Source organism: Puerhibacterium puerhi (genome assembly GCF_009846865.1).
In the GTDB taxonomy this organism is placed as follows: Bacteria; Actinomycetota; Actinomycetes; order Actinomycetales; family Cellulomonadaceae; genus Puerhibacterium; species Puerhibacterium puerhi.
The window spans coordinates 1-54,813 of the sequence record NZ_WUWN01000001.1 but is presented as its reverse complement, the minus strand read 5'-3'; the positions used below and the strand labels follow the sequence as shown (position 1 = coordinate 54,813).

Below are 54,813 nucleotides of genomic sequence, written 5' to 3'. Positions count from 1 at the left end.
CGAGATCTGACCGAACTTCGCCCCGGACATCCAAAGAGCTTTGAGGAAGTAGGACATCTTGCTCGACGTCAACGTCTTCGACGAGCTGCGTATCGGCCTGGCCACGGCCGACGACATCCGTGCCTGGTCGCACGGTGAGGTCAAGAAGCCCGAGACCATCAACTACCGCACCCTGAAGCCGGAGAAGGACGGGCTCTTCTGCGAGAAGATCTTCGGCCCCACCCGGGACTGGGAGTGCTACTGCGGCAAGTACAAGCGGGTGCGCTTCAAGGGCATCATCTGCGAGCGCTGCGGCGTGGAGGTCACGCGCTCGAAGGTCCGCCGTGAGCGCAGGGGCCACATCGAGCTCGCCGCCCCGGTGACGCACATCTGGTTCTTCAAGGGTGTGCCGTCGCGTCTGGGCTACCTGCTCGACCTGGCGCCGAAGGACCTGGAGAAGGTCATCTACTTCGCTGCCTACATGATCACGTGGGTCGACGAGGAGGGCCGGCACGAGGACCTGCCGCGCCTGCAGAACGAGATCGACCTCGAGAAGAAGGAGATCGCGGACCGTCGCGACTCCGACATCAATGCCCGCGCCACGAAGCTCGAGCAGGACCTCGCCGAGCTCGAGGCCGAGGGTGCCAAGGCCGACGCGCGCCGCAAGGTGCGCGACGCCGCGGAGCGCGAGATGGCGAACCTGCGCAAGCGCGCGGACGCCGAGATCGAGCGCCTCGAGCAGGTCTGGGACCGCTTCAAGAACCTCAAGGTCTCCGACCTCGAGGGCGACGAGATGCTGTACCGCCAGCTCCAGGACCGCTACGGCACCTACTTCGAGGGCTCGATGGGCGCCGCCGCGATCCAGAAGCGCCTCGAGAGCTTCGACCTGGAGGCCGAGGCCGAGGCGCTGCGCGAGACCATCCGCACCGGCAAGGGGCAGCGCAAGACCCGCGCGCTCAAGCGCCTCAAGGTGGTCAACGCGTTCCTGACGACGACCAACTCGCCCACGGCGATGGTCCTCGACGCGGTGCCGGTCATCCCGCCGGACCTGCGTCCGATGGTGCAGCTGGACGGTGGCCGCTTCGCGACCTCCGACCTCAACGACCTGTACCGCCGCGTCATCAACCGCAACAACCGCCTCAAGCGGCTGCTCGACCTCGGCGCGCCCGAGATCATCGTCAACAACGAGAAGCGGATGCTCCAGGAGGCCGTGGACTCGCTGTTCGACAACGGCCGCCGCGGCCGCCCGGTCACGGGCCCCGGCAACCGTCCGCTGAAGTCGATCTCGGACATGCTCAAGGGCAAGCAGGGCCGGTTCCGCCAGAACCTGCTCGGCAAGCGCGTCGACTACTCGGGCCGTTCGGTCATCGTGGTCGGCCCGACGCTGAAGCTGCACCAGTGCGGCCTGCCCAAGCAGATGGCGCTCGAGCTGTTCAAGCCGTTCGTGATGAAGCGCCTGGTCGAGCTGAACCACGCGCAGAACATCAAGTCGGCCAAGCGCATGGTCGAGCGCACCCGCTCGGTCGTGTGGGACGTGCTCGAGGAGGTCATCACCGAGCACCCGGTGCTGCTGAACCGTGCGCCCACGCTGCACCGCCTGGGCATCCAGGCCTTCGAGCCGCAGCTGGTCGAGGGCAAGGCCATCCACCTGCACCCGCTCGTGTGCGCCGCGTTCAACGCGGACTTCGACGGTGACCAGATGGCCGTGCACCTGCCGCTGTCGGCCGAGGCCCAGGCCGAGGCGCGCATCCTGATGCTCTCGAGCAACAACATCCTCAAGCCGTCGGACGGCCGCCCGGTGACCATGCCCTCGCAGGACATGATCATCGGTCTGCACCACCTGACCTCCGACCGCCCGGGCGCCGTCGGCGAGGGCCGCGTGTTCTCGTCGCAGGCCGAGGCCCTCATGGCGCTCGACCGCGGCGAGCTGGACCTCAACGCGAAGGTCCGCATCCGGATGTCGGACCTCGTGCCGCCGCTGCGCGGCTTCGAGGCGCCCGAGGGCTGGGAGCCGGGTCAGCCGATCCTGTTCGAGACCACGCTGGGCCGCACGATCTTCAACGAGGCGCTGCCGGTCGACTACCCGTTCCAGAACGGCGTCGTCGGCAAGAAGGAGCTCTCGACGATCGTCAACGACCTGGCCGAGCGGTACCCGAAGGTCGAGGTCGCCGCGGCGCTCGACGCGCTCAAGGACGCCGGCTACCGGTGGGCCACGCGCTCGGGCGTCACGATCGCGATCTCCGACGTCGCCATGCCGGAGGTCAAGAACGAGATCCTCGACCGCAACGAGGAGCGTGCGCTCAAGGTCCAGCAGCAGTTCGACCGCGGTCTGATCACCGACGACGAGCGCCGTCAGGAGCTCATCGAGATCTGGACCCAGGCCACCGACGAGGTCGCCAAGGTCATGCGCGAGAACCTCGAGAACAACGCGCGCAACACGCTGTTCCGCATGGTGTCCTCGGGCGCCCGTGGTAACTGGATGCAGGTCCGCCAGATCGCCGGCATGCGCGGCCTCGTGGCGAACCCGAAGGGCGAGATCATCCCGCGCCCGATCAAGTCCAACTACCGCGAGGGCCTGTCCGTCCTCGAGTACTTCATCGCCTCGCACGGTGCCCGCAAGGGTCTGGCCGACACGGCGCTGCGTACCGCGGACTCGGGCTACCTGACGCGTCGTCTCGTGGACGTCTCCCAGGACGTCATCATCCGCGAGGAGGACTGCGGCACGGAGCGCGGCCTGACGCTGCCGGTCGCCGAGCGCATCGGCGACACCCTGGTGCCGCACCCGCGCGTGGAGACGAGCATCTACGCCCGCACGTTCGCCACCGACGTCGTCGACGCCGAGGGCAACGTGATCGCCGCGGGCGGCTCCGACGCGGGCGACGTCATCATCCGCAAGGTGATCGACGCCGGCATCGAGTCGGTCAAGGTCCGCTCGGTCCTCACGTGCGAGTCGCGCGTGGGCACCTGCGCCAAGTGCTACGGCCGCTCCCTGGCCACGGGCAAGCTCGTGGACATCGGCGAGGCCGTCGGCATCATCGCCGCCCAGTCGATCGGTGAGCCGGGCACGCAGCTGACGATGCGTACCTTCCACACCGGTGGTGTGGCCTCGGCCGAGGACATCACGCAGGGTCTGCCGCGCGTCACCGAGCTCTTCGAGGCCCGCACCCCGAAGGGCGAGGCGCCGATCGCCGAGTTCACCGGCCGCATCGCGGTCGAGGACTCGGAGCGCTCGCGCCAGCTCGTGCTCACGCCGGACGACGGCTCGGAGGAGATCCGCTACCAGGTCTCCAAGCGTGCTCGTCTCCTCGTCGAGGACGGCCAGCACGTGCAGGTCGGCACCCAGCTGGTCCAGGGCGCGGTGGACCCGAAGAAGGTCCTGCGCATCCTCGGCCCGCGCGCCGCGCAGAAGCACCTGGTGGACGAGGTCCAGGAGACCTACCGCAGCCAGGGCGTGGACATCCACGACAAGCACATCGAGGTCATCGTGCGCCAGATGCTGCGCCGCGTGACCGTGCTCGACTCGGGTGACACGCAGCTGCTGCCGGGCGAGCTCGCGGAGCGCACGCGCTTCGAGGACGCCAACCGTGGCGCCGTGGCGGAGGGTGGCCACCCGGCCTCCGGCCGTCCGGAGCTCATGGGCATCACGAAGGCCTCGCTCGCCACCGACTCGTGGCTGTCGGCCGCCTCCTTCCAGGAGACGACCCGCGTGCTCACCGAGGCGGCGATGAGCGGTCGTCGCGACCCGCTGCTGGGCCTCAAGGAGAACGTCATCATCGGCAAGCTCATCCCCGCCGGCACGGGCCTGTCCCGCTACCGGAACATCGAGGTCGAGCCCACCGAGCAGGCCAAGGCCGAGCTCTACCCGAGCCTCGGCTACGACGAGATCGACTTCCCGACGCTCGGCATGGGCTCGGGCGAGGCGATCCCGCTCGAGGACCTGGACTTCGGCGACTTCCGCTGACGGCTCGCCGGCCGGTCACCGACCGGCCGGCGGCCGCGGCCCAGCCGTCGCACCCGAGGCGCCCCCGTCGACGACGGGGGCGCCTCGGCGCGTCCCGGGGCCCGTGGCCGCGCAGGTCACACCGGCGGCCTTTTGACCCGCCGGGCGGCCGGGCGGTATCCTCGTACGCAGTGCCCTGGCCGTCGCGCGCCCGGAGCCGGCCCTCGCGCCGGCGCCACGACACCGCGATGTGAGTGCCCGGGCGCCCCGAGACCCCTTCCCGGTGTCGTCCGTGCTGCGGACCGCCGCGGGGGAGAGGTCCGGGCCATCGAGCCGGTGGTAAGTGGCGCAGCGGTCCCCCCGCGTGGACTGCGTGCCGCATGCGATCGGCACGCACAGCCTCAGAAGTACCACCGACGGGGGCCGGCCGGCCTCCGTGAGCTCGAGAAGACGACGGAGACGTAGTGCCTACGATCCAGCAGCTCGTCCGCAAGGGCCGGACCTCGAAGGCCGGGAAGTCGAAGACTCCCGCCCTCAAGGGTTCCCCGCAGCGGCGCGGCGTGTGCACCCGCGTGTACACCACCACCCCCAAGAAGCCGAACTCCGCGCTCCGCAAGGTCGCGCGCGTGAAGCTGTCCTCGCAGATCGAGGTCACGGCGTACATCCCCGGTGTCGGCCACAACCTGCAGGAGCACTCGATCGTGCTCGTGCGCGGCGGCCGTGTGAAGGACCTTCCCGGCGTCCGCTACAAGATCGTGCGCGGCGCGCTCGACACGCAGGGCGTGAAGAACCGCAAGCAGGCTCGCAGCCGCTACGGCGCCAAGAAGGAGAAGGCCTGATGCCTCGTAAGGGTCCGGCCCCCAAGCGGCCGATCATCGCCGACCCGGTCTACGGGTCCCCGGTCGTCACGCAGCTGATCAACAAGGTCCTGCTCGACGGCAAGAAGTCCACCGCCGAGGCGATCGTCTACGGCGCCCTCGAGGGCGTCCGGGCGAAGACCGACCAGGACCCGGTCGTCGTCCTCAAGCGTGCGCTCGAGAACGTCCGCCCGGCGCTCGAGGTCCGCTCCCGCCGCGTCGGTGGTGCGACCTACCAGGTGCCGGTCGAGGTCCGCCCCACGCGCTCGACGACGCTGGCGCTGCGCTGGCTCACCGACTTCTCCCGCGCCCGCCGCGAGAAGACGATGACCGAGCGTCTCATGAACGAGATCCTCGACGCCTCCAACGGCCTCGGTGCCGCGGTCAAGCGCCGCGAGGACATGCACAAGATGGCCGAGTCGAACCGCGCGTTCGCTCACTACCGCTGGTAACCGCACGCCGGCCCCGGGTGATCCCCGGGGCCGTCGGCGGATCCGGAGCCGGCCGCCGACCTTCTGCTCGCAGAAGCGCGGACGAGGTCTCCGGCCCTCCGATCACCACCACGACCAAGGGGTAACCAACCGTGGCACTTGACGTGCTGACCGACCTGAACAAGGTCCGCAACATCGGCATCATGGCCCACATCGATGCCGGTAAGACCACGACGACCGAGCGCATCCTGTACTACACCGGTGTCAACTACAAGATCGGTGAGACGCACGACGGCGCGTCGACGATGGACTGGATGGAGCAGGAGCAGGAGCGCGGCATCACCATCACGTCCGCCGCGACGACGTGCTTCTGGAAGAACAACCAGATCAACATCATCGACACCCCGGGTCACGTGGACTTCACCGTCGAGGTCGAGCGCTCGCTGCGCGTCCTCGACGGCGCCGTCGCCGTCTTCGACGGCAAGGAGGGCGTGGAGCCGCAGTCCGAGACCGTGTGGCGCCAGGCCGACAAGTACGACGTCCCGCGCATCTGCTTCGTCAACAAGATGGACAAGCTCGGTGCGGACTTCTACTTCACCGTCGACACCATCGTGAACCGCCTCAAGGCCAAGCCGCTGGTCATCCAGCTGCCGATCGGCGCCGAGAACGACTTCGTCGGCGTCGTGGACCTGGTCCAGATGAAGGCCCTGGTCTGGCACGGCGAGACCAAGCTCGGCGAGAAGTACGAGATCGAGGACATCCCGGCCGACCTGCAGGAGCGCGCCGAGCAGTACCGCAACGAGCTCATCGAGGCCGTCGCGGAGACCGACGAGGAGCTGCTCGAGAAGTACCTGGGCGGCGAGGAGCTGACCGAGGCCGAGATCAAGGCCGGCATCCGCAAGCTCACCGTGAACTCCGAGGCGTTCCCGGTGCTGTGCGGCTCGGCGTTCAAGAACAAGGGCGTGCAGCCCATGCTCGACGCCGTGATCGACTACCTGCCGTCGCCGCTCGACGTGCCGTCGGTCCAGGGCCACGACGTCAAGGACGCCGAGGTCACGGTGGAGCGTCACGCCGACGCGTCGGAGCCGTTCTCGGCGCTGGCCTTCAAGGTCGCCGCGCACCCGTTCTTCGGCAAGCTCACCTACGTCCGCGTCTACTCGGGCAAGGTGGAGCAGGGCGCCCAGGTCCTCAACTCGACCAAGGGCAAGAAGGAGCGCATCGGCAAGCTGTTCCAGATGCACTCCAACAAGGAGAACCCGGTCGACGAGGCGCAGGCCGGCCACATCTACGCGTTCATCGGTCTCAAGGACGTCACCACCGGTGACACCCTGTGCGACCAGGCGAACCCGGTCATCCTCGAGTCGATGACCTTCCCCGAGCCGGTCATCGACGTGGCCATCGAGCCCAAGACGAAGGCCGACCAGGAGAAGCTCTCGACGGCGATCCAGAAGCTCGCCGAGGAGGACCCGACCTTCCGCGTCAAGCTGGACGAGGAGACCGGCCAGACCGTCATCGGCGGCATGGGCGAGCTCCACCTCGACATCCTCGTCGACCGCATGCGTCGCGAGTTCAAGGTCGAGGCGAACGTCGGCAAGCCGCAGGTCGCCTACCGCGAGACGATCCGCCGCAAGGCCGAGAAGATCGACTACACGCACAAGAAGCAGACCGGTGGTTCGGGCCAGTTCGCGAAGGTCCAGGTGACCTTCGAGCCGCTCGACACCGCCGAGGGCGAGCTCTACGAGTTCAACAACGCCGTCACGGGTGGCCGCGTCCCGCGCGAGTACATCCCGTCGGTCGACGCCGGTATCCAGTCCGCCATGCAGCAGGGCGTGCTCGCGGGCTTCCCGCTCGTGGGCATCAAGGCCACGCTCGAGGACGGCGCGTACCACGAGGTCGACTCCTCCGAGATGGCGTTCAAGATCGCCGGCTCCATGGTTCTCAAGGAGGGCGTGAAGCGGGCCGACCCGGTCCTGCTCGAGCCGGTCATGGCCGTCGAGGTGCGCACGCCCGAGGAGTACATGGGCGACGTCATCGGCGACATCAACTCCCGCCGTGGCATGATCCAGTCGATGGAGGACGCGACCGGTGTCAAGGTCGTTCGCGCCCAGGTGCCGCTGAGCGAGATGTTCGGGTACATCGGCGACCTCCGGTCCAAGACCCAGGGCCGCGCCGTGTACACGATGCAGTTCGACAGCTATGCCGAGGTTCCTCGGAACGTTGCCGACGAGATCATCAAGAAGACCCGGGGCGAGTGAGTCCCCACAGGTCGACGACCCGCACAACCATCAACCTGTAGGAAACCGCAACGCCCCGCGGTGTTAGGCTCTTTGGCCGACACTCGCAACGTTCGGGAACATCTACCCAAGTCCCAGGAGGACCCCAGTGGCTAAGGCCAAGTTCGAGCGGACCAAGCCGCACGTCAACATCGGCACGATCGGTCACGTCGACCACGGCAAGACGACGCTGACCGCCGCGATCTCGAAGGTGCTGGCGGACACGTACCCGGACCTGCCGGCGAACGTGCAGCGCAACTTCGACGAGATCGACGCCGCGCCGGAGGAGAAGCAGCGCGGCATCACGATCAACATCGCGCACATCGAGTACGAGACGCCGAACCGTCACTACGCTCACGTCGACGCGCCGGGTCACGCCGACTACATCAAGAACATGATCACGGGTGCCGCCCAGATGGACGGCGCGATCCTCGTGGTCGCCGCCACGGACGGCCCGATGGCCCAGACGCGCGAGCACGTCCTGCTCGCCCGCCAGGTCGGCGTGCCGTACCTGCTCGTCGCCCTGAACAAGGCCGACATGGTCGAGGACGAGGAGATCCTCGAGCTCGTCGAGATGGAGGTCCGCGAGCTGCTGTCGTCGCAGGAGTTCGACGGCGACAACGCTCCGGTCATCCGCGTCTCGGGCCTCAAGGCCCTCGAGGGCGACCCCGAGTGGACCAAGAAGGTCATCGAGCTCATGGAGGCCGTGGACGAGAACGTCCCCGAGCCGCAGCGTGACCTCGACAAGCCCTTCCTCATGCCGATCGAGGACGTCTTCACGATCACCGGTCGTGGCACCGTCGTCACCGGCAAGGTGGAGCGTGGCACGCTCGACCTGAACTCCGAGGTCGAGATCGTCGGTATCCGCGAGCCGCAGAAGACGACGGTCACGGGCATCGAGACCTTCCACAAGGCCATGGACCAGGCTCAGGCCGGTGACAACACGGGTCTGCTCCTGCGCGGCATCAAGCGCGAGGACGTCGAGCGCGGCCAGGTCGTCGTGAAGCCGGGCTCGATCACCCCGCACACCGACTTCGAGGCCCAGGTCTACATCCTGAGCAAGGACGAGGGTGGCCGCCACAACCCGTTCTACTCGAACTACCGTCCGCAGTTCTACTTCCGCACGACGGACGTCACCGGCGTCATCACGCTGCCCGAGGGCACCGAGATGGTCATGCCCGGCGACAACACCGAGATGACGGTCCAGCTCATCCAGCCCATCGCCATGGAGGAGGGCCTCGGCTTCGCCATCCGTGAGGGTGGCCGCACGGTCGGCTCCGGCCGTGTCACCAAGATCATCAAGTGACCATCGCTCGATGACCTTGGGGCGCTGAGCTCCACCAGGCGCGCCGGCTCCGGCCGGTGACGGCTGCACCCGAGGCCCGGGTCCCCGCGAGGGGGCCCGGGCCTCGGTGCGTCTGTGCCGCCTGTGCCGCCCGCACCGCCGGCGGGGGAGGGGCAGGTCACAGCGGGCCCGGGTTGGAGTTCCGCGGGGCGCTGTGGCAAGATGGCACGGTTGCCTGTCACGGGCGCGTTCTTTCTCGTGTCGAACAGTGTGTTGCACCGCAGCACGTCCGGACCCCGATGGGGGAGCCGGGACGGGGCTGGAGCGGTCCCCCTCCGGATGGAGGGGTTCGCGGGGTTGCCGGCTGTCGACGCGCGTGAGCGCCCCCGCGAGACACCTGTCTCGACAGGCCGACAGACGTCGTGGTCCGCCCCCGGGTGGATCACTCACCAACGGCCTCCCGCCAGGGAAGTGCGCCGGGATCCCGGTCCCGCATGGCGACACGCCCGAGCGCGGGGGTCGGACAGTAGCGGTTCGAGAGAGAGAGTCAGACGACGCCATGGCGGGACAGAAGATCCGCATCCGGCTCAAGTCCTATGACCACGAGGTCATCGACAGCTCCGCGCGCAAGATCGTCGACACGGTCACTCGCGCGGGTGCGACTGTTGTGGGCCCGGTGCCGCTCCCGACGGAGAAGAACGTCTTCGTCGTGATCCGGTCGCCTCACAAGTACAAGGACAGCCGCGAGCACTTCGAGATGCGCACGCACAAGCGGCTCATCGACATCATCGACCCCACGCCGAAGGCCGTCGACTCGCTCATGCGCATCGACCTGCCGGCGGACGTGAACATCGAGATCAAGCTCTGAGGCGGGTGACATCGAGATGAGCAACCTGCACAAGAACGTGACCGCGCTGCTCGGCCGCAAGCTGGGCATGACCCAGGTCTGGGACGAGGCCGGCAAGCTCGTGCCCGTCACCGTCGTGGCCGTGGACACCAACGTGGTGACCCAGGTCCGCACGCCGGAGACGGACGGCTACGCCGCCGTCCAGCTGGCCGCCGGCCAGATCGACCCGCGCAAGGTCACCAAGCCGCTCAAGGGCCACTTCGAGAAGGCCGGCGTGACGCCGCGCCGCCACGTGGCCGAGATCCGCACCGCCGACGCCGCCGAGTACTCGGTCGGCCAGGAGATCACCGCTGCCGCCTTCGAGGCCGGCGCGACGGTCGACGTCGTCGGCACCACCAAGGGCAAGGGCACGGCCGGTGTCATGAAGCGTCACGGCTTCGCCGGCGTCGGCGCCTCCCACGGTGCGCACCGCAACCACCGCAAGCCGGGCTCGATCGGTGGCGCCTCGACGCCGTCGCGCGTGTTCAAGGGCCTGCGCATGGCCGGTCGGATGGGCGCCGCCCGTCAGACCACCCAGAACCTGACCGTCCACGCGGTCGACGCCGAGAAGGGCCTGCTGCTCGTCAAGGGCGCTGTGCCCGGCCCCAAGGGCGGCGTCGTCGTCGTGAAGACCGCCGCGAAGGGAGCGTGAGCAACTGATGACCGCTCTGACCGTCGACGTTCTCGACGCCTCCGGCAAGAAGGCCGGCACCGCCGAGCTCCCCGCCGAGGTGTTCGACGTCGTCACGAACGTCCCGCTGATCCACCAGGTCGTCGTCGCCCAGCGCGCCGCCGCCCGCCAGGGCACGCACGCCACCAAGACCCGCGGCGACGTCGCGGGCGGTGGCAAGAAGCCGTACAAGCAGAAGGGCACCGGCCGCGCCCGTCAGGGCTCGATCCGCGCCCCGCAGTTCGCCGGCGGTGGCACCGTCCACGGCCCGCAGCCGCGCTCGTACGACCAGCGCACCCCGAAGAAGATGAAGGCCGCCGCCCTGCGTGGCGCCCTGTCCGACCGCGCCCGCGCCGGCCGCGTGCACGTCGTCGCCGGCTTCGGCGTCGACGGCAAGCCGTCGACCAAGACCGCGCTCAAGACCCTGTCGGCGCTCACCGACCGTCGCCACGTCCTCGTGGTGACCGAGCGCTCCGACGAGCTGGCGATCCTGTCGCTGCGCAACGTGCCGTCCGTGCACCTGCTCGCCGCCGACCAGCTCAACACCTACGACGTGCTCGTCTCCGACGACGTCGTCTTCACGGAGGGCGCGCTCGCCGCGTTCCTCGCCGGCCCCGCGAAGGGCGCGAAGGCCGTCGCGACGGAGTCCGAGGCTGCGACCACCGAGGAGGCCGCCAAGTGACCGCCGTGACGAAGGACCCGCGCGACGTCGTGATCGCGCCGGTCGTCTCCGAGAAGAGCTACGGCCTGCTCGACGAGGGCAAGTACACCTTCGTCGTGGACCCGCGCGCCAACAAGACCGAGATCAAGGTCGCGGTCGAGCAGATCTTCGGCGTCAAGGTCGACTCGGTGAACACGATCAACCGCAAGGGCAAGACGCGTCGCACGCGTTTCGGCCTGGGCAAGCGCAAGGACACGAAGCGGGCGATCGTCACCCTCCGCGAGGGCACGATCGACATCTTCGGCGGTCGCTGAGCCGGACTGAGCAGATCGAGGACTGAATCCCATGGGAATCCGTAAGTACAAGCCGACGACGCCCGGCCGCCGCGGCTCGAGCGTCGCCGACTTCGTCGAGGTCACGCGCTCGCAGCCGGAGAAGTCGCTGGTCCGCCCGCTGTCCAAGTCGGGTGGCCGCAACAGCTCGGGCCGCATCACCACCCGCCACAAGGGTGGTGGCCACAAGCGCGCCTACCGCGTCATCGACTTCCGTCGCCACGACAAGGACGGCGTGCCGGCCAAGGTCGCGCACATCGAGTACGACCCGAACCGCACCGCGCGCATCGCGCTGCTGCACTACGCGGACGGCGAGAAGCGCTACATCATCGCGCCGAACAAGCTCAAGCAGGGCGACTTCGTCGAGGCGGGCGCCGGCGCGGACATCAAGCCCGGCAACAACCTGCCGCTGCGCAACATCCCGACCGGTACGGTCATCCACGCCGTCGAGCTGCGTCCCGGCGGCGGCGCGAAGATCGCCCGCTCGGCCGGCGCGTCCGTCCAGCTCGTCGCCAAGGACGGCCCGTACGCGCAGCTGCGCATGCCGTCCGGCGAGATCCGCAACGTCGACCTGCGCTGCCGCGCGACGGTCGGCGAGGTCGGCAACGCCGAGCAGTCGAACATCAACTGGGGCAAGGCCGGCCGCATGCGCTGGAAGGGCGTCCGCCCGACCGTGCGCGGTGTCGCCATGAACCCGATCGACCACCCGCACGGTGGTGGTGAGGGCAAGACATCCGGTGGTCGTCACCCGGTGAGCCCGTGGGGCCAGCCGGAGGGCCGCACCCGTCGCCCCAACAAGCCGAGCGACAAGCTGATCGTCCGCCGTCGCCGCACCGGCAAGAAGCGCTGATAGGAGCCTGAAACATGCCTCGTAGCCTGAAGAAGGGCCCCTTCGTCGACGACCACCTGCAGAAGAAGGTGGACGCTCAGAACGAGAAGGGGACCAAGAACGTCATCAAGACCTGGTCCCGTCGGTCGGTCATCACGCCCGACTTCCTCGGTCACACGTTCGCCGTGCACGACGGTCGCAAGCACACGCCGGTGTTCGTCACCGAGTCGATGGTCGGCCACAAGCTCGGCGAGTTCGCTCCCACGCGGACCTTCCGCGGCCACGTGAAGGACGACAAGAAGGGTCGTCGCCGCTGAGCCGTGGGGGAATCCCCGCGAGCACAGCAGCGTTGACCCGGACTGTCTGAGAAAAGGAAGCAGGACAGCAATGGAAGCCAAGGCGCAGGCGCGGTTCGTCCGTGTCACGCCCCAGAAGGCCCGGCGCGTCGTGGACCTCATCCGTGGCAAGCAGGCCGGCGAGGCCGTCGCGGTGCTGAAGTTCGCGCCGCAGGCGGCGAGCGAGCCCGTCCGCAAGGTCGTGGAGAGCGCGATCGCCAACGCCCGGGTGAAGGCCGACCGTGCGAGCGAGCGCTTCGACGAGTCCGAGCTCGTCGTCGCCGCCGCGTTCGTCGACGAGGGCCCGACCCTCAAGCGTTTCCGTCCCCGTGCGCAGGGTCGTGCGGCGCGGATCCTCAAGCGCACCAGCCACATCACCGTGGTGGTCGCGCCCAAGAACGCTCAGAAGGAAGGGGCCCGATAGTGGGGCAGAAGGTTCACCCGCACGGGTACCGCCTCGGCATCACCACCGACCACCGGTCGCGCTGGTTCGCCGACAGCACGAAGCCCGGCCAGCGGTACCGCGACTACGTCCGTGAGGACGTGCAGATCCGCAAGCTCATGAGCACCGGTCTCGAGCGCGCCGGCATCTCCAAGGTCGAGATCGAGCGCACCCGCGACCGCGTCCGCGTGGACATCCACACGGCCCGCCCGGGCATCGTCATCGGCCGCCGCGGCGCCGAGGCCGAGCGCATCCGCGGCGAGCTCGAGAAGCTCACGGGCAAGCAGGTCCAGCTCAACATCCTCGAGGTCAAGAACGCGGAGATCGACGCGCAGCTCGTCGCGCAGGGCATCGCCGAGCAGCTGGCGAGCCGCGTCTCCTTCCGCCGCGCCATGCGCAAGGGCATCCAGTCCGCGCAGCGCGCCGGCGCCAAGGGCATCCGCGTGCAGGTCTCGGGCCGCCTCGGCGGCGCCGAGATGAGCCGGTCGGAGTTCTACCGCGAGGGCCGTGTGCCGCTGCACACGCTCCGCGCGAACATCGACTTCGGCTTCTACGAGGCCCGCACCACCTTCGGCCGCATCGGCGTGAAGGTGTGGATCTACAAGGGCGACATCACCGAGAAGGAGTTCGCCGCGCAGCAGGCCGCGGCCGCCCCGCGCCAGGGCCGTGGTGGCCCGCGCGGCGAGCGTGGCGAGCGTCGCGGTGGTGGCCGTCGCAACGAGCGTCAGGCCCAGCCGGCCGCCGAGGCTCCTGCCCAGCAGGCCCCGGCCGAGGCGGCTGCGGCCACCGAGACCGGAACGGAGGCCTGAGCATGCTGATCCCCCGCAGGCTCAAGCACCGCAAGCAGCACCACCCCTCGCGTTCCGGCGCGGCCAAGGGTGGTACCACGATCGCGTTCGGCGACTTCGGCATCCAGGCTCTCGAGCCGGCCTACGTCACGAACCGCCAGATCGAGGCTGCTCGTATCGCGATGACCCGCCACATCAAGCGTGGCGGCAAGGTCTGGATCAACATCTACCCGGACCGCCCCCTGACCAAGAAGCCCGCCGAGACCCGCATGGGTTCCGGCAAGGGCTCGCCCGAGTGGTGGGTCGCCAACGTCAAGCCCGGCCGCATCGTCTTCGAGCTGGCCGGCGTCCCGGAGCCGCTGGCTCGCGAGGCCATGCGCCGTGCGATGCACAAGCTCCCGATGAAGTGCCGTTTCGTGGTGCGCGAGGGTGGTGCGATCTGATGATCGGAACGAAGGGCCTGGCGCCCGCCGACCTGGACGGCTTCGACGACGAGAAGCTCGTCGCCGAGCTGAAGAAGGCCAAGGAGGAGCTCTTCAACCTCCGCTTCCAGTCGGCCACCGGCCAGCTGGAGTCGCACGGTCGGATCAAGGCGGTCAAGCGCGACATCGCCCGGATCTACACGATCCTGCGCGAGCGCGAGCTCGGCATCCGCACGGCCCCGAGCGTGAGTGAGTGAGGCACCGATGAGCAACGAGACGACCGAGAAGGTGGCCCCCGAGCGGGGCATCCGCAAGGTCCGCCGCGGCTACGTGGTGAGCGACAAGATGGACAAGACCATCGTGGTCGAGGTCGAGGACCGGGTGAAGCACCCGCTCTACGGCAAGGTCATGCGTCGCACCAACAAGGTCAAGGCGCACGACGAGCAGAACACCGCCGGCATCGGCGACCTGGTCGTGATCATGGAGACCCGCCCGCTGTCCGCGACCAAGCGGTGGCGCCTGGTGGAGATCCTCGAGAAGGCCAAGTGACCCCGAGGGCCTAGCCCTCGTCGGCCGTGGCGGGCCGTGACACACGTATGCGGCCCGCCACGGCCACACCGCAACTATCCGTTCGGCAAGGCTCGCCCGGGACCTCCCGGCGAGAACCGGCTCGACGACAGGAGATCAATCGATGATCCAGCAGGAGTCGCGACTTCGGGTCGCCGACAACACGGGTGCCAAGGAGATCCTCTGCATCCGCGTTCTCGGTGGTTCCGGCCGTCGCTACGCCGGTATCGGCGACGTCATCGTCGCCACCGTCAAGGATGCGATCCCGGGCGGCAACGTGAAGAAGGGCGACGTGGTCAAGGCCGTCGTCGTCCGGACCGCCAAGGAGCGCCGTCGTCCGGACGGTTCCTACATCAAGTTCGACGAGAACGCCGCCGTCATCCTTCGCAACGACGGCGACCCTCGTGGTACCCGAATCTTCGGCCCGGTCGGCCGTGAGCTGCGCGACAAGCGGTTCATGAAGATCGTCTCGCTGGCCCCGGAGGTGATCTGACCATGGCGAAGATCAAGAAGGGCGACCAGGTGATCGTCATCGCCGGTCGCGACAAGGGCAAGACCGGCCGCGTGCTCGAGGTCCTCAAGGACTCCGACCGCGTCGTGGTGGAGGGCGTCCAGCGCGTCACCAAGCACGTCAAGGCCGGCCAGACCGCCCGCGGCACCCGCACCGGCGGCATCGAGACCGTCGAGGCCCCGATCCACGTCTCCAACGTCATGCTCGTCGACCCGGAGACCAAGAAGGGCACCCGCGTCGGCTACCGCACCGAGCAGGTCGAGCGTGACGGCCGTACCCGCACCGTCCGCGTGCGCGTCGCCAAGCGTTCCGGGAAGGACATCTGATGACCGAGACGACTCTCGAGGCCCCGGCCCTGCCGCGCCTCAAGCAGAAGTACCGCGAGGAGATCCTGCCGGGCCTGCGCGAGGAGTTCGGCCACGCCAACGTCAGCCAGGTCGCCGGTCTCACCAAGATCGTCGTCAACATGGGTGTCGGTGACGCGGCGAAGGACTCGAAGCTGATCGAGGGCGCCATCCGCGACCTGACGGCCATCACCGGCCAGAAGCCGCAGGTGACCCGCGCCCGCAAGTCCATCGCCCAGTTCAAGCTGCGCGAGGGCATGCCGATCGGCGCCCACGTCACGCTCCGTGGCGACCGCATGTGGGAGTTCCTCGACCGCCTGCTGTCGATCGCGCTGCCGCGCATCCGCGACTTCCGCGGCCTGTCGGCCAAGCAGTTCGACGGCCACGGCAACTACACCTTCGGTCTCACCGAGCAGTCGATGTTCCACGAGATCGACCAGGACAAGATCGACCGTGTCCGCGGCATGGACATCACCGTCGTGACGAGCGCGACCACGGACGACGAGGGCCGTTCCCTGCTCCGCCGTCTCGGCTTCCCCTTCAAGGAGGAGAACTGACATGGCGAAGAAGGCCCTGATCAACAAGGCGGCCGCGAAGCCCAAGTTCGCGGTGCGCGCCTACACCCGGTGCCAGCGGTGCGGCCGCCCGCACTCCGTGTACCGCAAGTTCGGCCTGTGCCGGATCTGCGTGCGGGAGATGGCCCACCGCGGCGAGCTCCCCGGCGTGACCAAGAGCAGCTGGTAACCAACGACGTCGTAGGTCCGGGCGGGACCCCAGGCACGTGCCTGGTGCGCCGCCCGGAAACCACGACGAGGAAGGGCAAGAGCCCGACATGACGATGACCGACCCCATCGCAGACATGCTGACGCGTCTGCGGAACGCGAACTCGGCGCACCACGACACCGTGTCGATGCCGTCCTCGAAGCTGAAGCTCCACATCGCGGAGATCCTTCAGGCCGAGGGCTACATCGCCGGCCACAGCGTCGAGGACGCCAAGGTGGGCAAGACCCTCACCATCACGCTGAAGTACGGGCCCAACCGCGAGCGCGCCCTCTCGGGCATCCGCCGCGTGTCGAAGCCCGGCCTGCGCAAGTACGCCAAGTCGACCGAGCTGCCGAAGGTGCTCGGCGGTCTCGGCGTCGCCATCCTCTCGACGTCCTCCGGTCTCCTGACCGACCGGCAGGCCCAGGCCAAGGGCGTCGGCGGCGAAGTCCTCGCCTACGTCTGGTAATCGGAAGGGAGATACAAGCCATGTCTCGAATCGGCAAGCTCCCCGTCCCGGTCCCGGCCGGCGTGGACGTCACCATCAGCGGTGCGCTCGTGACCGTCAAGGGCCCCAAGGGGACCCTGGAGCACACGGTGCCCGCCCCCATCGCGGTCGCTCAGGAGGACGGTGCCCTCGTGGTGTCGCGTCCTGACGACGAGCGGCAGTCCCGTGCGCTGCACGGCCTGACCCGCACGCTGCTCGCGAACATCATCACCGGTGTCACGCAGGGCTACGAGAAGAAGCTCGAGATCGTCGGTACCGGTTACCGCGTCACGGCCAAGGGCTCGGACCTCGAGTTCGCGCTCGGCTTCAGCCACCCGGTCGTCGTCTCGGCGCCCGAGGGCATCTCGTTCGCCGTCGAGAGCCCGACGAAGTTCTCGGTCTCCGGCATCGACAAGCAGCAGGTCGGCGAGGTCGCAGCGAACATCCGCAAGATCCGCAAGCCCGAGCCCTACAAGGGCAAGGGTGTGCGCTACGCCGGCGAGGTCGTCCGCCGCAAGGTCGGAAAGGCTGGTAAGTGATGGCTCTCAAGATCCTGGGCAAGGGCAAGGCGGTCGCGCGTCAGCGCCGGCACCTGCGCCTGCGCAAGAAGATCACCGGTACGCCGGCTCGCCCCCGCCTGGTCGTGACCCGCTCGAACCGCCACATGGTGGCGCAGGTGGTCGACGACACGGTCGGCAAGACCGTCGCGTCCGCCTCGACGCTCGAGGCCGACCTGCGTGCCCTCGACGCCGACAAGACCGCGAAGGCCCGCAAGGTCGGCGAGCTCGTCGCCGCGCGTGCCAAGGCGGCCGGCGTCGAGTCCGTGGTCTTCGACCGCGGCGGCAACAAGTACCACGGCCGCGTGGCCGCGGTCGCCGACGGCGCACGCGAAGGCGGTCTGACGCTGTGACGACCTACGCACGGAAGATGAGGAACCTCTGATGGCTGCAGGGCAGCGCACCGGCGCCCCCCAGGGCGCCAACGAGAACAGCAACGACGGCCGCCGCGGCTCGCGCCGCGACGACCGCCGCAACGACCGTCGCGAGGCGAAGAGCGACTTCCTCGAGCGCGTCGTGACGATCAACCGCGTCGCCAAGGTCGTCAAGGGCGGCCGCCGCTTCAGCTTCACCGCGCTGGTCGTGGTGGGCGACGGCAACGGCACCGTGGGCGTCGGCTACGGCAAGGCCAAGGAGGTGCCCGCGGCGATCGCCAAGGGTGTCGAGGAGGCGAAGAAGAACTTCTTCCGCGTCCCGCGCATCCAGGGCACCATCCCGCACCCGGTGCAGGGCGAGGCCGCTGCCGGCGTCGTGTTCCTGCGTCCGGCGTCGCCGGGTACCGGTGTGATCGCCGGTGGTCCGGTCCGCGCCGTGCTCGAGTGCGCCGGCATCCACGACGTGCTGAGCAAGTCGCTGGGTTCGTCGAACTCGATCAACATCGTGCACGCGACCGTCGCGGCCCTGAAGGGTCTCGAGGAGCCGGCCGCCGTGGCCGCGCGTCGTGGTCTCGCGCTCGAGGACGTGGCCCCGGCCGCGCTCCTGCGCGCGCAGGCCGCCGGCCTCGCCGCGAAGGACGCCGCGTCCGACGAGGCGAAGGTGGGTGCGTGATGGCTCGTCTCAAGGTGACCCAGACGAAGTCCGCCATCGGCGGCAAGCAGAACCAGCGCGACACCCTGCGGACCCTGGGCCTCAAGCGGATCGGCGACACCGCCGTGAAGGAGGACCGCCCGGAGATCCGCGGCATGGTCGCCACGGTGGCGCACCTCGTCACCGTCGAGGAGGTCGAGTGAGCATGGCCGAGGCCAAGAAGTCGCAGGCGGCCGAGACCGAGGAGACCACCTCGGTCAAGCCGCTGAAGGTCCACCACCTGCGTCCTGCCCCCGGCGCCAAGACCGCCAAGACCCGCGTGGGTCGTGGTGAGGCGTCGAAGGGCAAGACGGCGGGCCGCGGTACCAAGGGTACGAAGGCTCGCTACCAGGTGTCCGCGGGCTTCGAGGGCGGGCAGATGCCTCTGCACATGCGCCTGCCGAAGCTGCGCGGGTTCAAGAACCCGTTCCGCGTCGAGTACCAGGTCGTGAACCTGGACAAGCTCGCCGCGCTGTACCCCGAGGGTGGCTCCGTCACCGTCGCCGACCTCGTCGCCAAGGGCGCGGTCCGCAAGGGTCAGCCGGTGAAGGTGCTCGGCACGGGGGAGATCACCGTCAAGCTGGACGTCGCGGTCGACGCGCTGTCCGGCTCCGCCAAGGACAAGATCCTGGCGGCCGGCGGTTCGGTCTCCGAGGACTGAGAACCCCACGCAGGGCCGGTGGCGCAGCAGCGCCGCCGGCCCTGCGTGCATTCACGGAGCGAACGTGTCGGCCACACGGGGTCGCGGCACGTAGAATCCGATGCGGTCCGGCCGCGCGTGCTCGCGGGGCCGCCGGGAACGCCCGGGACGACCGCGTCCGAAGCGGTGTCGGGGGGACGGGCGAAGGCCCGGGCCCGCGGCGCCACAGCTCGCCGGCGAGCCGGCGACACGACAACCCGCCACGGCGGGCCAGGAGGATAGGTGCTCAGCGCATTCGCCCGGGCTTTCCGGACGCCTGACCTGCGGCGCAAGCTGCTGTTCACGATCGCGATCATGGCGGTCTTCCGCGTGGGGTCCTTCATCCCGACGCCTGGGGTGGACTACGGCAACGTCCGCCAGTGCATCGACCAGACGGCGGGCGGGACCTCGCTGCTGGGCCTGGTGAACACCTTCAGCGGCGGCGCGCTCCTGCAGCTGTCGATCTTCGCCCTCGGGATCATGCCGTACATCACGGCGAGCATCATCGTGCAGCTGCTGCGTGTGGTGATCCCGCGCTTCGAGGCCCTGCACAAGGAGGGCCAGGCCGGCCAGGCGAAGCTGACCCAGTACACGCGCTACCTGACCATCGCGCTGGCGATCCTGCAGTCGACGACGGTCATCACCACGGCGCGCCAGGGGCTGCTGTTCCAGGGCTGCACGCTCGACGTCCTCGCCGACGACTCCATCGTCACGATGCTCCTCATGGTGATCACGATGACCGCCGGCACCGGCCTGATCATGTGGCTGGGCGAGCTCATCACCGAGCGTGGCGTGGGCAACGGCATGTCCCTGCTGATCTTCACGTCCATCGCCGCGAGCTTCCCGACGGGCCTGTGGTCGGTCGCCGGCGGCTCCGACGGCATCCGCAACACGATCATCCTCGTCGCGGTCGTGGTGCTCGTGATCGGCCTGGTCGTCTTCGTGGAGCAGTCCCAGCGCCGCATCCCCGTGCAGTACGCCAAGCGCATGGTGGGGCGGCGGATGTACGGCGGCACGAGCACCTACATCCCGATCAAGATCAACATGGCCGGCGTGATCCCCGTGATCTTCGCGGCGTCGATCCTGGCCATCCCGACCCTGATCGCGCAGTTCGGCGACCAGACCGCGGGCTGGGTCCAGTGGATCTCCCGCAACCTCGCCGCCCAGGACGCGCCGCTCTACATCGTCCTGTACGTCGTCCTGATCCTGTTCTTCTGCTTCTTCTACACGTCGATCACGTTCAACCCGGACGAGGTCGCGGACAACATGAAGAAGTACGGCGGCTTCATCCCGGGCATCCGCGCCGGCCGCCCGACCGCCGAGTACCTCGACTACGTGATCACCCGCATCACGTCGGCCGGGTCGCTCTACCTCGCGGTCATCGCGCTCATCCCGACGCTGATGGTCGTCTGGCTCGGCCTGGCGAACAACCTGCCGTTCGGCGGCAGCTCGATCCTCATCATCGTCGGCGTGGGCCTGGAGACGGTCAAGCAGATCGACTCCCAGCTGCAGCAGCGTCACTACGAAGGGTTCCTCCGTTGACCGAGAGCACCGAGACGACGGGCACCACCGTCCCGTCGCGCCACGACCTGCACCCCGTCCCGGGGCCCGAGGGCCGCGTCACGCGGCTGATCATCATGGGCCCGCAGGGTGCGGGCAAGGGCACGCAGGCCGCGCGCCTCGCCGAGGTGTTCGGCATCCCGGCGATCTCGACCGGCGACATCTTCCGCGCCAACATCAAGGGCGGCACCGAGCTGGGCCGCCTGGCGCAGCAGTACACCAACGCCGGCGAGCTCGTGCCCGACGAGGTCACGGACTCCATGGTGCGCGACCGGCTCGGCGAGCCCGACGCCGCGCAGGGCTTCATCCTCGACGGCTACCCGCGCAACGCCCACCAGGTCGGTGCGCTCGACGGGATCCTGGCCGACCTCGGCTGGCAGCTCGACGGCGTCATCGAGCTGACCGCCGACCGCGACGAGCTCCTGGCCCGCATCGCCAAGCGCGCCCAGCTCGAGGGCCGCGAGGACGACACCGAGGAGGCGATCGCCCGCCGCCTCGACATCTACGCGGAGCAGACCGCCCCGCTCACCAGCGCCTACGCCGAGCGCGGCCTGCTGGTGCAGGTCGACGGCATCGGCGAGGTCGCGGAGGTCACCGACCGCATCGTCGCCGGCCTCGCCGCGCAGATCGGCTGACACGTGGCGCTGTTCGGTCGCGAGCGCGTCGAGTACAAGACGCTCGAGCAGGTGCGCGTCATGCGACGCGCCGGGCTCGTCGTCGCGGACGTGCTCGCGGCCGTGCGCGCGGCCGCGCGCCCCGGGACGACGACGGCCGACCTCGACGCCGTCGCCGCCGCGGTCATCGCTGACGCCGGGGCGACGTCGAACTTCCTCGGCTACGAGGGGTTCCCCGCGACGATCTGCACCTCGGTCAACGACGAGGTGATCCACGGCATCCCCGGGTCCCGGGTGCTCGCCGTGGGCGACGTCGTCTCCGTCGACGCCGGCGCGGTGGTCGACGGGTGGCACGGCGACTCGGCCACGTCGTTCGTGCTCGGCGCCGACGGGCCCCTCGCGCCGGGCGCGGCGGGTGGGGCGGCCGGCGGCGACCCTGCCGACGACGCGCTCGTGCGCGCGACGGAGGCCGCGATGTGGGCGGGCATCGCCGCCCTGGCCACGGGCCAGCGCCTCGGCGACGTGGGCACCGCCGTCGAGACGGCGGTGGAGCTCGCCGGCGCGGCGGGCGGTGCCGAGCTCGGCATCGTCGAGGAGTACGTGGGGCACGGCATCGGCACGGCGATGCACCAGCCGCCGGACGTGCTCAACTACCGCACCTCGGACCGCGGGATGCGGCTGCGGCCGGGCATGTGCCTGTGCGTCGAGCCGATGATCACGCGGGGGAGCGGGGCCACGCGCGAGCTGGAGGACGGCTGGACCGTGGTCACCACCGACGGCTCGCGCGCCGCCCACTGGGAGCACTCCGTGGCGATCCTCGAGGGCGGCATCAGCGTGCTCACCGCCCGCGACGGCGGCGCGGAGCGGCTGGGCGCGCTCGGCGTCGACGTCGTCGTCCTCGACTGAGCGGCGTCCCCCGCGGCGTCCGCCGGGCGCCGCGCGCACCCGCCCGCGGTGAGGCGGTGCACACCGGCGCGGCTTTCCGTTCGTTGGTGCGTCGGGTAGGCTGCTCCGTTGGGTGTAGTCCGTTCGCGCTCCTCCCCGGAGCCGGCCGCGCTCCCGAGCCACCGCTCGGGGTGCCGGCGGGCGCGGTTGGTGGTCGGGCGGCAGCACGCGACACCCGTGTCCCGTCGATCGTGCGCTCGGCCGCGTGCCGCGCGCGCCGGTGAGACGCGGGAGCAGTCGGACGAAGTCAATCGACGAGAGTTAGCGGAGGACATGGCAAAGAAGGACGGTGTCATCGAGATCGAGGGCAGCGTGGTCGAGGCCCTGCCGAACGCGATGTTCCGCGTGGAGCTGGCGAACGGTCACAAGGTTCTCGCTCACATCTCGGGCAAGATGCGGCAGCACTACATCCGGATCCTTCCCGAGGACCGGGTGGTGGTCGAGCTGAGCCCGTACGACCTGTCCCGCGGCCGGATCGTCTACCGCTACAAGTAGTCCATCCCCCACCCGATCGACACTGCCGCCGTCGCGGCCCGGGCGCGCCCGGACAACGGCGGGGCGGAGGAACACTGATGAAGGTCAAGCCGAGCGTCAAGAAGATCTGCGACAAGTGCAAGGTGATCCGCCGGCACGGTCGCGTCATGGTGATCTGCGAGAACCTGCGCCACAAGCAGCGCCAGGGCTGATCGCAGCTCACCGGTGACGGCAGCGCTCGCCGTCACCCCCAGCGCACCACCACGAACCTCGTCCGCACGCCGCGCGTGCGGGCCAGGGGAACCCCCGGTCCGGAGGCCGGGGCCCGCGGACCTCGCGGGGAGGGCGGTGCGGCAGACCTCCGGACGAAGTTCAGGAGCCGGAAGGCACATGGCACGTCTTGTCGGCGTCGACCTCCCCCGCGAGAAGCGGCTCGAGGTTGCGCTCACCTACATCTACGGCGTCGGCCGTACCCGCGCCCAGCAGACGCTGGCCGCGACCGGGATCAGCCCGGACGTGCGCGTCCGCGACCTCGGCGACGCCGAGCTCGTCGCGCTGCGCGACTACCTCGAGGGCAACTTCAAGCTCGAGGGTGACCTCCGCCGCGAGGTGGCGGCCGACATCCGCCGCAAGGTCGAGATCGGCACCTACCAGGGTCTGCGTCACCGCCGGGGCCTGCCGGTGCGCGGTCAGCGCACCAAGACCAACGCGCGCACCCGCAAGGGCCCGAAGCGCACCGTCGCGGGCAAGAAGAAGGCCCGCTGACGTCAGCAGCCGCGTAGCGGGCTGACGCCCGCCGCCGGTCCGACGACCTCAGACCAGGAGATCACCACACATGCCTCCCAAGACTCGTGCCGCCTCCGGCACGCGCAAGCCGCGTCGCAAGGACAAGAAGAACGTCCCGCTCGGCCAGGCGCACATCAAGAGCACCTTCAACAACACGATCGTCTCGATCACGGACCCGTCGGGCGCCGTGATCTCGTGGGCCTCGGCCGGCCACGTCGGCTTCAAGGGCTCGCGCAAGTCGACGCCGTTCGCCGCGCAGCTGGCCGCCGAGGCGGCCGCCCGCCGCGCCCAGGAGCACGGTGTCAAGAAGGTCGACGTCTTCGTCAAGGGCCCGGGTTCCGGTCGCGAGACCGCGATCCGCTCCCTGCAGGCGACCGGCCTCGAGGTCGGCTCGATCCAGGACGTGACGCCCCAGGCCCACAACGGTGTCCGGCCCCCGAAGCGTCGCCGGGTCTGACCGCACTGCCGGTCGGCCGGGCCGGGGGCCCGTCGCGGGAGCGTCTCGTCGCTGACGAGGCCTCCCCGGCGCTCCCGCGGCCCGGCCGACCGGAACCCTGCCCGGGCGGACGGACGGAGTCCCGCCCGGGACGCGAGTGATCGCGGATCCGTGATGCGTCATATGGCGGACGCACACTGAAAGGACAAACCACCGTGCTGATCGCACAGCGCCCCACCCTGACCGAAGAGGTCATCTCGGAGCACCGTTCGCGCTTTGCCATCGAGCCCCTGGAGCCTGGCTTCGGGTACACGCTCGGCAACTCGCTCCGCCGCACCCTGCTGTCGTCCATCCCGGGCGCGGCCGTGACCTCCATCCGCATCGACGGGGTGCTCCACGAGTTCTCCACCGTGCCGGGGGTCAAGGAGGACGTCACCGAGATCATCCTCAACATCAAGAACCTCGTCGTCTCCTCGGAGAACGACGAGCCCGTCGTGATGTACCTGCGCAAGCAGGGTGCCGGTGCCGTCACTGCCGCGGACATCGTCCCGCCGGCGGGCGTCGAGGTGCACAACCCCGACCTGCACATCGCCACGCTGAACGACAAGGGCCGGCTCGAGATCGAGCTGACCGTCGAGCGTGGCCGTGGCTACGTGTCCGCCGCGCAGAACAAGTCGGCGGACGCCGAGATCGGGCGCATCCCCGTCGACTCGATCTACTCGCCGGTCCTCAAGGTCACCTACAAGGTCGAGGCCACCCGTGTCGAGCAGCGCACGGACTTCGACAAGCTGATCGTCGACGTCGAGGCGAAGCCGGCGATCTCGCCGCGCGACGCGCTCGCTTCCGCCGGCAAGACGCTCGTCGAGCTGTTCGGCCTCGCCCGCGAGCTGAACACCGAGGCCGAGGGCATCGAGATCGGCCCGTCGCCGACGGACTCCGCGCTGGCCGCGGACCTGGCGCTGCCGATCGAGGAGCTCAACCTCACCATCCGTTCGTACAACTGCCTCAAGCGCGAGGGCATCCACTCCGTGGGTGAGCTGGTCGCGCGCAGCGAGGCGGACCTGCTCGACATCCGCAACTTCGGCGCGAAGTCGATCACCGAGGTCAAGGAGAAGCTCGCCGAGCTCGGCCTGTCCCTCAAGGACTCGCCGGTCGACTACGACGCTTCGGCCGCCGGCTACTACGACGGTGGCGACGACGAGACCGCGTACACCGACGAGCAGCCGTACTGACGTCCCCGCCGCCGCGGCGTAGCGCCGCGCGGCGCGGAACCACCCTCAAGGAGAACCAGAAATGCCTACCCCCACCAAGGGTCCGCGGCTCGGCGGTGGCCCGGCTCACGAGCGTCTGATCCTCGCGAACCTGTCCACGGCGCTCTTCGAGCACGGCCGCATCACGACGACCGAGACGAAGGCGAAGCGCCTGCGCCCCCTGGCCGAGCGCCTCATCACGTTCGCCAAGCGCGGCGACCTGCACGCGCGTCGTCGCGTCCTGACGGTCGTGCGCGACAAGGGCGTGGTGCACACGCTGTTCACCGAGATCGCCCCGGCCATGGCCGAGCGCAACGGTGGCTACACGCGCATCACCAAGGTCGGCAACCGCAAGGGCGACAACGCCCCCATGGCCGTCATCGAGCTCGTCACCGAGCCGGTGAGCCCCAAGCAGGCCGTCGTCAAGGAGGCCACCAAGGCCACCGAGAAGGCCGCCAAGGCCGAGAAGCCCGCCGCCGAGGAGACCGTGGAGACGACCGAGGCTCCGGCCGAGGCGGAGGCCACCGAGGCCCCGGCCGACGCCGCCGCCGAGGGCGCCGCGGACACCGAGGAGAAGAAGGAGGCCTGAGCCTCCCTCCGCTCCCGGGGCCCCGCCCCGGACCGCGCACGAGGGCCCCGCACCACGCCGGTGCGGGGCCCTCTTCGTGCGTCGGGCCGCGCTGCCGCCGGGTGCGCGGCCGCCGGCGCCTCAGCCCTGCGGCAGGTCCCAGGCGCGCGCGCCGCCGACGAGGGCGGCGGAGTTCGGCACGATGACGACGTCGTCGCCGAGCCGGGCCAGCGCGGCCGGCGTGATGCGGCGGGAGTTGCCGCCGCCGAGGTAGAGCCGGTCCCAGCGGAACACGGGCCGCAGGCCGTCGACCATCGCGACCACGCGGCGCGACCACAGCCCGTCGCCGAGGCGCCGGCGCTCCGGCTCGCCGACGTACTGGTCGTACGTCGCGCCGCGGCGCACGGGCGCGTGCGACCACTCGAGGTGCGGCGACAGCAGGCCGCCGTCGAACAGCGCCGACCCGAGGCCCGTGCCGAGGGTGAGCACGAGCTCGAAGCCCGACCCGGCGATGACCCCGGCCCCGTGCACCTCGGCGTCGTTGAGCACCAGCGCCGGCATGCCCAGGCGCTCGCTCACGGCGGCCTGCATGTCGAAGCTCGACCACGCCTCGAGCAGCTCCGGCTCCACGCGCGAGCGCGGCCCCGACCGGGTGATGTAGTGCGGGGTGTGGACGACGACGCCGTGGCGGATCATGCCCGGCATGCCGACCGTGACGCGGTGCGCGACGGGCAGGCCGGCGGCGATCTTCGCCACGGTGTCGACGAGCAGCGAGGGCGGCAGGGGGTAGGGCGTGGGCACGCGCACGGGCGCCGCGTGCGCCGTGCCGGCGTCGTCCAGCACGTTCGCCTTGATGCCGCCGCCGCCGCAGTCGACGGAGAGGGTGAGGATGTCGGGCATGCCCCCATGATGGCCGGGCCCGCACCCGGTCCCGCCTCCGGCCCCGTGAACCGGCCCTGTGCGCCGGCCCGGGCGAGGTCCGGCGAGAATGGTCCGGTGACGCCCACGACCGAGCCGACCCCCGCCCCGGAGCCCGCGCCGGCGCCCGACCGCCCGGACGTCCCGGCAGTACCGGCCGTGCCCACCGTGCCCACCGTGCCCACCGTGCGGGTGCGCCTCGACCTCGCGTACGACGGCACCCACTTCGCGGGCTGGGCGCGCCAGCCCCGGCTGCGGACGGTGCAGGGGGCGCTGGAGGAGGGGCTCGAGCGGGTGCTGCGCACCCGGGCGCTCGGCCTGCCGGCGCCCCGGCTCACCGTCGCGGGGCGGACCGACTCGGGCGTGCACGCCCGCGGGCAGGTGGCGCACGTCGACGTGCCGGTCGAGCGGTGGGAGGCGCTGCCGGGCCGCTCGGACCGCGGACCCGGCGAGTCGCTCGTGACGCGTCTGGCCGGCGTCCTGCCGCCCGACGTCGTCGTGCACCGCGCCACGCTCGCGCCGACGGGCTTCGACGCCCGCTTCTCCGCGCTCTACCGGCGGTACACCTACCGCGTCGCGGACACGCCGCGCCTGCGCGACCCGCTGCGGCGCACGCACGTGCTGTGGGCGAGGCGGCCGCTGGACGAGGAGGCGATGCACGCGGCCGTCCAGCCGCTGCTGGGCCTGCGGGACTTCGCGGCCTTCTGCAAGCCGCGGCCCGGGGCCACGACCATCCGGGAGCTGCAGCACATGTCCTGGCAGCGGCCCGACGACGGCCCGGACGCGGGACTGGTCGTCGCCAGCGTGGTGGCCGACGCGTTCTGCCACAACATGGTGCGGGCGCTCGTGGGGGCGTCGCTGGCCGTGGGGGAGGGGCGGCGCGACGTGCGCTGGCCCGCCGAGGTGCTCGCCTCGCGCCGGCGCGAGGCCAACGCCGCCGTCGTGCCCGCGCTGGGCCTCGTGCTCGAGGAGGTCGTCTACCCGGCCGACGACGAGCTCGCCGCCCGCGCGGAGCGGGTCAGGGCGCTGCGGATGGACGAGGAGGTCGCCGACCCGGCGCTGCCCACGCGGTGAGCGGCGCCGGGCCGGAGGTCGTGCGCGGGGCTCAGTCCGTGGGCTCGCCCGGCTCCTTGGTCCAGTGCACGGCGGCCTCCTCGGCCGACGCCGCCGCACCGTCGATGCCGACGTCCTCGCCGTACACGGAGTTGGTGCGGGAGCCGCCCTCGCCGCTCCCGAGGTCCTCCTCGGCGTCCGGGTCGGCCGCGATGCGCCCGGCGCGCGTGGTGTCCGGGCGCGGCGCGTCCGGCTCCCACACCTCGGGCTCCTCGGCGGCGAGGCGCCGGTCCATCGGCTCGTCGTGCGCCTGCTCCCACTCGGTCTCGCCCCAGCGGCCGGTGGTGTCGCGCTCGGGCGGGGAGTAGCCCTGGTCGAGCGGCTCCTCGCGCCCGGGGTAGGGCATCAGGGTGTCGTCGTTCGCCAGCTGGTTCGTGTCGCCCTCGGCGACGAGCTCCGGGTCGGGCCTGGTGGCTGGGGTCTCCTCGGTCATGGCACCACCGTGCACCCGCGCCGCCCGCGTCGCACCCGCGCTGCGGCGTGAGCGGCGTCGCTTTGACCCTGGCCAGGGCCGCCCCCTAGACTGATGAGTCGTTGTGCTCTCGCTCCGACGTCCCGCGTCGACGGTGCGCCCACTCGCCGATGTCGACGCACGGCCAGGACGTCACCCGGAGCATCCCGCGCACAACACCTGACTCATCGGGCGCCGCTTCTCGCCCGACGACCCAACACGAAAAGGTTACGAACCGTGCGTACGTACACCCCGAAGCCCGGCGACGTCCAGCGCGACTGGTACGTCGTCGACGCGACCGACGTCGTCCTGGGCCGCCTGGCCAGCCAGGTCGCCACGCTCCTGCGCGGGAAGCACAAGCCGACCTTCGCCCCGCACGTCGACGGCGGCGACTTCGTCGTCGTCATCAACGCCGACAAGGTCGCCCTGTCCGGCAACAAGCGGACCTCGAAGATGGCGTACCGCCACTCCGGCTACCCGGGTGGTCTGCGTTCCGTCGCCTACGGCGAGCTGTTCGAGAAGAACCCCGAGCGCGCCGTGGAGAAGGCCGTGCGCGGCATGCTCCCCAAGACCAGCCTCGGCCGTCAGCAGCTGTCGAAGCTGAAGGTCTACCGCGGCTCGGAGCACCCGCACGCCGCCCAGCAGCCCAAGCCGTTCGAGATCACCCAGGTGGCGCAGCAGGCCTGAGCCGCTGCCGCCGAGCTGAACGAAGGATTCTGACGTGGCAGAGACCACCGTGGACACCGAGCTGGAGAACGTCCCCAGCACCTACACGACCGAGACCGCGGCGCCCGTCGCCGACCGCGGCCAGTCCATCACCGCCCCGGGCCAGGCCCTGGGCCGCCGCAAGGAGGCCGTGGCGCGCGTGCGCCTCGTGCCCGGCACCGGCCAGTGGAAGATCAACGGCCGCACCCTCGAGGACTACTTCCCGAACAAGGTGCACCAGCAGCTGGTCAACTCCCCGCTGAAGCTGGTCGAGGTCGAGGGGCGCTTCGACGTCATCGCCCGCATCGACGGCGGCGGCTCGTCCGGCCAGGCCGGCGCGCTGCGCCTGGGCATCGCCCGCGCGCTCAACGAGATCGACCGCGAGGCCAACCGCCCCGCGCTGAAGAAGGCCGGCTTCCTCACTCGCGACGCCCGCGTCGTCGAGCGCAAGAAGGCCGGTCTCAAGAAGGCCCGCAAGGCCCCGCAGTACAGCAAGCGCTGATCGCGGACCGCTCCTGCGAGAGCGCACGGCGGCCCCGTCGGACATCGTCCGGCGGGGCCGCCGCCGTTTGCGCGCCCCCCCGCCCGGAGCGGGGGGCGCGCGGCAGGGCGTCTACGATCGGACAGGTTTTCATCACGAGGAGGATCCATGGCTCGACTGTTCGGCACCGACGGGGTGCGCGGCCTCGCCAACCGGGACGTCACCGCCGAGCTCGCCCTGGACCTGGGCAGCGCGGCAGCGCACGAGCTGGGCTCGTCGCCCGAGTTCACCGGCCGCCGGCCGCGGGCGGTCGTGGGCCGGGACCCTCGTGCGTCCGGGGAGTTCCTCGGCGCGGCGGTCACGGCCGGGCTGGCGAGCGCGGGCGTCGACGTCGTCGACCTCGGCGTGCTGCCCACCCCGGCGCTCGCCTACCTGGTGGGCGCGATGGACGCCGACCTCGGGGTCATGATCTCGGCCTCCCACAACCCGATGCCGGACAACGGCATCAAGTTCTTCCAGCGCGGCGGCCTGAAGCTCGACGACGCGATCGAGGACAAGATCGCCGCCCGCCTGGGCGAGGAGTGGGAGCGGCCCACCGGCGCCGCCGTCGGCCGCGTGCGCGTCGACACGGGCATCGCCCAGCAGCAGTACGTCGCCCACCTCACCGCGAGCATCGGCACCACGCCCGACCACCGGCCGCTGGAGGGCCTGCGGATCGCCGTCGACGCCGCCAACGGTGCCGCCAGCCAGGTGGGTCCGGAGGCGCTGCGCCTGGCCGGCGCCGACGTCGTCGTCATCAACGCCAGCCCCGACGGCCGCAACATCAACGAGAAGGCCGGCTCGACGCACCCCGAGCAGCTGCAGGCGGTGGTCGTGGCCGCCGAGGCCGACTTCGGCGTGGCGTTCGACGGCGACGCGGACCGCTGCCTGGCCGTGGACCACGGCGGCGTGCTCGTCGACGGCGACCAGATCCTGGGCATCCTCGCGCGGTCGCTCCAGGCGCGCGGCGAGCTGGAGCAGGACACGCTCGTCGTGACGGTGATGAGCAACCTCGGGCTGCTGCTCGCGATGAAGGACGCCGGCATCGCCACGCTGCAGACGGCGGTGGGCGACCGGTACGTGCTCGAGGAGATGCGCGCGCACGGCTACAGCCTCGGCGGCGAGCAGTCCGGCCACATCATCCTCGCCGAGCACGCGACCACCGGCGACGGCGTCCTGACCGCGCTGCACCTCGCGGCCGAGGTGAAGCGCTCGGGCAAGCGCCTGGCCGACCTCGCCGGCGAGATCCCGCGCCTGCCGCAGACGCTGGTGAACGTCCGGGGGGTCGACAAGGCCCGCGCCGGGAGCGACGAGGGCGTGCTCGCGGCGGTCGAGGACGCCGAGGCGCTGCTCGGGGAGACCGGCCGGGTGCTGCTGCGCCCGTCGGGCACCGAGCCCGTCGTGCGGGTCATGGTCGAGGCGGCCACGCAGACGCAGGCCGACGGGGTGGCCGAGACGCTCGCCGCCGTCGTGCGCGACCGGCTCGCCCTGTGACGGGCGCGGTGCCGGCGCCCGGGACGGGCGGGGCCGCCCGGTGGGGTGCCCCCGACCCGGAGCTGCGTGACGCCGTCGCGGCGCTGCTGGACACGGTGGGCGACGGCGTGCTGCCGATCGTCCAGGCCGGCGACCCGGTGCTGCGCACGCCGGCCGCCCCGTACACCGGCCAGCTCGGCGACGTGCTGCCGCGGCTGGTCGAGGTCATGCGGCGCACCATGCACGCCGCGCCCGGCGTGGGCCTGGCGGCGCCGCAGGTCGGCATCGGCCTCGCGATCGCCGTCGTCGAGGACCGCGGCGCGCCCGACGACCCGCGCGAGCGCACGCCGCTGCCGTTCCGCGTGCTGGTCAACCCTGACTACGCGCCGGTGGACGGGCCCGGCGGGCCCGAGCGCGCGCCGTTCTTCGAGGGCTGCCTGTCGGTGGCGGGCTGGCAGGCGGTCGTGGCCCGGCACCGTGGCGTGCGCCTGACCGGACAGGACGTCACGGGTGCGCCGGTCGACGAGGTGCTGGTCGGCTGGCCCGCCCGGATCGTGCAGCACGAGACCGACCACCTGCGCGGCGAGCTGTACCTCGACCACGCCGAGCCGCGGTCGCTCACGTCCACCGAGAACCTCCTGCGGTACTGGGCGGCGTCCCCCGACCCGGCGCCGGCGGCCGCCGCTCTCGGCTTCCCGCTGGGCTGACGGCGGTGGCCGACGCCCGCCGGTGAACTCCGGGTGAAGGTTCGAAGGATCAGGGGGATCCCCGGGCAATCACCGATGATCGGGGCCCGGTGCGGAACCTAGGCTGGTGTCGGCACCGGCCGGTGCCGGCCGACCGGGCGCGGACGCCCGACCGACACGAGGGACCGCCATGGATCTGACGACGTTCTTGGACCAGCTGCAGGGCTGGATCCTCCAGCTCGCCGGGTCCGGCTGGGTCTACCCCGTGATGACGGCGCTGGCCACCATCGACGGCTTCTTCCCGCCGCTGCCCAGCGAGTCGGTGATCATCACCCTGGCCGTCGCCGCGCGGTCGGCGGGGGAGCCCTGGCTGCCCGGCATCCTCGTGACCGCGGCCGTGGGGGCGTGGCTCGGCGACCAGATCGCCTACCAGATCGGCAAGACGGTGGGCACGGACCGCATCCGCGTGCTGCGCACCCGGCGCGGTCGCGAGGCCGTGTCGTTCGCCCGCCAGGCGCTGGCCCGCCGCGGGGCGTCGTTCATCATCGCGGCGCGCTACGTGCCCATCGGGCGCGTGGCGGTCAACATGTCCGCCGGCGCGGTCGGGTACCCCCGCCGCCGGTTCATGATCTTCTCCGCCATCGCCGCCGCCATGTGGGCGGTCTACTCGATGCTCATCGGCGTCGCCGCGGGCGCGTGGCTCGAGCACCACCCGCTGCTCGCGATGGTCGTCGGGGTCGCCGTGGGCGTGCTGCTCGGCGTCGTGCTGGACCTGGTGGTGCGCCGGGTCACGCGCCGCCAGGCCGCGCAGGACGCGCAGGCGGCCGTCGCCCACGCCGCGGCGCCGCAGCCGGCCGCGCGCGACGTCGCCGCCTGAGGCCCGGCGCCCGGCGCTCCGGCGTCGCGGCCCGGACGCGGCGGGCCGCCGTCAGAGCTTGCGCAGCCGCACCCGCTGCACCGCGTGGTCGGTGCCCTTGGTCAGCACCAGCGTGGCCCGGCCGCGGGTGGGCAGGATGTTGTGCTCGAGGTTCGGGGCGTTGATCGACTCCCAGATCGACAGCGCCTTCTCGGTGGCCTCGACGTCGGACAGGTCGGCGTAGCGGCGGAAGTACGACTCCGGCCGGGAGAACGCCGTCTGGCGCAGCTTGAGGAACCGGTCGACGTACCACTGCCGGATGTTGCGGGTGCGCGCGTCGACGTAGATCGAGAAGTCGAAGAAGTCGCTGACGGCGACCGTCGGCTCGTCCGTGGCGCTCGGCCGCGCGGGCTGCAGCACGTTGAGCCCCTCGACGATGAGCACGTCCGGCCGGCGCACGACGACCTCGGCGCCCGGCACGATGTCGTAGGTGACGTGCGAGTAGACCGGTGCACGCACCTCCTCCTGGCCGGCCTTGACGCGCGAGACGAACCGCACCAGCGCCCGGCGGTCGTACGACTCGGGGAAGCCCTTGCGCTCCAGCAGGCCGCGGCGGCGCAGCTCCGCGTTGGGGTACAGGAACCCGTCGGTGGTGACCAGCTCGACGTGCGGGGTCTCCGGCCAGCGGGCCAGCATCTCGCGCAGGATGCGCGCCGTCGTCGACTTGCCGACGGCGACCGAGCCGGCGACCCCGATGACGTACGGCGTGCGCGGCGCGGCCTCGCGCAGGAACGTCGAGGTGGCCCGGTGCAGCCCGGTGGTGGCGTTGACGTACAGGTTGAGCAGGCGCGACAGCGGCCGGTAGACGGCGTCGACCTCCGCGAGGTCGATCGGGTCGCCGAGGCCCCGCAGCCGCTCGACGTCGGCGTCGGTCAGGGGCAGCGGCGTGGACTCCGACAGGCGGCTCCAGGCGGCCCGGTCGAGGTCGACGTAGGGCGACACGGGCTGCGGGTGCACGAGCGGGGAGCCGGACGAGGCGGTGCTGGACGCGGACGGCGCGGCGCCGGACGCGTCTTCGGAGAGGGCGGCCACGGACCGATTCTGCCGCAGCCCGGGAGCGTGCCCCGACGTGGGACCCGGGCCGGGCGCCGTCACGCCGCAGGGGGCCGTCGGGCGCGGCCGCGGGCCGGGACGGCGACCGGGTCGCCCGGCGCCGGCACGGCGAGGTCGGCGAGGCGCTCGGCCAGCCCGAGCGCGTCCCGCGGCGCGTGCGCGTCGCCGTCGTTGTCGAGGTAGACGACGACGTCGTGGCCCGCGTCGTGCCACGCGCGCACCCGCGCGGCCCAGGCGTCGAGCAGCGGCGGGTCGTACGCGGTGGCGTACAGCGGCTCGACGGGACCGTGCAGCCGCACGTAGACCAGCGCGGAGGTGACGTGGTCGAGCACCGGCCAGCGGCCGGCGCCGTCCGAGACCACCAGGGCGACGTCGTGCTCGCGCAGCAGCCGCAGCGCCGCCGGGTCGGTGAACGACTCGTGCCGTGCCTCCAGTGCGTGCCGCAGCGGGCGGTCGGCGTCGGTGTCGGTCCACGGCTCGGCCCGCAGCCGGTCGTCGTGCTCCTCGGCCAGCCGCCCGGCCGCGGCGGTCGAGGCCGGCAGCAGGCCGAGGAACTCGGCCAGGACGTCCAGGTCGAGCCGCTCGCGCTCCGGCAGCTGCCACAGCACCGGGCCGAGCCGGTCGCCGAGGGCCAGCACCCCGCTGGCGAAGAAGTTCGCCAGCGGCACGCGCACGCCCCGCATGCGCTTCATGTGCGTGACGAACCGGCCGCCCTTGACCGCGAACGTGAACCCGGGCGGCGTCTGCTCGCGCCACGCCAGGTAGGAGCTGGGGCGCTGCGTCGAGTAGAAGGACCCGTTGAGCTCGACGGTCGGGAACGTCGCGGCGACGTGGGCCAGCTCGAGGCGCTGGGGCAGGCCGGCGGGGTAGAAGCGGCCGCGCCAGGAGGCGTAGCGCCACCCCGACAGGCCGACGCGGACTGACGGTTGCACGCCCCGACGGTAGGGGCCCCGGGCCCCGCTCACCCGTCCGGGCGAGCGACGGAAGTCACCCCGTCGGCCCCACGGGTGGGGGAAGGCACCGTCATCGGGCGCCACTAGACTCCCCGGCATGTGCGGAATCGTCGGGTACACGGGTCTCGGGCTGGCGGCAGGTCAGCCCGCGACCGCTGAGACCACCCCCGTGCCCTCGGGGCACCCCCTGGAGGTGGCGCTGGAGGGCCTGCGCCGGCTGGAGTACCGCGGGTACGACTCGGCCGGCGTCGCGCTCGTCGGCCCGGGGCGCGACGACGTGGCGTTCGCCAAGAAGTCGGGCAAGCTGGGCAACCTCGTCGGCGAGATCGAGGCGCACCCCATGCCGCAGGCCACGGCCGCGATCGGGCACACGCGCTGGGCCACCCACGGTGGCCCCACGGACGTCAACGCGCACCCGCACCTGGCCGACGGCGACCGGCTCGCCGTCATCCACAACGGCATCATCGAGAACTTCGCCCAGCTGAAGAAGGAGCTGCTCGCCGAGGGCGTCTTCTTCCGCAGCGAGACCGACACCGAGGTCGCCGCCCAGCTCCTGGCGCGCGAGTACCGCCGCGCCGGCGACCTCACCGAGGCCATGGCCGCCACGGCGCGCCGCCTCGAGGGCACCTTCACGCTGCTGGCCGTGCACGCCGACGACCCGCTGAAGGTCGTGGGCGCCCGGCACGACTCCCCGCTGGTCGTGGGCCTGGGCGAGGGCGAGAACTTCCTCGGCTCCGACGTCGCGGCGTTCATCGCCTTCACCAAGGAGGCGCTCGAGCTCGGCCAGGACCAGATCGTCACCATCACGCCGACGTCCGTCGACGTCGTGGACTTCCGGAACAAGCCCGCCGAGGCCAAGCGCTTCACCGTCGACTGGGACGCGGCCGCCGCCGAGAAGAGCGGCTTCGAGTCGTTCATGGACAAGGAGATCCACGACCAGCCGCACGCCGTGGCGGACACCCTGCTGGGCCGCACCGACGTGGACGGCCGGCTCACGCTCGACGAGATCCGCATCGACGAGGCGGTGCTGCGCGCCGTCGACAAGATCATCGTCATCGCCTGCGGCACCGCCGCGTACGCCGGCCACGTCGCCAAGTACGCCATCGAGCACTGGTGCCGCATCCCGGTCGAGGTTGAGCTGGCCCACGAGTTCCGCTACCGCGACCCGATCCTCAACGAGAAGACCCTCGTCGTCGCGATCTCGCAGTCCGGCGAGACCATGGACACGCTCATGGCCGTGCGCCACGCCCGCGAGCAGGGCGCGAAGGTGCTGTCGATCGTCAACACCCAGGGCTCGACGATCCCGCGCGAGTCGGACGCCGTGCTGTACACGCACGCCGGCCCGGAGATCGCCGTCGCCTCGACCAAGGCGTTCCTGTCGCAGATCACCGCCGCCTACCTGCTCGGGCTGTACCTGGCCCAGCTGCGCGGCAACAAGTTCGCCGACGAGGTCGCCTACCTGCTCGGCGAGCTGCGCGACGTGCCGGCCAAGATCCAGACGGTCATCGAGCGCGGCGAGTACGTGCGCGCCACGGCCCGGTCGATGCAGGACGCCACCTCGGTGCTGTTCCTGGGCCGCCACGTGGGCTACCCCGTGGCGCTCGAGGGCGCGCTCAAGCTCAAGGAGCTGGCGTACATCCACGCCGAGGGCTTCGCCGCGGGCGAGCTCAAGCACGGGCCGATCGCGCTGATCGACGAGGGGCAGCCGGTGTTCGTCGTCGTGCCGTCCCCGCGCGGCCGCGACTCGCTGCACTCGAAGGTGGTGTCGAACATCCAGGAGATCCGCGCCCGCGGCGCCCGGACCCTGGTCATCGCCGAGGACGGCGACGACGAGGTGCGCCGGTACGCCGACGAGATCTTCTGGATCCCGCAGGTGCCGACGCTGATCCAGCCGCTGCTGGCCGTGGTGCCGCTGCAGATCTTCGCGATGTCCCTGGCCACCGCCAAGGGCCTCGACGTCGACCAGCCGCGCAACCTGGCCAAGTCGGTCACCGTGGAGTGACGCGCCGGGCCCGCTGACCGCGGGCCGACGGCCACCGGCGGGGCGGCGAGGCACTGACCTCGCCGCCCCGCCGTCGTCTGGGAGGATCGGGCCCATGAGCGACGCGAACCCGCCCGCCCGCCCGGGCGTCCCGGCCGGCGGCACCCGGCTGGCCGACCTCGCCGACGAGCTGGAGGTCATCTCCCGGGTCTACGAGCGCCGGTTCGACGTGGAACGCACCGACGACTGGCTGGTGCTCAAGCTGTCCGAGGAGATGGGCGAGCTCGTGCAGGCGTACCTGGCCCGCTCCGGGCGCTCGCGGCGACCGGCAGACGACGCCGACGCCGCGTTCCGCGCCGAGGTGGCCGACGTGCTGGCCCAGCTGCTGCTCGTGGCGCGGCGGTTCGGCGTCGACCTCGACGCCGAGCTGGAGCGCAAGTGGTTCCGCTGGCGCCACCTCGTCGAGCCGCAGGACCTCCTCCAGCCGAAGGACGCGGCCGAGCGGCGGGACGGCGTCGAGCGGCGCGACGGCGAGCCGGAGGGGGCGCGCGCGTGATCGTGGGCGTGGGCATCGACGTGGTGGACGTCGAGCGGTTCATGGCGACCCTGGAGCGCACGCCGCGGCTGCGCGAGCGGCTCTTCACGCCCGAGGAGCGCGACCTGCCGGCGTCGTCCCTGGCGGCGCGGTTCGCCGCCAAGGAGGCCATCGCCAAGGCCCTCGGCGCGCCCGGCGACCTGCGCTGGCACGACGCGACCGTGCACCGCGTGCTCGGGGGGCCGCCGCGCGTGGAGCTGCGCGGCACGGTGCAGGCGCGGGCGGAGGAGCTCGGGGTGACGCGGTGGCACCTGTCGATCTCGCACGACGCGGGGATCGCGTCGGCGATGGTGGTGGCGGAGGGCTAGGTGTACTGACCCACCAGGTTGTTGACGTAGGAAGAGACCTCCGTGTCGGGTGGGAGCTGTCTGACGGCTTCTCACTCGAGCACGGAGGTCTCTTGTGTCCCACGCTAATGCCCGGCTGACGCCTGCCGGGAGACTGGTCATGGTCGGTCGGATCGCCGCGGGGCGCCCGGTCGCGCACGTCGCGGCGGAGATGGGCGTCTCGCGCACCACGGCTTGGCGGTGGTGGCGCCGCTATCAGCAGCAGGGTCGGGCGGGGCTGGTCGACCGGCCCTCACGACCGCGTACGTGTCCGCACCGCACGCCGGCGTGTACCGAGACCCGCATCCGCATCTGGCGTCACCTGGCCCGCCGCGGACCGGTGGACCTGGCCCGCCGGGTGGGGATACCGGCCTCGACCGTGGGGCGGGTCTTGGCCCGCCACCACACCCCGCTGCTGCGCGAGTGCGACCCGCTCACCGGGGCGCCGGTCCGGGCCTCACGCCGCTCGGCGGCCCGCTACGAGCACCCCTATCCCGGGGCACTGGTGCACATCGACGTCAAGAAGCTCGGCCGCATCCCTGCCGGCGGCGGCTGGCGCGCCCACGGGCGCAGCGAACAGGTCCGCGGCCGCGGCATCGGCTACGACTATGTGCACACCGCGATCGACGACCACTCCCGCCTGGCCTACGCCGAGATCCACCTCGACGAGAAGGGCACCACCTGCGCCGGGTTCCTGACCCGTGCCGCGGCGTTCTACGCCACCCACGGCATCACCGTCGAACGCGTCCTGAGCGACAACGCCAAGAACTACCGGTCCTCGCGCGCCTTCGCTGACACCGCCACCGCCCTGGGCATCCGGCTGAAGTTCATCAAGCCGCACTGCCCCTGGACCAACGGCAAGGCCGAGCGCCTCAACCGCACGCTGGCCACCGAATGGGCCTACGCCCGCGTATGGACCTCCAACGACCAACGCACCGCAGCCTTGCCCGGCTGGCTCAGCCACTACAACCTAGAACGGCCCCACACCGGCATCGGCGGCCAACGACCCATCGACCGCGTCAACAACGTCCCGGGTCAGTACAGCTAGGCCGCTGACCGGGCTGGGCGCCGTCGGCTCGAATGATCCGGTCGCTGCGCTCCCTCGGCTCTCGCGGACGGTGCCCGACCCCTCCAGGGACGGCGACGGCCCGGGACGCGCTCGCGTCCCGGGCCGTCGCCGTCGGTGCAGGCGGTCAGTCCTGGAGCTCGGGGATGACCTGGCGCTGGAAGAGCTCGATCTGGTCCCGGTCGGCCGCGGCGTTCGGGAAGTAGGTGATCGTGTAGCCGAGGCCCTGGTCCTTCAGGCCCTGCAGCGTCTCGGTGATCTGCTCCGGCGTGCCGACCAGCGGGCCGCTGCGCCACGACTCGATCTGTCCCTCGGCGTGCTCGGGGGTGTGCTTGCGGTAGTGCGCGTCGATCCAGGCGAGCCGGTCGTCGATCTCGGCCTGGTTCTCGCCGATCACGACGTTGTAGTTCGCCGAGCGGGTGATCTCGTCGAAGTCGCGGCCCACGTCCTTGCAGTGCTGGGCCAGGACCTCCGACTTGTGCGCGAAGCCCTCGGGCGAGCCGTCGAAGTTGGTGTACTGGGCGTGCTGCGCGGCGATGCGCAGCGTCTTCTTCTCGCCGCCGCCGGCGATCCACAGCGGGATGCTCGGCACGTCCGCGCCGTCGGCTCCGACGGGCAGCTGCTGCAGCGGCTGCGGGTAGCACAGCGCGCCGTCGACCTGGTAGCGCTGGCCCTCGAACGTGCCGGAGGAGCCGGTGCGCCACATGCTGGCCATGATCTGCACGCCCTCGTCGAGCGCGCGCAGGCGCTCGCCCGCGGACGGGAAGCCGTAGCCGTACGCGCGCCACTCGTGCTCGTACCAGCCGCCGCCGATGCCCATCTCGACGCGCCCGCCCGAGACGTGGTCGACCGTCGCGGCGACCTTCGCCAGGTAGGTGGGCTCCCGGTAGGACATGCAGGTGCACATCTGGCCGAGGCGCACGCGCTGCGACGCCGCCGCGAACGCCGCCATCAGCGTCCACGCCTCGTGGGTGGCCTCGGTGCTGTGGACCGGCGTGGTGTGGAAGTGGTCGTAGACCCAGACCGACTCCCACGCGAAGGGGCCGCCCGGGACGGCCTCGCCGGCCGCCGCGTTGTCCGCGTAGTGGAGGAGAGACAGCATCGTCTTCCAGTGGTCCGCCGGCTCGACGTCGGTCAGGTCGAAGCGCCATCCCTGGGGGATGAAGAGTCCGAATCGCATGCGCGCAGCGTATGCCCGCACGTCATCGCGTGCCCGGCCACTCGCCGCCTGCCACAGTGGTGCCCATGATCGAGGCCTGGGAGTCCGGCGCCGTGCGCGCCGCCGAGCGGCCGCTGCTCGACGCGGGCGCACCCCTCATGGAACGTGCTGCCTTCGCGCTGGCCGTGGTCACCGTCCGCGACGTCGCCCGCCGCCGCGCGGCGCCGGGGATCGACGGCGAGCTGGCCGACGGGCCGGTCCGCGGCGCCCGCGCGGTGCTGCTCGTCGGCGCCGGCAACAACGGCGGCGACGCGCTGCACGCGGGGGCGTACCTGGCGCTGCGCGGGATGGCGGTCACCGCCCTCCTCGTCGACCCCCGCGCCCACGCCGGCGGCCTCGCCGCGCTGCGGCGCGCCGGCGGGCGGGTGGTCGCGCTGCACGAGCCCGCGGGGCGCGAGCGCTGGGACGCGGTGCTCGACGACGTCGCGGCCGCCGACGTCGTGCTCGACGGCCTCGTCGGGATCGGCGCCACGGGCCCCCTGCGGGGGCTGGCGGCCGAGCTGGTCGCCGCCCTGCGCGACCGCCTCGCGGACGCCGGGGCGGCGCCGTGGGTCGTGGCCGTCGACGCCCCGTCCGGCATCGGCGTCGACGACGGCGCCGTGCCCGGCCCGGTGCTGCCCGCCGGCCGCACGGTGACGTTCGGCGCGGCCAAGCCCGGCCTGCTCCTGCCCCCCGCGACGCACCTGACGGGCCGCGGCGCCGTCGTCGACCTCGGGCTGGGGCTGCCCGCCCCCGGCGCCGCGGCGCGGCCCGCCGTCGTGCGCCTCGAGGACGCGGACGTCGCCCGCGCCTGGCCCGTGCCCGGCCCGACCGACCACAAGTACACGCGCGGCGTCGTGGGCGTGGTCGCGGGCACCGCCACGTACCCGGGCGCGGCGGTGCTGGCGAGCACCGCCGCGGTGCGTGCCGGCGCCGGCATGGTCCGCTACCTGGGGCCCGAGCCGGTGGGCCGGGCGGTGGTGGCCGCGCGGCCCGAGGTCGTCACCGCGGCCGGGCGCGTGCAGGCGTGGGTGCTGGGCCCCGGCCTGCCGGCCGAGGGGCCGGACGACGGCCAGCGCGAGCGGGCCCGCGCGGCGCTCGCGGCCGCGACGGGGGGCGGGGACGGCCACGGGCCGGTGCCGGCCGTCGTCGACGCCGGCGCGCTCGGGCTGCTCGACGCGCCGTGCCCGCCGTGGGTGGTGCTCACCCCGCACGCCGGCGAGCTCGCGACGCTGCTGCGCGCGGCGGGCGAGACCGTCGAGCGGACGGACGTCGACGCCGAGCCGCTGCGCTGGGCGCGTCGGGCGCACGAGCTGACCGGGGCCACCGTGCTGCTCAAGGGCGGCGCCACGGTCGTCGTCGGGCCGGGCGGGGCGTACGCCCAGGCGGACGCGCCGGGCTGGCTGGCCACGGCGGGCGCTGGCGACGTGCTCGCCGGCCTGCTCGGCACGATGCTCGCCGCGCGCTCGACCGAGGTGGTGGCGCACCCGGAGCGGGCCGCCGAGGTCGCCGCCGCGGCAGCGCTGGTGCACGGCCGCGCCGCCGAGCGGGCGAACCCGGGCGGGCCGGTCGCCGCGCTCGACGTGGCCGGGGCGCTGCCGGCCACGGTGGCGGGGCTGCTGGCGCTGCGCTGAGCCGGTCCTCAGGCGCCGGCCGGGGCGCGGCCCGCCGCGCGTCCGACGGAGGCGGGGGTCCCGGCGGGGATGGCGCCCCGGCGGCGGAACACCAGCGCGGTGACGACCGCGCCGACGCCGAAGACGAGGGCGCCGGCCCAGAAGGCCGCCGTGTAGCTCTCCAGCGCCGCCTGCCGCAGCACCGCCGGCGCAGGGGGCCGGGTGGTGGCGTGGGTGGTGAGGTAGCCCGTGGCCACCGACGCGGCGAGGGTGTTGAGCACCGCGGTGCCGACGGCGCCGCCCACCTGCTGGGCGGTGGGCACCACCGCCGAGGCGACGCCGGCGTGGTCGGGGTCGACGCCGAGGGTCGCGGTCTGGATCGACGCGGGCATGGCGGTGCCCATGCCCGCACCCATGACCAGCAGGCCGGGCAGCACGTGCGTCGCGTAGCCGCTGCCGGAGTCGAGCAGGCCGAGCAGCAGCAGGCCCGTGCCGGCCACCGCCAGCCCGACCGGCACCAGCAGCTTGGGCCCGAGCCGGGGCAGCAGCACGTTGGTGCACAGCTGCGCGGCGGCGACGAGCACGAGGATCTGCGGCAGGAACGCCAGCCCGGTCGTCCAGGGGCTGTAGCCGAGCTGGGTCTGCAGGTAGTACGTGCCGAAGAGGAACGCGCCGAACATGCCGGCCCCGGCGGCGAGGATGGCCAGGAACGCGGCGCCGCGGTTGCGGTCGAGCACCACGGGCAGCGGCAGCAGCGCGCCCGGCCCGGCGCGACGCTGCCGCACCACGAACCCCACGAGGAGCACCACGGACACGGCCAGCGGGCCCCACGTCCACGGCGAGCCCCACCCCTCGGGCTCGGCCCGGGAGAAGCCGTACACCAGCGCGAGCAGGCCGCCGCCGCCGAGCACGGCGCCCGCGACGTCGAGCCGCTGCGCCTCGCCGCGGCTGCGGTGCAGGAACGCCGTCGCCCCCACGATGGCCAGCGCCGCGAAGACCAGGTTGACGTACAGCGTCCAGCGCCAGGTGAGGTGCTCGGTGAGGAAGCCGCCCAGCAGCAGGCCGATCGCGCCCCCCGCCCCAGCGATCCCGCCGAAGACGCCGAACGCGCGCGAGCGCTCCCGCGGCACGGTGAAGGTCGTCGTCAGCACCGACAGCGCGGACGGCGCGAGCACGGCGCCGAACGCGCCCTGCACGGCGCGGGCGCCCACCAGCATGCCGAAGCCCTGGGCCGCGCCGCCGAGCGCCGAGGCGCCGGCGAAGCCGACGAGGCCGACCAGGAACGTGCGGCGCCGGCCGACCAGGTCGGACAGGCGGCCGCCGAGCAGCAGCAGGCTGCCGAACGCGAGCGCGTACGCGGTGACGACCCACTGGCGGTCGTTGTCGGAGAAGCCCAGGTCGGCCTGCGCGGACGGCAGGGCGATGTTCACGATCGTCACGTCGAGCACGACCATGAGCTGGGCGAGCGCGACGGTGGCGAGCACCCACCAGCGGCGGGCGTCGGGCGGCGCGGTCGTGCCCGCGGAGGCGCCGGCGGAGGTCTGGGAGGACGGGGAGGACGGGGACATCGCGGCTCCTGCGGAGAGGAATCCCCCTGCACGGGTGCCGCGGGCGCGGCGGTGCCGCTGCGCCCGCGGTCGGGATCAGCGCGGCAGGTGCGCCTCGATCTCGGCGAGGATCGCCGGGTCGTCCGGCACCGTCGTCGGCGCGAACCGGCGCACCTGCCCACCGGGCAGCACGAGGAACTTCTCGAAGTTCCACCGGATGCGGCCCGAGTGCCCGCTCGCGTCCGGCGTCTTCTTCAGCTCCTCGTACAGCGGGTGGGCGTGCCGGCCGTTGACGCGCACCTTCGACACCACGGGGAAGGTCACGCCGTACGTCGTCGAGCAGAACTCGGCGATCTTCTCGTCGGTGCTCAGCTCCTGGAGGAACTGGTTGCTCGGGAAGCCGATCACGGTGAAGCCCTGGTCGGCGTACTTCTCCTGGAGGGCCTCGAGGGCGGCGTACTGCGGCGTCAGCCCGCAGCGGGAGGCCACGTTGACCACGAGGACGACATCCCCGCGGTGCTCGGCGAGCGTGGTGGTGGTGCCGTCCATGCGCTCGAACGGGATGTCGTAGAGGTCGCCCATGGCCCCCATCCTGCCCGTCCGGGTGCCGGGGCGACAGACCCGGCGGGTGGGGGCCGGGACGACGGGCAGGGACGGGTAGGGACGGGCAGGGACGGGCAGGGACGGGCAGGGACGGGCGGGGACGACCGGGGGACCGGCCGGCGGGGACAATGGGCCGGTGCCCTTCCACCCCCTGCCCGTGCGCGACGGGCTCAACCCGACGCGGCTGGTGCTGCCGCACGACCCGGCCTCGGTGGCGCGGTGGGGCACCGCGGTCGCCTACCTGCTGGAGCGCTTCCCCGACGACGCCGATCGGCTGCGCGAGAAGGTCGCCGCGGGGGAGGTGGTCACGGGCCGCGGCGAGCCGGTGGACGAGCGCACCCCGTACGAGCCGCGCGGGTTCCTGTTCCTGTACCGCGACCCGCCCGCCGACGAGCCGCCCGCCCCGGCGCTCGCCGACATCGAGGTGCTGCACCGGGACCGGGACCTGCTCGTGGTGGACAAGCCGCACCTCGTGGCGACGATGCCGCGGGGGCGCTGGGTGACCCGGACGCTGCTGGTGCACCTGCGCCGCGAGCTCGACCTGCCCGAGCTCGCGCCGGCCCACCGCCTCGACCGGCCGACGGCCGGCGTGCTGGTGCTCACCGTCCGCCCGCAGGTGCGCGGCGCCTACCAGGAGCTGTTCGCCCGGCGCAAGGTCCGCAAGGTCTACGAGGCGGTCGCGCCGCTGCCCGCGGAGGCGCGCGCGTTCCCGACCACGGTGCGCAGCCGCATCGTCAAGCACCGCGGCACCGCCCCCGCCCTCGAGGAGCCGGGCGAGCCGAACGCGGAGTCGCTGGTCGACCTCGTGGCCCGCGACGAGGGCCGCGGGCTGGGCCTGTACCGCCTCGAGCCGCACACCGGCAAGACGCACCAGCTGCGCCTGCACATGGCCTCCCTCGGCCTGCCGATCCTGCACGACCCGTTCTGGCCGGTGCTGCGCCCCGACGCCCCCGACGACCCCGAGCGGCCGCTGCAGCTGCTGGCCCGCTCCCTGGAGTTCGTCGACCCGCGCAGCGGCGAGCCGCGGCGCTTCGTGTCCCGCCGCGCCCTGCGCGAGTGGCGACGGTGAGAGAATCGGGGCCGTGACCCCCGCGACGCCGACGCCCCCCGCGTTCCCGGCCGACTTCCCGGCGCACGCCGTCGTCGACCTGGAGGCCGTGCGCGACAACGTCCGCGCCCTGGTCGGCCACGCCGCAGGCGCCGCGGTGATGGCCGTGGTGAAGGCCGACGCCTACGGCCACGGTCTCGTGCCCTCGGCCCGGGCGGCGCTCGCGGGCGGCGCCACGTGGCTCGGCGTCGCGCAGGCGGCCGAGGCTCTGGCCCTGCGCGCCGCCGGCATCGGTCCCGACCGGGCGCGCGTGCTCACCTGGTTGCACGCCCCCGGCGCCCCGTTCGAGGACCTGCTGGCCGCCGACGTCGACGTGTCGGTCGCGGCCGCCTGGGCGCTCGACGCCGTGGCGGACGCTGCCCGCGCCACCGGCCGCACCGCGCGGGTGCACCTGAAGATCGACTCCGGCCTGGGGCGCAACGGCATCGTCCCGGCGGACTGGCCCGACGCCGTCGCGCGCGCCGCGGCGCTGCAGGCCGAGGGCCTCGTCGAGGTCGTGGGGGTGTGGTCGCACCTGGCGTTCGCCGACGAGCCGGGGCACCCCTCGCTCGACGCCCAGGCGGACGCCTTCGACGACGCGGTGCGTGCCGCCGAGGCGGGCGGGCTCGCCGTGGCGCTGCGGCACATCGCGGCCTCGGCGGCGACGCTGACGGCGCCGCGGCTGCGGTACGACCTCGTGCGTCCGGGCCTGGCGGTCTTCGGGCTGTCGCCGGTGCCGCAGGTCGGCGCCCCCGGCGACTTCGGGCTGCGCCCCGCGATGACCCTGCAGGCGCGGCTGGCCACGGTCAAGCGCGTGCCCGCCGGCCACGGCGTGTCCTACTCGCACCAGTACACGACGCCGCAGGAGACGACCCTCGGCGTCGTGCCGCTCGGCTACGCCGACGGCATCCCGCGCCACGCTTCGGGCGGCCGGGTCGGCGTCGGCGGGCCCGTCTACGTCGGCGGTCCCGCGACGGCGGGGCTGGGCCCGGCCGGCGGGGGCACCGCCGACGACGGCGGCCGCGTGGTGCGCATCGCCGGCCGTGTCTGCATGGACCAGGTCGTGCTCGACCTCGGCCCGTACTCGACCGAGCGGGCCGGCGACGTGGTGACGCTGTTCGGCCAGAGCGACGGGCTGGAGCACGCGTCGGCGGTGCCCAGCGCCGAGGACTGGGCGCAGGCCGCCGGCACCATCAGCTACGAGATCGTGACCCGGCTGGGCGCGCGGGTGCCGCGCACCTACGTGGGCGCGCACGTCCTGGACGACGGCCCGCACGCCGCGCCCGCCGCCGGGACGGAGCCGGACGGCGCGACCGGCCCGGCGCAGGCGACGCCCGCACCGGCGACACAGACTCAGCAACCGGCGGCCACCGGCGGCGGGGCACCCCGCGGCGCGGCGCCGCAGACGACGCAGTGGGAGGAAGCGACGTGGTCGTGAGCTCGACCGAGGCGCGGGCGGACCTGCCCGACGCCGCCACGACGAAGGCGCTCGGCGCCGCCCTGGCCGGGGTGCTGCGCGCCGGCGACCTGGTGATCCTCACGGGCGACCTCGGGGCCGGCAAGACGACCCTGACGCAGGGGCTCGGGGCAGCGCTGGGCGTGCGCGGCCAGGTGGCCTCGCCCACCTTCATCGTGGCCCGCGAGCACGAGCCGCTGCCCCGCGAGGACGGCACCCGCGGGCCGGGCCTCGTGCACGTGGACGCCTACCGGCTCGGGTCGCTCGGCGAGCTCGACGCGCTGGACCTCGACTCCTCGCTGGAGGAGTCCGTCACCGTGGTCGAGTGGGGCCGGGGCCTGGCCGAGGCGCTGACGGAGGACCGGCTCGAGATCGACCTGGAGCGGCCGCACGGCGGTGAGGTCGACATGGACGACCCCTCCGCCGGGGTGCGGCACGTGACGCTGCGCGGCGTCGGGGAGCGGTGGGCGACGGTCGACCTCGCCGGTCTCGTCGCCGGCCTCGTCCCCTCCGCCGAGAACTAGGCTGGGCACCGTGGCAGTCCTCTCGATCGACACCTCCGCCGCCGTCGCCGTCGCCGTGGTCTCCGAGACCGGCGAGCGCCTGGCGGCCCGCAGCGTGGACGAGCGCCGCCGGCACGCCGAGTCGCTCGCGCCGCTGGTCACCGCCGTCCTCGCCGACGCCGGCACCGACCGCACGGCGCTGACGGCCGTCGTCGCCGGCACCGGCCCGGCCCCGTTCACCGGCCTGCGCGCCGGGCTGGTCACCGCGCGCACGCTCGCCCTGGCCCTCGGCGTGCCCGTGCTCGGCGTGCCCAGCCTCGACGCGCTCGCCGTGCAGGCGGTGGCCGACCTCGGCCTGGCGCCCGACGACGAGGTGCTCGTCGCCGCGGACGCGCGCCGCAAGGAGGTCTACTGGGCCCGCTACCGCGTCGTGTCCCACGAGTCCACGCACGGCGTGCCCGTGGTGGAGGCGGTGGCCGGGCCGGACGTGGCGAAGGCCGCCGACGTGGCCGCCGGGCTCGCCGAGCGGCCGAGCGCCGGGCGCCTCGCCGTCGTCGGCGAGGGCGCGTCCCTCTACGCCGACGTCCTCGACCTGGACGAGGACGCGCCGCTGCTGCCGGACCCGGCGGTGCTCGCGCGCGTGGCGCTGCAGCGCCGCGACGCCGGGCAGGAGCTGCCCACCGAGCCGCTGTACCTGCGCCGCCCGGACGTGCACGTGCCGGCCGGCGGCCCGCGCGTGGTGCCCGCCACGGGCGCCGTGGCCGGCTGACGGAGCACGCCGTGGCGCAGCCGGCGATGGCGACGACGGACGGTGGAGAAGGTGGCGAGGTGCGGCTGCGGGACCTGCGGTCGAGCGACTTCGACCGCGTGCTGGAGCTGGAGCGCCGGTTGTTCGGGGCGGGCGCGTGGACGTACGGCATGCTCGCCGACGAGCTCGCCGCGCTCGGGCGCTGGTACGTGGTCGCCGAGGCCGACCGCGCCGACGACCCCACGCTGACCGTCGGGCAGCGGCCCGTCGTCGGCTACGCGGGCCTGTGGTTCGACGGTGACGTGACCCAGGTGATGACGATCGGTGTCGACCCGGCGTGGCAGCGCCGCGGCGTCGGGCGGGCGTTGATGGAGGCCCTGATCGCGCGGTCGGTCGAGCTCGGCGCGGCCGCGGTGCTGCTCGAGGTGCGCGTCGACAACGCGCCCGCGCTGGCGATGTACGAGGGCTTCGGGTTCGAGCGGATCGGCGTGCGCAGGCGCTACTACCAGCCCGAGGACAAGGACGCCTACACCATGCGCCTGCTGCTCGAGCCGGCCGCCGGGCGGGAGCCCGCGTGACCGCCGCCCGGCCGGAGGACCGCTCCGCCGTCCTCGTCACCGTGGACGAGCTCGCCGCCGACCTGCGCCTGACCGGCGTCGACCCGGCGGACGGCGCACCCGTGCTGCTCGACGTGCGCTGGGCGCTGGGCCGGACCGACGGGCAGGAGCGCTACCTGGCGGGCCACCTGCCGGGCGCCGTCTACGTCGACCTGGAGACCGAGCTCGCCGCGCCGGCCTCGCCCGAGGCCGGCCGGCACCCCCTGCCCAGCGGCGCCCAGCTGCAGGCCGCCGCCCGCCGCTGGGGCGTGCGGGCCGGCTCGCGCGTCGTGGTCTACGACGCCGTGGGCGGCACGTCGGCGGCCCGCGCGTGGTGGCTGCTGCGCTACTTCGGGGTGACCGACGTCCGGCTGCTGGACGGCGGCCTGGACGCGTGGGTGGCCCGCGGGCTGCCGCTCGAGGTGGGCGAGGTGGTGCCCGAGCCGGGCGACGTCGTGGTGCACCCGGGCCACCTGCCCGTGCTCGACGCCGACGAGGCGGCGGAGCTGCCCGGCGACGGCGTGCTGCTCGACGCGCGGGCGCCCGAGCGCTACCGCGGCGAGGTGGAGCCGGTCGACCCGCGGGCCGGCCACGTGCCCGGGGCGCTGTCGGCGCCGACGACGGGCAACCTGGGGCAGGACGGGACCTTCCTGCCCACCGCGGCGCTGCGCGAGCGGTTCGCCGCGCTCGGCGTGCGGGCCGGCGACCCGCGGCCGGTCGGGGTCTACTGCGGCTCGGGCGTCACGGCCAGCCACGAGGTCCTCGCGCTCGCCGCGGTCGGCGTCACCGCCGCGCTGTACCCGGGCTCGTGGTCGCAGTGGTCGAACGACCCGTCGCGCCCGGCCGCGACGGGCCCCCGCCCCTGACCGCCCCAGACCCACCCCGCAGGCCGCCACAGACCGTGGTGGGTACGGGACACGCCGTGCGGATCGCGATCCGCACGGCGTGTCCTGCACCCACGACGGTGGGGTGGGCGGGAGGGGTCAGAGGACCTCGGCGACCTGCTCGAACGCCAGGCGCGGCAGGCGCGGGTGCGGCGTGCCGTCGCCCTCGGCCTGACCCACGTTGACGACCAGGAACGACTTCCAGCCCGACTCGGCGAAGAACTCGCCGTCGACGCCGTCGAAGTCCATGCCGTTCATCGGGCCGGCGGCCAGGCCGACGGCGCGCAGGGCCAGGATGAGGTAGCCCGCCTGCAGCAGCGCGTTGGTGCGGGCCATGCCCTCGCGCGTCTCGGCGGCCGGCGCGAGCTGGTCCTTGATGCCCGGGTAGACCGGGAACAGCACGTCCAGGTGCTCGTGGAACGCGGGGTCCGCGGCGAGGACCAGGGAGACCGGGGCGGCCTCGACCTTCGCCTTGTTGCCGTCGGCCATGTGCGCGATCAGGCGCTGCTTCGCCTCGGTGGAACGGACCACGAGGAAGCGCAGCGGCAGCGTGTTCATCGCGGTCGGGCCGAACTTCGCCAGGTCCCAGGCGGCGGCGATCTGCTCGTCGGTCACCTCGGCGTCGGTCCAGTGCATGGTGGTGCGGGCGGAGCGGAAGAGCAGGTCCGCGACGTCGTCGGCGACGGCGAGCGCGGAGGTGGAGATCGTCTCGGTCATGTCTGCGGGAACGCGGGGCCGTGCGAGGGTGATTCCACCTTCAACAGTGAGGTGCGCCACAACGGTTGCCCCGGGCTGCCGTTGTCGCCGACGGCGTGCGCCGGCCGGCGTCCCCGCACCGGGGCTGGTGGGGGACAATGGGGGGCATGGCTTCCGGTGACCCCCTCGTCCTCGGTATCGAGACGTCCTGCGACGAGACGGGCGTCGCGCTGGTGCGCGGGAACGAGCTGCTCGTGGACGCGACGGCGAGCTCGATGGACGAGCACGCCCGCTACGGCGGCATCATCCCCGAGGTCGCCAGCCGCGCCCACCTCGAGGCGATGATCCCCACGATCGGCAAGGCCCTCGGCCAGGCCGACGTCGACCTGTCCGAGGTGGACGCGATCGCCGTCACGGCGGGTCCGGGCCTCGTGGGCCCGCTGACGATCGGCACGTCCGCCGCCAAGGCGCTCGCCGTCGGCCTGAACAAGCCGCTGTACGGCGTCAACCACGTCATCGGGCACGCCGCCGTCGACCAGCTCGTCGACGGCGAGTTCCCCGAGCGTGTCATGGCGCTGGTCGTCTCCGGCGGGCACTCCTCGCTGCTGCTCGTCGACGACGTCGCCACGAAGGTCACCGAGCTGGGCTCGACGCTCGACGACGCGGCGGGGGAGGCGTTCGACAAGGTCGGGCGCCTGCTCGGGCTGCCGTACCCGGGCGGCCCGCACATCGACCGCCTGGCGCGCGAGGGCGACCCCGAGGCGATCCGGTTCCCCCGCGGCCTGACCGCGGCGAAGGACCAGGAGAAGCACGCCTACGACTTCTCGTTCTCCGGCCTGAAGACCGCCGTGGCCCGGTGGGTCGAGAGCTGCCGCGACTCCGGGCGCGAGGTGCCCGTGGGTGACGTCGCTGCCTCGTTCGCCGCCGCCGTGGTCGACGTGCTGACCGCCAAGACGATCGCCGCGTGCCGCCGGCACGAGGTCGAGACCCTCGTGGTGGGCGGCGGCTTCTCCGCCAACAGCCAGCTGCGCGAGCTCGCCGCCAAGCGGTGCGCCGAGGCCGGGATCGACCTGCGCATCCCGCCGATCCGCTACTGCACGGACAACGGCGCGATGATCGCCGCGCTGGGCTCCGCCGTCGTGCGCGCGGGCGTGGCGCCGTCGAGCCTGGACTTCGGCGTCGACTCCCAGATGCCGCTGACGACCGTCAGCCTCTGACACGCTGCCGAGATAGAGATGCCTCGCGCCGAGATAGAGAGGCCTCGCGCCGAGATAGAGAGGCCCCTCTCTATCTCGGCGGGAGGGGGTGCCCGGCGCGCATCTCCTCGACGAGCCGGGCGACGACCGCCTCCAGGCCCTCCTGCCCACCGCCGTGGGCGGCAGCGACCGCGCGCTGGCGCTGGTAGGACGCCCCCCGCTCGATGATGTCCAGCACGCCGCGCAGCTCGCCGGTGCAGCCGAGCCGCTCGGCGACGGGCGCCAGCTCGTCGACCAGCCGCCGCACGGCGTCGGTGACGAGCTCCTCGTTGCCATCGTCGTCGAGGATGATGATCGCGTCCATGCCGTAGCGGGCGGCGCGCCACTTGTTCTCCTGCACGTACCACTGGGGCATGGTCGGCAGCGGGAGGCCCTCGTCGATCATGGTCGACAGGTGCTCGACGAGGCAGTGCGTCAGCGCCGCGAGGGACAGCAGCTCGGCGAGGTTGGAGACGCCGTCGCACACGCGCACCTCGACGGTGCCGAACCGCGGCGAGGGCCGCACGTCCCAGCGCACCTCGTCGAACCCGTCGATGACGCCGGTGCGCACCATGTCGTCGACGTACCGCTCGAGCTGGTCCCAGCGCTCGAACTGGTAGGGCAGCCCGGCGGTGGGCAGCTGCTGGAACAGCAGCGCGCGCATCGAGGCGTAGCCGGTGTCGCTGCCGTCGAAGAACGGCGACGACGCGCTGAGCGCCTGCAGGTGCGGGTAGTAGACCAGCAGGCTGCGCACGATCGGCAGCACCTTGTCGCGGTCCTCGACGCCGACGTGCACGTGCACGCCGTAGATGAGCAGCTGGCGGCCCCACATCTGGGCGCGGTCGATGATCGTCTGGTACCGCTGCTTGGCGGTGACCTTCTGGGTGACCCACCGGGAGAACGGGTGGGTGCCGGCGCACATGAGCTCCACGCGCATGGCGTCGGTGACGCCGCGCACCTCCTGCGCCGCGCGCTCGAGGTCGCGGCCGGCCTCGGCCACGGTCGTGCACACCCCGCTGACCAGCTCGACGGTGTTGCGCAGGAACTCCGGGTGCACGCGGGGGTGCGGCGAGCCGTCCGGGGTCGCGAGCCGTTCGACGACGGTGGGGCCCACCTGCCGCATGTCGCCCGAGTCGGCGTCGACGAGGGCGAGCTCCCACTCCAGGCCCACCGTGGAGCGCTGCGAGGGGGCGAAGTCCAGCACCATGCGCTCATGCTCACACGTCGCGGGGCCCGCGCGCGTGCCGGGCGCGCAGCGGACCCGGCGCACGGCGGGCACCGGACCGGCGCGGGCCGCGCCGCGCGGCGGGCGTCAGCCGAGGGGCTCGACGACGAGCACCTGCTGGGCGCCGTCCACGCGCGTGAGCACCAGCGTCGCCTCGGCGTCGCCCTTGAGCGACAGCTGCGAGCGCAGCTGCTCGGGCGTCACCGCGGTGCCGCGCTTCTTGATCGTGAGGCGCCCGACGCCCCGCTCGCGCAGGTACGCCTTGAGCCGCTTGAGGCCGAACGGCATGACGTCGAGCACGCGGTAGCCGGTGGCGACCGGGGCGCGGCCGGTGGCCGGGTCGACGGCGTCGGCGGGCGCCGGCGCGTCGGTGGTGACGTAGGCGATCGTGCGGTCCAGGAGGCGCCCGCCCAGCTCGGCGGCGGCGTGCGCCACGAGGCCGGCGCGCACGACGGCGCCGTCCGGCTCGTACAGGTAGTGGCCCACCGCGCCGACGTCCGGCACCAGGTCGTCGTCCCCGCCGGGCGCGGCGCCACCGGAGCCGCCACGCGCGCGCAGCGTGCGGGTCAGCGTCCGCGGCTCGCCGTCGTCGCCGGGCACCGTGCGCAGCACGAGCGCCGAGCGGCCCGGACCGGCCGGCGCGAGCGGCCCGAACCAGAGCCCGGCCTCGACGACGTCGCCGTCCACCGACACCCACTGCGTCTCGGCGTCGGCGGGCAGGCCCTGGTGCGCGATGCCGGGCCCGACCTTGATGCCGAGCGCCGGGACCTGGTCGCGCAGCGCCCAGACGGCGTCGAGCGGCGGGGCGTAGGCGCTCGGGTCGAACAGCCGCCTGCCGCCGCGGGTGCGGCGGGCGGGGTCGGCGTAGACGCCGTCGACCCCCTCGGCGGCGAGGTCGAGGGCGAGCCCGTCGCCGTGGCGCACCTCGGCCTCGGGGAAGTGGCGCAGGTTCAAGGTCGCGATCGCCGCGGTGATCTCGTCGACGTCCGTGGCGAGCACACGCAGGCCGACGCCGGCGAAGGCGAGGGCGTCGGCGCCGATGCCGCTGGTGAGGTCCGCGACCCGGGTGACGCCGGCCGCGAGGTACCGGCGGGCGTGCAGCGCGGCGACGACCAGGCGGGTGGCCTGCTCGACGCCGTCGGGCGTGAAGAGCATGCCGTCGGCGAAGCCGCCGAGCTTGGCGCGGGCCTTGGCCCGCAGGCGCGACTGCGTGAGCGCGGCGGCCGCCAGGTCGGGGTCGACGCCTGCCTCCCGCAGGCGCATGGCGAGCGCCATGGCACGCTGCTCGTCGTACGGGGGGAGCGAGCCGAGCAGTGCCCAGCCGTCCGGGCTGAGCAGCTTGCTCAGGGTCGAGGCGTCCACCCGACCATGGTCCCAGACGGCACGCCCGGGCCCGGACGGCCGCGATCACTACCGACCTTGGCACTCGACTTGTCAGAGTGCTAACGGCGCTCCTAGATTGGTCGCAGCGCACGCGCGCTGCGCCGGCACCCGCGACGACGGCCAGCCTCCGGGCGCGACCTAGTCCATCCACGCAGTCACAGCGAACAAGGAGGTCCGACGTGTCGGTCCCCATCAAGCCGCTCGAGGACCGGATCGTCGTCAAGGCCGTCGAGGCCGAGACCACGACCGCTTCCGGCCTGGTCATCCCGGACACCGCCAAGGAGAAGCCCCAGGAGGGCGAGGTCCTGGCCGTGGGCGAGGGTCGTTTCGACGACAAGGGCGCCCGCATCCCGGTCGACGTCAAGGTCGGTGACAAGGTCATCTACAGCAAGTACGGCGGCACCGAGGTGAAGTACGCCGGCGAGGAGTACCTGGTGCTCTCCGCCCGCGACATCCTCGCCGTCGTCGTCGACTGAGCCTGCCGGCAGGTCGCTGACGACGGGGCCCGCGACCGGGCCCCGCACGACGAAGGCCCCCGCACCTCGAGGTGCGGGGGCCTTCGCGCGTCCAGATCCCGTCGTGCCCGGGACGGGGAGACCGGGGCCGGCGGCGCGACGCTGCGTCAGCCGGTGCGGCCGGGATCGTTCGTCGGGTCGGCGCCGCGTGCTGCGGGGCCGACCGGGCGCGGGGATCAGCCGGTCTTGCGGTCCGTGCCGGCGAGGATCGCGGCCCGCTCGTCCTCGGACAGGCCGCCCCAGACGCCGTACGGCTCGCGCACGCGCAGCGACTGCTCGCGGCACTGCATCATCACCGGGCAGGTGCGGCAGATCGCCTTGGCCGCCTCGGCGCGTCGGCGGCGGGTGGACCCTCGCTCGCCCTCCGGGTGGAAGAACAGGGTGTCGTCCGCGTCGCGGCACGCACCCTGGTACTGCCACTCCCAGAGCTCCATCATCGGACCAGGAAGCCTCGAGATCTCCGTCATGGCGAACAACCTACAAGTTGTGCAGAAGTTGTTCAACTACCGGTTTTCTCTCGACGTCAAGATGTTCGGTGCTCAAGTTCTGACCGGGTTCGGGGTTGTGTCGTCCGAGGTTGGCGCGTTACGAGGGCCAAAACCGCGCCACCAGGCGAGGCGCGGTGGCGGGGCCAGGAGGGCGTCGGCAGAATCGAGCCATGACTTCCTCCCGGCCCGCCCAGGACGAGGACAGGTCCCGCACGTCGAGCCCTGGCCTCGCCGTCGCGGCTGTCGCCCGGCGTCTGGGGGTCGCGCCCGCCACCTTGCGCACGTGGGACCGGCGGTACGGCCTCGGCCCGTCCGGGCGCACCGCGGGCTCGCACCGCCGCTACACGCCCGAGGACGTCGCGCGGCTCCTCGTCATGCGCCGGCTCACGCTCGAGGGCGTGGCGCCGGTCGACGCCGCCCGGGCGGCGCTCGAGGCGGACGGCCCCGAGCTCGACGCCCCGGTCGACGTGCGGGTCGCGCCGGGCGCGCCCGACGAGGACGAGCCGGCGGCGCCCGAGCCCGAGGGCGATGACGAGCCGCGCGCG

General features: G+C 72.6%; 67 protein-coding genes (1 of these 67 only partly in view). 56 read left to right on the top strand and 11 right to left on the bottom strand.

Translation table 11 applies throughout. The features are described 5' to 3' along the window. The 36 genes from rpoB to rplQ form a co-directional block, all read left to right on the top strand. Positions 1–10 carry the 3' portion of a DNA-directed RNA polymerase subunit beta gene (rpoB, locus tag GSF02_RS00335; RefSeq protein ID WP_159791608.1) on the top strand. 3,503 nt of this gene lie to the left of the window's left edge, so the window shows 10 of its 3,513 coding nt (coding positions 3,504–3,513); the start codon falls outside the window, past its left edge; it ends in the stop codon at positions 8–10. 48 nt (positions 11–58) lie between these two features. Next, a complete protein-coding gene (locus tag GSF02_RS00330) occupies positions 59–3,940 on the top strand; it encodes a DNA-directed RNA polymerase subunit beta' (RefSeq protein WP_159791606.1) in 3,882 nt (1,293 codons plus the stop codon). A gap of 443 nt (positions 3,941–4,383) precedes the next feature. Further along, positions 4,384–4,758: a 30S ribosomal protein S12 gene (gene rpsL, locus GSF02_RS00325; protein WP_069982102.1), complete on the top strand. Its 375-nt coding sequence runs from the start codon at positions 4,384–4,386 to the stop codon at positions 4,756–4,758. After that, entirely contained in the window at positions 4,758–5,228 is a 471-nt protein-coding gene (gene rpsG, locus GSF02_RS00320; RefSeq protein WP_159791604.1) for a 30S ribosomal protein S7, read from the top strand. The genes rpsL and rpsG overlap by 1 nt, the downstream gene beginning before the upstream one ends. Positions 5,229–5,359: 131 nt before the next feature. Then, positions 5,360–7,462: an elongation factor G gene (fusA, locus tag GSF02_RS00315; protein WP_159791602.1), complete on the top strand. Its 2,103-nt coding sequence runs from the start codon at positions 5,360–5,362 to the stop codon at positions 7,460–7,462. A 127-nt stretch (positions 7,463–7,589) separates the two neighbouring features. Then, positions 7,590–8,786, top strand: coding sequence for an elongation factor Tu (gene tuf / locus GSF02_RS00310; RefSeq protein ID WP_159791600.1), 1,197 nt, complete (start codon positions 7,590–7,592; stop codon positions 8,784–8,786). Positions 8,787–9,324: 538 nt separating this feature from the next. Continuing rightward, entirely contained in the window at positions 9,325–9,633 is a 309-nt protein-coding gene (gene rpsJ, locus GSF02_RS00305; RefSeq protein WP_012877409.1) for a 30S ribosomal protein S10, read from the top strand. Positions 9,634–9,649: 16 nt separating this feature from the next. Then, positions 9,650–10,303, top strand: a complete 654-nt coding sequence (rplC, locus tag GSF02_RS00300; protein ID WP_159791598.1) for a 50S ribosomal protein L3 — start codon at positions 9,650–9,652, stop codon at positions 10,301–10,303. A 7-nt stretch (positions 10,304–10,310) separates the two neighbouring features. Beyond that, on the top strand, positions 10,311–11,003 hold the full coding sequence (rplD, locus tag GSF02_RS00295; protein ID WP_159791596.1) for a 50S ribosomal protein L4: 693 nt from the start codon (positions 10,311–10,313) through the stop codon (positions 11,001–11,003). Further along, on the top strand, positions 11,000–11,296 hold the full coding sequence (gene rplW, locus GSF02_RS00290; protein WP_069982096.1) for a 50S ribosomal protein L23: 297 nt from the start codon (positions 11,000–11,002) through the stop codon (positions 11,294–11,296). The genes rplD and rplW overlap by 4 nt, the downstream gene beginning before the upstream one ends. Before the next feature lie 31 nt (positions 11,297–11,327). Then, positions 11,328–12,164: a 50S ribosomal protein L2 gene (gene rplB / locus GSF02_RS00285; RefSeq protein ID WP_159791594.1), complete on the top strand. Its 837-nt coding sequence runs from the start codon at positions 11,328–11,330 to the stop codon at positions 12,162–12,164. Positions 12,165–12,178: 14 nt separating this feature from the next. After that, the gene (rpsS, locus tag GSF02_RS00280; RefSeq protein ID WP_021479878.1) at positions 12,179–12,460 is read left to right on the top strand and encodes a 30S ribosomal protein S19; all 282 of its coding nucleotides are present in this window, start codon (positions 12,179–12,181) and stop codon (positions 12,458–12,460) included. A gap of 70 nt (positions 12,461–12,530) precedes the next feature. Beyond that, positions 12,531–12,902, top strand: coding sequence for a 50S ribosomal protein L22 (gene rplV, locus GSF02_RS00275; protein ID WP_069982094.1), 372 nt, complete (start codon positions 12,531–12,533; stop codon positions 12,900–12,902). After that, positions 12,902–13,729, top strand: a complete 828-nt coding sequence (rpsC, locus tag GSF02_RS00270) for a 30S ribosomal protein S3 (RefSeq protein WP_159791592.1) — start codon at positions 12,902–12,904, stop codon at positions 13,727–13,729. The genes rplV and rpsC overlap by 1 nt, the downstream gene beginning before the upstream one ends. A 2-nt stretch (positions 13,730–13,731) precedes the next feature. Then, positions 13,732–14,151: a 50S ribosomal protein L16 gene (gene rplP / locus GSF02_RS00265; RefSeq protein ID WP_159791590.1), complete on the top strand. Its 420-nt coding sequence runs from the start codon at positions 13,732–13,734 to the stop codon at positions 14,149–14,151. Further along, positions 14,148–14,387, top strand: a complete 240-nt coding sequence (gene rpmC / locus GSF02_RS00260; RefSeq protein WP_159792076.1) for a 50S ribosomal protein L29 — start codon at positions 14,148–14,150, stop codon at positions 14,385–14,387. Before rplP ends, rpmC begins: the two co-directional genes overlap by 4 nt. Before the next feature lie 7 nt (positions 14,388–14,394). Next, the gene (rpsQ, locus tag GSF02_RS00255) at positions 14,395–14,679 is read left to right on the top strand and encodes a 30S ribosomal protein S17 (RefSeq protein ID WP_159791588.1); all 285 of its coding nucleotides are present in this window, start codon (positions 14,395–14,397) and stop codon (positions 14,677–14,679) included. Positions 14,680–14,821: 142 nt separating this feature from the next. Beyond that, positions 14,822–15,190, top strand: a complete 369-nt coding sequence (rplN, locus tag GSF02_RS00250) for a 50S ribosomal protein L14 (protein ID WP_069982090.1) — start codon at positions 14,822–14,824, stop codon at positions 15,188–15,190. A 2-nt stretch (positions 15,191–15,192) separates the two neighbouring features. Next, complete coding sequence (rplX, locus tag GSF02_RS00245; RefSeq protein WP_069982089.1) at positions 15,193–15,534, top strand: 50S ribosomal protein L24; 342 nt, start codon at positions 15,193–15,195, stop codon at positions 15,532–15,534. Beyond that, positions 15,534–16,109 carry a 50S ribosomal protein L5 gene (rplE, locus tag GSF02_RS00240; RefSeq protein ID WP_069982088.1) on the top strand — a complete coding sequence of 192 codons (576 nt, stop codon included), beginning with the start codon at positions 15,534–15,536 and terminating at the stop codon, positions 16,107–16,109. The genes rplX and rplE overlap by 1 nt, the downstream gene beginning before the upstream one ends. A 1-nt stretch (position 16,110) precedes the next feature. Beyond that, positions 16,111–16,296, top strand: coding sequence for a type Z 30S ribosomal protein S14 (locus GSF02_RS00235; RefSeq protein WP_012877422.1), 186 nt, complete (start codon positions 16,111–16,113; stop codon positions 16,294–16,296). Positions 16,297–16,384: 88 nt separating this feature from the next. Continuing rightward, entirely contained in the window at positions 16,385–16,783 is a 399-nt protein-coding gene (gene rpsH, locus GSF02_RS00230; protein ID WP_159791586.1) for a 30S ribosomal protein S8, read from the top strand. Between the two features lie 20 nt (positions 16,784–16,803). After that, a complete protein-coding gene (rplF, locus tag GSF02_RS00225) occupies positions 16,804–17,340 on the top strand; it encodes a 50S ribosomal protein L6 (protein WP_159791584.1) in 537 nt (178 codons plus the stop codon). Then, the gene (rplR, locus tag GSF02_RS00220; RefSeq protein WP_159791582.1) at positions 17,340–17,711 is read left to right on the top strand and encodes a 50S ribosomal protein L18; all 372 of its coding nucleotides are present in this window, start codon (positions 17,340–17,342) and stop codon (positions 17,709–17,711) included. The genes rplF and rplR overlap by 1 nt, the downstream gene beginning before the upstream one ends. 31 nt (positions 17,712–17,742) lie before the next feature. Next, positions 17,743–18,405, top strand: coding sequence for a 30S ribosomal protein S5 (gene rpsE / locus GSF02_RS00215; RefSeq protein ID WP_159791580.1), 663 nt, complete (start codon positions 17,743–17,745; stop codon positions 18,403–18,405). Continuing rightward, a complete protein-coding gene (rpmD, locus tag GSF02_RS00210; RefSeq protein WP_021480439.1) occupies positions 18,405–18,587 on the top strand; it encodes a 50S ribosomal protein L30 in 183 nt (60 codons plus the stop codon). The genes rpsE and rpmD overlap by 1 nt, the downstream gene beginning before the upstream one ends. Positions 18,588–18,589: 2 nt before the next feature. Continuing rightward, the gene (gene rplO, locus GSF02_RS00205) at positions 18,590–19,084 is read left to right on the top strand and encodes a 50S ribosomal protein L15 (RefSeq protein WP_159792074.1); all 495 of its coding nucleotides are present in this window, start codon (positions 18,590–18,592) and stop codon (positions 19,082–19,084) included. A 261-nt stretch (positions 19,085–19,345) separates the two neighbouring features. Continuing rightward, positions 19,346–20,644 (top strand): preprotein translocase subunit SecY, encoded by a 1,299-nt coding sequence (gene secY / locus GSF02_RS00200; protein ID WP_159791578.1) that lies wholly within the window; start codon positions 19,346–19,348, stop codon positions 20,642–20,644. Beyond that, entirely contained in the window at positions 20,641–21,297 is a 657-nt protein-coding gene (locus tag GSF02_RS00195; protein ID WP_159791576.1) for an adenylate kinase, read from the top strand. The genes secY and GSF02_RS00195 overlap by 4 nt, the downstream gene beginning before the upstream one ends. A 9-nt stretch (positions 21,298–21,306) precedes the next feature. Then, entirely contained in the window at positions 21,307–22,182 is an 876-nt protein-coding gene (map, locus tag GSF02_RS00190) for a type I methionyl aminopeptidase (protein WP_159792072.1), read from the top strand. 312 nt (positions 22,183–22,494) lie between these two features. Further along, on the top strand, positions 22,495–22,716 hold the full coding sequence (gene infA / locus GSF02_RS00185) for a translation initiation factor IF-1 (protein WP_012867920.1): 222 nt from the start codon (positions 22,495–22,497) through the stop codon (positions 22,714–22,716). Between the two features lie 77 nt (positions 22,717–22,793). Further along, the gene (rpmJ, locus tag GSF02_RS00180) at positions 22,794–22,907 is read left to right on the top strand and encodes a 50S ribosomal protein L36 (RefSeq protein ID WP_009740505.1); all 114 of its coding nucleotides are present in this window, start codon (positions 22,794–22,796) and stop codon (positions 22,905–22,907) included. A gap of 178 nt (positions 22,908–23,085) precedes the next feature. Further along, the gene (gene rpsM, locus GSF02_RS00175; protein ID WP_159791574.1) at positions 23,086–23,460 is read left to right on the top strand and encodes a 30S ribosomal protein S13; all 375 of its coding nucleotides are present in this window, start codon (positions 23,086–23,088) and stop codon (positions 23,458–23,460) included. 70 nt (positions 23,461–23,530) lie between these two features. Then, positions 23,531–23,938 carry a 30S ribosomal protein S11 gene (gene rpsK / locus GSF02_RS00170; protein WP_069982081.1) on the top strand — a complete coding sequence of 136 codons (408 nt, stop codon included), beginning with the start codon at positions 23,531–23,533 and terminating at the stop codon, positions 23,936–23,938. A 194-nt stretch (positions 23,939–24,132) separates the two neighbouring features. Further along, positions 24,133–25,149, top strand: a complete 1,017-nt coding sequence (locus tag GSF02_RS00165) for a DNA-directed RNA polymerase subunit alpha (RefSeq protein ID WP_159791572.1) — start codon at positions 24,133–24,135, stop codon at positions 25,147–25,149. A gap of 61 nt (positions 25,150–25,210) precedes the next feature. After that, on the top strand, positions 25,211–25,756 hold the full coding sequence (gene rplQ / locus GSF02_RS00160) for a 50S ribosomal protein L17 (protein WP_159791570.1): 546 nt from the start codon (positions 25,211–25,213) through the stop codon (positions 25,754–25,756). A gap of 120 nt (positions 25,757–25,876) precedes the next feature. Here the strand turns inward: rplQ and GSF02_RS00155 are convergent, their stop codons facing one another. Then, positions 25,877–26,635 carry an ROK family protein gene (locus GSF02_RS00155; RefSeq protein ID WP_159791568.1) on the bottom strand — a complete coding sequence of 253 codons (759 nt, stop codon included), beginning with the start codon at positions 26,633–26,635 and terminating at the stop codon, positions 25,877–25,879. Positions 26,636–26,830: 195 nt separating this feature from the next. On the opposite strand from GSF02_RS00155, the gene truA reads away from it, so the two are divergent. Then, positions 26,831–27,727, top strand: coding sequence for a tRNA pseudouridine(38-40) synthase TruA (gene truA / locus GSF02_RS00150; RefSeq protein ID WP_235915295.1), 897 nt, complete (start codon positions 26,831–26,833; stop codon positions 27,725–27,727). A gap of 31 nt (positions 27,728–27,758) precedes the next feature. Here the strand turns inward: truA and GSF02_RS00145 are convergent, their stop codons facing one another. After that, positions 27,759–28,199: a DUF5709 domain-containing protein gene (locus tag GSF02_RS00145; protein ID WP_159791566.1), complete on the bottom strand. Its 441-nt coding sequence runs from the start codon at positions 28,197–28,199 to the stop codon at positions 27,759–27,761. Positions 28,200–28,454: 255 nt separating this feature from the next. On the opposite strand from GSF02_RS00145, the gene rplM reads away from it, so the two are divergent. The 5 genes from rplM to GSF02_RS00120 all read left to right on the top strand — a co-directional run bounded on the left by rplM (position 28,455) and on the right by GSF02_RS00120 (position 32,478). Then, complete coding sequence (rplM, locus tag GSF02_RS00140) at positions 28,455–28,904, top strand: 50S ribosomal protein L13 (RefSeq protein WP_159791564.1); 450 nt, start codon at positions 28,455–28,457, stop codon at positions 28,902–28,904. A gap of 34 nt (positions 28,905–28,938) precedes the next feature. Beyond that, entirely contained in the window at positions 28,939–29,424 is a 486-nt protein-coding gene (gene rpsI / locus GSF02_RS00135; RefSeq protein ID WP_159791562.1) for a 30S ribosomal protein S9, read from the top strand. A 147-nt stretch (positions 29,425–29,571) separates the two neighbouring features. Continuing rightward, entirely contained in the window at positions 29,572–30,936 is a 1,365-nt protein-coding gene (gene glmM, locus GSF02_RS00130) for a phosphoglucosamine mutase (RefSeq protein ID WP_159791560.1), read from the top strand. Then, positions 30,933–31,622 carry a peptide deformylase gene (locus tag GSF02_RS00125; protein ID WP_408003845.1) on the top strand — a complete coding sequence of 230 codons (690 nt, stop codon included), beginning with the start codon at positions 30,933–30,935 and terminating at the stop codon, positions 31,620–31,622. Before glmM ends, GSF02_RS00125 begins: the two co-directional genes overlap by 4 nt. 169 nt (positions 31,623–31,791) lie before the next feature. Next, positions 31,792–32,478: a DedA family protein gene (locus tag GSF02_RS00120; protein ID WP_159791558.1), complete on the top strand. Its 687-nt coding sequence runs from the start codon at positions 31,792–31,794 to the stop codon at positions 32,476–32,478. 51 nt (positions 32,479–32,529) lie between these two features. Here GSF02_RS00120 and coaA read toward each other — a convergent pair whose 3' ends face one another. Both coaA and GSF02_RS00110 read right to left on the bottom strand, forming a co-directional pair. Next, positions 32,530–33,474 carry a type I pantothenate kinase gene (coaA, locus tag GSF02_RS00115; protein ID WP_159792066.1) on the bottom strand — a complete coding sequence of 315 codons (945 nt, stop codon included), beginning with the start codon at positions 33,472–33,474 and terminating at the stop codon, positions 32,530–32,532. 134 nt (positions 33,475–33,608) lie between these two features. Next, positions 33,609–34,502, bottom strand: coding sequence for a DUF72 domain-containing protein (locus GSF02_RS00110; protein WP_235915267.1), 894 nt, complete (start codon positions 34,500–34,502; stop codon positions 33,609–33,611). 118 nt (positions 34,503–34,620) lie between these two features. On the opposite strand from GSF02_RS00110, the gene glmS reads away from it, so the two are divergent. The 4 genes from glmS to GSF02_RS00090 all read left to right on the top strand — a co-directional run bounded on the left by glmS (position 34,621) and on the right by GSF02_RS00090 (position 38,473). After that, positions 34,621–36,525, top strand: coding sequence for a glutamine--fructose-6-phosphate transaminase (isomerizing) (gene glmS, locus GSF02_RS00105; protein WP_159791555.1), 1,905 nt, complete (start codon positions 34,621–34,623; stop codon positions 36,523–36,525). A gap of 94 nt (positions 36,526–36,619) precedes the next feature. Beyond that, a complete protein-coding gene (locus tag GSF02_RS00100) occupies positions 36,620–37,060 on the top strand; it encodes a nucleoside triphosphate pyrophosphohydrolase family protein (RefSeq protein ID WP_235915266.1) in 441 nt (146 codons plus the stop codon). Further along, complete coding sequence (locus tag GSF02_RS00095; protein ID WP_159791553.1) at positions 37,057–37,407, top strand: holo-ACP synthase; 351 nt, start codon at positions 37,057–37,059, stop codon at positions 37,405–37,407. Before GSF02_RS00100 ends, GSF02_RS00095 begins: the two co-directional genes overlap by 4 nt. A gap of 94 nt (positions 37,408–37,501) precedes the next feature. Continuing rightward, a complete protein-coding gene (locus GSF02_RS00090) occupies positions 37,502–38,473 on the top strand; it encodes an IS481 family transposase (RefSeq protein WP_159791551.1) in 972 nt (323 codons plus the stop codon). 145 nt (positions 38,474–38,618) lie between these two features. Here the strand turns inward: GSF02_RS00090 and GSF02_RS00085 are convergent, their stop codons facing one another. After that, entirely contained in the window at positions 38,619–39,671 is a 1,053-nt protein-coding gene (locus GSF02_RS00085; protein WP_159791549.1) for an LLM class F420-dependent oxidoreductase, read from the bottom strand. A gap of 65 nt (positions 39,672–39,736) precedes the next feature. Between GSF02_RS00085 and GSF02_RS00080 the strand changes: the two genes are divergently transcribed. Continuing rightward, entirely contained in the window at positions 39,737–41,323 is a 1,587-nt protein-coding gene (locus tag GSF02_RS00080; RefSeq protein ID WP_159791547.1) for a bifunctional ADP-dependent NAD(P)H-hydrate dehydratase/NAD(P)H-hydrate epimerase, read from the top strand. A gap of 8 nt (positions 41,324–41,331) precedes the next feature. Here the strand turns inward: GSF02_RS00080 and GSF02_RS00075 are convergent, their stop codons facing one another. Beyond that, a complete protein-coding gene (locus GSF02_RS00075; RefSeq protein ID WP_159791545.1) occupies positions 41,332–42,870 on the bottom strand; it encodes an MFS transporter in 1,539 nt (512 codons plus the stop codon). Between the two features lie 75 nt (positions 42,871–42,945). Next, positions 42,946–43,431 carry a glutathione peroxidase gene (locus tag GSF02_RS00070; protein ID WP_159791543.1) on the bottom strand — a complete coding sequence of 162 codons (486 nt, stop codon included), beginning with the start codon at positions 43,429–43,431 and terminating at the stop codon, positions 42,946–42,948. A 157-nt stretch (positions 43,432–43,588) separates the two neighbouring features. On the opposite strand from GSF02_RS00070, the gene GSF02_RS00065 reads away from it, so the two are divergent. From GSF02_RS00065 to GSF02_RS00040, 6 genes are read left to right on the top strand one after another with little or no spacing between them, the layout of a single operon-like run. Continuing rightward, complete coding sequence (locus tag GSF02_RS00065; protein ID WP_159791541.1) at positions 43,589–44,521, top strand: pseudouridine synthase; 933 nt, start codon at positions 43,589–43,591, stop codon at positions 44,519–44,521. Between the two features lie 13 nt (positions 44,522–44,534). Beyond that, positions 44,535–45,977 (top strand): alanine racemase, encoded by a 1,443-nt coding sequence (alr, locus tag GSF02_RS00060; protein ID WP_159791539.1) that lies wholly within the window; start codon positions 44,535–44,537, stop codon positions 45,975–45,977. Beyond that, on the top strand, positions 45,974–46,519 hold the full coding sequence (gene tsaE / locus GSF02_RS00055) for a tRNA (adenosine(37)-N6)-threonylcarbamoyltransferase complex ATPase subunit type 1 TsaE (RefSeq protein WP_235915265.1): 546 nt from the start codon (positions 45,974–45,976) through the stop codon (positions 46,517–46,519). The genes alr and tsaE overlap by 4 nt, the downstream gene beginning before the upstream one ends. A gap of 10 nt (positions 46,520–46,529) precedes the next feature. Next, the gene (gene tsaB / locus GSF02_RS00050) at positions 46,530–47,267 is read left to right on the top strand and encodes a tRNA (adenosine(37)-N6)-threonylcarbamoyltransferase complex dimerization subunit type 1 TsaB (protein WP_159791535.1); all 738 of its coding nucleotides are present in this window, start codon (positions 46,530–46,532) and stop codon (positions 47,265–47,267) included. Between the two features lie 11 nt (positions 47,268–47,278). Further along, positions 47,279–47,824, top strand: a complete 546-nt coding sequence (gene rimI, locus GSF02_RS00045) for a ribosomal protein S18-alanine N-acetyltransferase (RefSeq protein WP_328798976.1) — start codon at positions 47,279–47,281, stop codon at positions 47,822–47,824. Beyond that, positions 47,821–48,708: a sulfurtransferase gene (locus tag GSF02_RS00040; RefSeq protein WP_159791533.1), complete on the top strand. Its 888-nt coding sequence runs from the start codon at positions 47,821–47,823 to the stop codon at positions 48,706–48,708. The genes rimI and GSF02_RS00040 overlap by 4 nt, the downstream gene beginning before the upstream one ends. Positions 48,709–48,825: 117 nt before the next feature. On the opposite strand, the gene GSF02_RS00035 is transcribed toward GSF02_RS00040, so the two are convergent. Further along, positions 48,826–49,443: a malonic semialdehyde reductase gene (locus tag GSF02_RS00035; protein WP_159791531.1), complete on the bottom strand. Its 618-nt coding sequence runs from the start codon at positions 49,441–49,443 to the stop codon at positions 48,826–48,828. Positions 49,444–49,589: 146 nt separating this feature from the next. On the opposite strand from GSF02_RS00035, the gene tsaD reads away from it, so the two are divergent. Next, a complete protein-coding gene (gene tsaD, locus GSF02_RS00030; RefSeq protein ID WP_408003844.1) occupies positions 49,590–50,639 on the top strand; it encodes a tRNA (adenosine(37)-N6)-threonylcarbamoyltransferase complex transferase subunit TsaD in 1,050 nt (349 codons plus the stop codon). A 70-nt stretch (positions 50,640–50,709) separates the two neighbouring features. On the opposite strand, the gene GSF02_RS00025 is transcribed toward tsaD, so the two are convergent. Both GSF02_RS00025 and GSF02_RS00020 read right to left on the bottom strand, forming a co-directional pair. After that, positions 50,710–51,864: a glutamate--cysteine ligase gene (locus GSF02_RS00025; RefSeq protein WP_159791527.1), complete on the bottom strand. Its 1,155-nt coding sequence runs from the start codon at positions 51,862–51,864 to the stop codon at positions 50,710–50,712. Positions 51,865–51,969: 105 nt separating this feature from the next. After that, a complete protein-coding gene (locus GSF02_RS00020; RefSeq protein WP_159791525.1) occupies positions 51,970–53,244 on the bottom strand; it encodes a class I SAM-dependent methyltransferase in 1,275 nt (424 codons plus the stop codon). 200 nt (positions 53,245–53,444) lie between these two features. Between GSF02_RS00020 and groES the strand changes: the two genes are divergently transcribed. Then, on the top strand, positions 53,445–53,741 hold the full coding sequence (gene groES, locus GSF02_RS00015; protein WP_159791523.1) for a co-chaperone GroES: 297 nt from the start codon (positions 53,445–53,447) through the stop codon (positions 53,739–53,741). 215 nt (positions 53,742–53,956) lie between these two features. Here groES and GSF02_RS00010 read toward each other — a convergent pair whose 3' ends face one another. After that, positions 53,957–54,247, bottom strand: a complete 291-nt coding sequence (locus GSF02_RS00010) for a WhiB family transcriptional regulator (RefSeq protein ID WP_159791521.1) — start codon at positions 54,245–54,247, stop codon at positions 53,957–53,959. Positions 54,248–54,438: 191 nt separating this feature from the next. Between GSF02_RS00010 and GSF02_RS00005 the strand changes: the two genes are divergently transcribed. Continuing rightward, positions 54,439–54,813, top strand: a 375-nt coding sequence (locus tag GSF02_RS00005) for a MerR family transcriptional regulator (protein ID WP_235915264.1), incomplete at its 3' end; no start/stop codon positions are given.

Coding starts and splice junctions, on each gene's coding strand:
- rpsG (WP_159791604.1), top strand. CDS start 4,758: ATGCCTCGTAAGGGTCCGGCCCCCAAGCGGCCGATCATCGCCGACCCG.
- rpsJ (WP_012877409.1), top strand. CDS start 9,325: ATGGCGGGACAGAAGATCCGCATCCGGCTCAAGTCCTATGACCACGAG.
- rplC (WP_159791598.1), top strand. CDS start 9,650: ATGAGCAACCTGCACAAGAACGTGACCGCGCTGCTCGGCCGCAAGCTG.
- rplD (WP_159791596.1), top strand. CDS start 10,311: ATGACCGCTCTGACCGTCGACGTTCTCGACGCCTCCGGCAAGAAGGCC.
- rplB (WP_159791594.1), top strand. CDS start 11,328: ATGGGAATCCGTAAGTACAAGCCGACGACGCCCGGCCGCCGCGGCTCG.
- rpsS (WP_021479878.1), top strand. CDS start 12,179: ATGCCTCGTAGCCTGAAGAAGGGCCCCTTCGTCGACGACCACCTGCAG.
- rplV (WP_069982094.1), top strand. CDS start 12,531: ATGGAAGCCAAGGCGCAGGCGCGGTTCGTCCGTGTCACGCCCCAGAAG.
- rplP (WP_159791590.1), top strand. CDS start 13,732: ATGCTGATCCCCCGCAGGCTCAAGCACCGCAAGCAGCACCACCCCTCG.
- rpsQ (WP_159791588.1), top strand. CDS start 14,395: ATGAGCAACGAGACGACCGAGAAGGTGGCCCCCGAGCGGGGCATCCGC.
- rplN (WP_069982090.1), top strand. CDS start 14,822: ATGATCCAGCAGGAGTCGCGACTTCGGGTCGCCGACAACACGGGTGCC.
- rplX (WP_069982089.1), top strand. CDS start 15,193: ATGGCGAAGATCAAGAAGGGCGACCAGGTGATCGTCATCGCCGGTCGC.
- rplE (WP_069982088.1), top strand. CDS start 15,534: ATGACCGAGACGACTCTCGAGGCCCCGGCCCTGCCGCGCCTCAAGCAG.
- GSF02_RS00235 (WP_012877422.1), top strand. CDS start 16,111: ATGGCGAAGAAGGCCCTGATCAACAAGGCGGCCGCGAAGCCCAAGTTC.
- rpsH (WP_159791586.1), top strand. CDS start 16,385: ATGACGATGACCGACCCCATCGCAGACATGCTGACGCGTCTGCGGAAC.
- rplF (WP_159791584.1), top strand. CDS start 16,804: ATGTCTCGAATCGGCAAGCTCCCCGTCCCGGTCCCGGCCGGCGTGGAC.
- rplR (WP_159791582.1), top strand. CDS start 17,340: ATGGCTCTCAAGATCCTGGGCAAGGGCAAGGCGGTCGCGCGTCAGCGC.
- rpsE (WP_159791580.1), top strand. CDS start 17,743: ATGGCTGCAGGGCAGCGCACCGGCGCCCCCCAGGGCGCCAACGAGAAC.
- rpmD (WP_021480439.1), top strand. CDS start 18,405: ATGGCTCGTCTCAAGGTGACCCAGACGAAGTCCGCCATCGGCGGCAAG.
- rplO (WP_159792074.1), top strand. CDS start 18,590: ATGGCCGAGGCCAAGAAGTCGCAGGCGGCCGAGACCGAGGAGACCACC.
- infA (WP_012867920.1), top strand. CDS start 22,495: ATGGCAAAGAAGGACGGTGTCATCGAGATCGAGGGCAGCGTGGTCGAG.
- rpmJ (WP_009740505.1), top strand. CDS start 22,794: ATGAAGGTCAAGCCGAGCGTCAAGAAGATCTGCGACAAGTGCAAGGTG.
- rpsM (WP_159791574.1), top strand. CDS start 23,086: ATGGCACGTCTTGTCGGCGTCGACCTCCCCCGCGAGAAGCGGCTCGAG.
- rpsK (WP_069982081.1), top strand. CDS start 23,531: ATGCCTCCCAAGACTCGTGCCGCCTCCGGCACGCGCAAGCCGCGTCGC.
- rplQ (WP_159791570.1), top strand. CDS start 25,211: ATGCCTACCCCCACCAAGGGTCCGCGGCTCGGCGGTGGCCCGGCTCAC.
- GSF02_RS00155 (WP_159791568.1), bottom strand. CDS start 26,635: ATGCCCGACATCCTCACCCTCTCCGTCGACTGCGGCGGCGGCGGCATC.
- GSF02_RS00145 (WP_159791566.1), bottom strand. CDS start 28,199: ATGACCGAGGAGACCCCAGCCACCAGGCCCGACCCGGAGCTCGTCGCC.
- glmM (WP_159791560.1), top strand. CDS start 29,572: ATGGCTCGACTGTTCGGCACCGACGGGGTGCGCGGCCTCGCCAACCGG.
- GSF02_RS00120 (WP_159791558.1), top strand. CDS start 31,792: ATGGATCTGACGACGTTCTTGGACCAGCTGCAGGGCTGGATCCTCCAG.
- glmS (WP_159791555.1), top strand. CDS start 34,621: ATGTGCGGAATCGTCGGGTACACGGGTCTCGGGCTGGCGGCAGGTCAG.
- GSF02_RS00100 (WP_235915266.1), top strand. CDS start 36,620: ATGAGCGACGCGAACCCGCCCGCCCGCCCGGGCGTCCCGGCCGGCGGC.
- GSF02_RS00085 (WP_159791549.1), bottom strand. CDS start 39,671: ATGCGATTCGGACTCTTCATCCCCCAGGGATGGCGCTTCGACCTGACC.
- GSF02_RS00080 (WP_159791547.1), top strand. CDS start 39,737: ATGATCGAGGCCTGGGAGTCCGGCGCCGTGCGCGCCGCCGAGCGGCCG.
- GSF02_RS00075 (WP_159791545.1), bottom strand. CDS start 42,870: ATGTCCCCGTCCTCCCCGTCCTCCCAGACCTCCGCCGGCGCCTCCGCG.
- GSF02_RS00070 (WP_159791543.1), bottom strand. CDS start 43,431: ATGGGCGACCTCTACGACATCCCGTTCGAGCGCATGGACGGCACCACC.
- GSF02_RS00035 (WP_159791531.1), bottom strand. CDS start 49,443: ATGACCGAGACGATCTCCACCTCCGCGCTCGCCGTCGCCGACGACGTC.
- tsaD (WP_408003844.1), top strand. CDS start 49,590: ATGGCTTCCGGTGACCCCCTCGTCCTCGGTATCGAGACGTCCTGCGAC.
- GSF02_RS00025 (WP_159791527.1), bottom strand. CDS start 51,864: ATGGTGCTGGACTTCGCCCCCTCGCAGCGCTCCACGGTGGGCCTGGAG.
- GSF02_RS00010 (WP_159791521.1), bottom strand. CDS start 54,247: ATGACGGAGATCTCGAGGCTTCCTGGTCCGATGATGGAGCTCTGGGAG.